Here is a 57,671-nt window from a genome sequence, read left to right as displayed (position 1 = left end):
ACGTACACGACGTTGCCCGTCACGGTGGACGGCGCGGTACGGCGCGTGCGATGCGGCGAGGATGCCGAGGTCACTCTCGTCCCCGGCCCGTCGGGGGCGGTCACGGACGCCGCCCAGGCGCAGTGCAGTTGCTTGCTGGCACCGCGGTGCCTGCATCGCACGGCGGTCCTGGGGGCCGCGCCCGTGGCCGACGCCGACGCGGTGACCGAGGCCACGGACCAGCCGTCCGAGGGCGGCGCCGAGACGGCCGAACCGGACCGCGGTGTGCAGAAGTCCGGGACGCCGGGCACCGACGTCACCGCCGGACCGCCGCCCGGGCCGACCGCGGCGCAGGTCGCCGCCGCGGCCGGGCTGTGGGCTGCGGCGGCGGCAGTGCTGGCCGCCGGAGTGCCCGGAGCGGGTGCCGTGCCGCAGGCGGAGGTGTTGCGGGCCGCGCACACCGCCCGGCTCACCGGACTGCACCGGGCCGAGGCGGCCGCGCTGAGGGTGGTCCGCGCACTGCGCGCCGCCCGGGCCCGCCATGACGGCCACCGGCTGGCCGACCTGGTCGCCGGGCTGCGGGAGCTGCTGCTCACCAGCGGTTTGCTCGCAGCGTCCGATCCCGACCCGGCCCTGATCGGCACCGCCCGGCGCGGCTACCGCCCCGGTGGCAGCCTCAAGGTGCACGGGGTGTGCCGGGAGCCGGTGATCTCGGCCACGGGCTACGGCGGGGTCGTCACCCATGTCCTCGCCGACGACGGGCGCTGGTTCTCCGTGTCGGACGTCAAGCCCGGCGGACCGGCGCGGGCGCGCGGCGCCGCCACCGCCACGGTCGCGCTCGGCTCCGGCAGCCTCGATCACGCGCAGCTCTCCCGGGGCGGCCTGCTGATCTCCGGAGCGACGCTCTCCCCGGACGGCCGCCTCGGCGCCGGAAAGGGGGTACGGGCCACCCCGGTCATCGGTCTGTCCTGGACGTCGGGGCTTGCCCCTCTGTTCGCCCGCCCACTGACCCAAGCGGCCACGGCACAACTCGCCCCGGGTCACGACACGGAACGGGCAGGACCTCAGGCCGGTGAGCTGATCGGTTGCGACGTGGTCGTCGTGGGGGCGGCCGAGGACCACCTGTTCGCGCGGGAACTGACTCCCGACGCACCCGACCGCGAAGGCCTGTTGATCCGACTGGCGCCGGCCAACGGGCACCCGGAGCTGGCTCATGCGGCCAACTTCCGCAAGCTCGCTTCGCGCCCGGGACTGCGGCTGCGCGTCGTGGGCCGCGTCGACCCCGACCGTGCCGCGACACTGCGGCCGCTGGCGGTCGGCCCCGTGCCGGACGGCAAGGCGACGCTGCTGCTGCCACCCGAGTGGGCGGGCCACGCCGATCTCGGCTACGACCGCCTCGAAGGCGCCCACTTCCCGCCGCCCGGTGACCTGTCACCGGTGGAAGGTCGGACCGCGATGCCACCGGATCCGGTGGCCGAGGCACCCCTCTGGCGGCTGCGGCGGCTGGTCGAGGTCGCGGTGTCCGGTGGCCGCCGGGCCGCCGCCGAGCCCGCACGGGACGGTGCCCGGGCCTCGGGCGCGGCGGCGCTGCGGCACAGCGGTTTCCGTACGGCGGCGGATCTGGCGGAGGCCCTCGCCGCGGAGGCGGACCGGCGGGGCCGTGACGTGTTCGGCCGCACCCAACAGGCCGATCCGGACGGATACGCACGGGTGTGGCTGAGCGCGGCCGTATACCTGTCCGGCACCGAGCGTGCCCTGGTAGAGGCAACGTGGCAGCCATCCGCGGTCGCGTGAGTATCGGTGTCCGCTCCCTCCTCCGGGCATGGTCGTGGGCGGTGCGCCGTCGGTCCGCCTGAACCGGGTCGCGTAGGGCGGCGTGGCGTCTGCCGGCCACCGCGCCGCCGACCATTGTGGCGAATCTGGTTCCAGTGCGTAGAAGGCCCTCGCGGACTGCCAGCAGCCCTCCGGGATACAGCACGTTCAGCTCGATCAGCATCGGGCCTGCTGCTCCGGGCGGGGCGGATCCCGCGTCGGCGGTGTCGTCCGGCGACAAGTTGAGGACACCCACGATGAGAGAGGAAAACGGCCCCTTGGGCTCATGCTCTCGGCGGTAGCCGCAGATCGAAACAGCCCCGCGTCCCTTCCGGGGCGGCGCGCCGTCCGCCGAATACTCCCCAGGGAGTAATCCGCACGCGCCGTCACCCCCGGCAGTACGCGTCACCTCGCCCTCCCGTCCGACGAAAGCCGTGGTTCTCACCGGAAGTCTGGGGACCGAAGCAGACGTCACCCGGAGGGAGATCGGTCGATGAGGGCCGGAGAGACAACCGCTACGACGAGGCTGGGGCCGGGGCGCGGGCGAGCCGTTCCATGGGCGGTGCTCGGGCTGTGGATTGCGGTGATCGCACTCGTCGGGCCGTTCGCGGCGAAGCTCGCCGACGTGCAGCACGACAAGGTCACCGACTACCTGCCGGCGAGCGCGGACTCGACGCAAGCGGCGAAGATCGAGGAGAAGTTGCCCGGTGGCGAGACCACCGAGATGGTGCTCGTCTACCACCGGGACGGCGGGCTCAGCGCCGCCGACCGGAAGACCGCGGCCGGGCAGGTCGCGGAGATCACCCGACAGCACGAGCTGATCGGCGGTACTCCCCAGGGGATTCCGTCCAAGGACGGCACGACCCTGATGTACCCGGTCGCCAGCAACGAGCCCGGGGCGGACGAGGAGAAGCAGGACAGGCTCGTAACCGACGTTCGCAAAGTCGCCCAGGGCGAAGGCGGGTTGAGCGTCGACGTGGGCGGCACCGGCGCGCTGGCCACCGACTCCGGCGCGGTCTACGACTCGCTCGGCGGACCGCTGCTCTACACCACCGTCGCCGTCGTCGCCGTACTGCTGATCCTAATCTACCGCAGCCCCGTGCTGTGGCTCGTGCCCCTCGTCGTCGCCGGGATCGCCGACTACATGTCGATGGGCGTCGCCTATGGACTCAACCAGGCCTTCGGGACGACCGTCTCGGGGCAGAGTTCGGGTGTGATGACAATCCTTGTGTTCGGGGCGGGCACGGACTACGCGCTGCTGCTCATCTCGCGCTACCGGGAGGAGCTGCGGCGCATCGAGCGACCGTACGAGGCCATGGTCGCCGCCCTGCGCGGCTGTGGGCCCGCCGTGCTCGCCTCCTCCGGCACCGTCGCCGTCGGACTGCTGTGCCTGCTCGCCGCCGACCTCAACAGCAGCCGGGGCATGGGCCCGCTCGGCGCCGTCGGTGTGCTGTGCGCGCTGATCGCGATGATCACCCTGCTCCCCGCCTTCCTCGTACTGGTCGGACGGCGGGTGTTCTGGCCGCTCGTGCCCGCCTTCGGGAGCACGCCCAAGCAGCGGCGGAGCCTGTTCTCGGCGATGGGCAGCTCCGCCGGACGCAGGCCGCTGACCGTACTCGCGAGCGGTGCCGTACTGCTCGGCGCCCTCGCCCTCGGCTCACTCAACCTGCCGGGACCGCTCAAGCAGGAGGACTCCTTCGTCAAGAAGCCGGAGGCCGTCGTCGCGATGGAGACCCTTGCCAAGGCCTATCCCGGGCAGGGCAGCCAGCCCATCGACGTGATCACCCCCCAGGGGCGCGCCGACGAGACCCTCGCGACCGTCCGCGGCACACCAGGCGTGGGCAGCGCGGAGAAGGGGCGTACGGGAGACGGCTGGACCGAGATCGCCGTCTTCGCGAAGAGCGCACCCCAGTCGGCGGAGGAGACCGCCACCATCAAGTCCCTGCGGAACGAACTGAAGGGCTCCTACGTCGGCGGGGACAGCGCCCAGCAGATCGACCTGGAGGCCACCAACGCCCGGGACACGAAGATCGTCGTACCGCTCGTCCTCGTCTTCGTGATGCTCATCCTGATCGGGCTGCTGCGGAGTCTGGTCGCACCGCTGCTCCTGGTGGTCGCGGTCATCGCGGTGTGGGGCGCCTCCCTCGGGATCGGCGGACTGGTCTTCGAACCGCTCCTCGGCCTCAAGGGCACCGATCCGGGGCTCGGACTGCTGTCCTTCGTGTTCCTGGTCGCCCTCGGCGTCGACTACGGCATCTTCCTCATGCACCGGATGAGGGAGGAGTCCCTGGCGGGAGCGGAACCGGCCACGGCGGCACTCACCGCACTGCGCACCACCGGCGGCGTCATCGCCTCCGCCGGACTCGTCCTCGCCGCGACCTTCGCCGTGCTGACGAACATGGGCCTGGTACAGCTCGTCCAGCTCGGCTTCGTGATCGCCGTCGGCGTCCTGCTCGACACCTTCCTCGTACGGACGTATCTGGTGACCAGTGCCAGCGTGGCCCTGGGCCGGAAGGTGTGGTGGCCGGGCGGGCTCTCACGGCAGCCCGGGCCGGCCGAACCGGCCGGGTCGAGCGGAAGGGGCGGACCGACCGAGCCGCCCCGGCAGCCGGAAACCGTCAGTGCACCCTGAGCACGCTGTCCGAAGGCCTCGATCGAACGCTCTGATCGAGCACGTTGATCGTGCACCTTGATCCGGCGGGCCCGCCCAGGCGCCTCTGCTTCCGTAGGGGCGCCCGGGTTCCCGTACGAGTACCGGAAGATGGAGCCGTGGAAGAACGGGGAACGACCACAGGGGTGCGCGACCGGTCGGCGGCGGAGACGGCGGCCGGTGGCGGCGGGCGGTCCCGTCGCGGCGAGCGCATCATGTCCGCCATCAACCGCGAACCGCTGACGGCACCACACCGCACCCGCAACGACGCGGTCCTCGCCGTGTGCGTAGCCGCGCTCGCCGTAGCCCTCGCCCTGATGGGCGGCGAAGGGATCCGGCCCGACCATCTCGGCTGGACGCTGCTGCTCGCCGGGCACGTGCCCCTCGTATGGCGGCGCCGCCGTCCGGTGGTGGCCCTGCTCGGGATGGCGGCCTGCATGGCTCCGTACCAGGCCCTCGACTACAACCCCGCCCCACCCATCCCCGCGACCGTCCTGGCGCTCTACACCGTCGCGGCGACGGGCGCCGTACGCCGCACGCTGCTCACCGGCGTCGCCGTCCTCGGCCTGACAGCGATCGGCAACGGCCTCGTCAACCCGATGGAGGCGCTGGAGTCCCTGGAGATCTCCGGCTGGATCATCGCGGTCCTGTTCATCGGTATCGACGTCCGCTACTACCGCCGGTACGTCGCCTCCATCGTCGAGCGGGCCGAACGGGCCGAACACACCCGGGAGGAGGAGGCCAGGCGCCGCGTCGCCGAGGAACGGCTGCGGATGGCCCGTGACCTGCACGACCTGCTCGCCCACAGCATCACGCTCATCGGCGTGCAGACGTCCGTGGCGGCCCACGTCCTCACCGCCGACCCCGAGCGCCTCGACCGCAAGGCCGTCGCCCAGGCACTGGACGACATCGCGGGGACCTGCCGGATCGCCCGGGGGGAACTGCGTACGACGCTGGAGGTGCTGCGGGCGCATGACACGGTCGTGGGGGTGGGCGCGGATCCGGGGCCCGGTTCCGTGTCCGGTTCTGTTTCCGGGGCCGAGGACATGCGGGGGCCGCTGCCCGGCATCGACGGACTGGCCGATCTCGCGGAGACCGGCCGGGTGGCCGGGGCCAAGGTCGAACTGTCCGTCCGCGCGGACGACATCCCGCCCTCCGTGGGCGCCGCCGCGTACCGGATCGTGCAGGAGGCGCTCACCAACGCCGTACGTCACGGCGGCCGCGAGGACCTCACCGTGCGAGTGGGTCTGTGGACCGCGGACGGCGCACTGCGGGTGAGTGTCAGGGACGACGGCACGGGCGGGGACGACGGCACGGGCGGCGGAGTGGGCCCGTCCGACGGCACGCCGGGGTTCGGGCTCATCGGAATGCGGGAGCGGGCCCGTAGCGTGGGCGGCACGCTGGACGCCGGCCCGGGGCCCGCCGAGGGCTTCGAGGTGACCGCCACACTGCCGCTGTTCCGGGAGGACGAGGTTCGATGACCATCCGCGTACTGCTGGCCGACGACCAGAACCTCGTACGGGCCTCCTTCGCGATGCTCGTCTCGTCGGCAGGCGACATGGAGGTCGTCGCCGAGGCGGGCACCGGGCGGGAGGCCGTGGCGCTGGCTCGGTCGGCGCGGGCCGATCTCATCGTGATGGACATCCGCATGCCCGACCTCGACGGGATCGAGGCGACCCGGCTCATTGCCGCCGACGAGGATCTCGCGGGGGTGAAGGTGCTCGTCCTGACGACGTACGAGACCGACGAGAACATCGTCGAGGCACTGCGGGCCGGGGCGTCCGGCTTCCTCGTGAAGGACATCAGGCCGGCCGAACTCCTCGACGCCATCCGGACGGTGGCCGCGGGGGAGTCCCTCCTCTCGCCCGGTCCCACCTCGCGGCTGATCGCCCGCTTTCTGCGCGCGCCGAACACCGGGACGACATCCGCTGTGGGCGGGCCGAGCGTGCTGTCCGAACGGGAACGGCAGGTGCTCGCGCTGGTCGCGCGCGGTCTCAACAACCCCGAGATCGCCGACGCGTTGGGACTCAGCCCGCTGACCGCGAAGACCCATGTCAGCCGGATCATGGGCAAGTTGGGGGCGCGGGACCGGGCGCAACTGGTGATCGTGGCGTACGAGTCGGGGCTTGTGATACCTGGGACTGTCTGAGTTCGGGGCGGGTTCAGGTTGCGTTCCGGGGGGTCGGTTGTACGGTCCCTCAACTCCCTGTGGTTGCACGGGTTATGGGGGTGTCCGAAGTCTTGAGCGGAAAAGCGAAAGTTGCCTTCTGAGCTGGGAAGATGAGGCTTGTCGAAGGTCTCTGTCATCGCACCAGGAAGGCACTTTCTGCGCGCACCCTACCCAGTCGCGTCCCAAGCTCGTCGTGTCGGCCGATGGCACCGGGGTGGTCAGCCACGCCGGATCCCGCTTGCTGGCCGATCTCTCCAATGTCACCAGCCTGACCAGCGCCTTCACGGACGCACTGCGTCCACTGCGACCGCGTGGCGCCGGGCACGCTCCCAGCCGGATCGCGGTAGATCTCGCGATCATGCTCGCCGACGGCGGCGAGGTGATAGCGGACCTGGCCCTGCTGCGCGACCAGGCCGAGGTTTTCGGCCCTGTCGCCTCCACTCCGACCGCCTGGCGCCTGCTGGCCGGCATCGATTCGGCTGCACTCGCGCGCCTGCGCTCGGCCAGAGCCACCGCCCGGGATGTCGCCTGGCTGCAAGCCGCCGAGACCACGGCAGGGATACCCGCTGCCCGCGCGGGTGGACGCGACCTGCCCGGTCTTGTCCTGGACCTCGACGCCGCCCTGGTCACCTCCCACTCCGAGAAGGAGCAGGCAGCGGCCTGGACAACACCGGCGAAGCCCTGGCCGGAGCAGGGAGGGCAGACAGTCGGGAGTGTCGGTCCGCGTTCGTCCCTGCTCACGCAACCTGCGCAAGCGCTGGGCAGTCCTACCGGATGCCGAGATCGGAAAACAGGCATCCGAACGCTTGACTGAGGAGAGGGATGGCGAATCTGAACACCCAGACGACCTGGATTGACGCACGCGAAAGACTGCCGCGGGACGGTGTACCGGTGGCAGCGGCGATCATGGGCCGGTACCCAGCTGACAGCGCTGAGTCCGAGAACGCGGTGGAGGAGGCGTTCTGGCTGGTAAGGCCGATGTACTTCACGACTCGGCACTTCAGTGAGGACGGAACGGAACACAGGGACTGCTTCGTCGACTCGGACGGATATGTCCGCCTGCCCTACGGTCTTGCCGACGATGACACGGTGACTCACTGGGCTGAGCTGCCCACCCTGCCGGGCAGGACGACACACCTCGTTCTCGGCGAAGACGTGCAGCCGGCGCTCCAGGATGCGTGGCGTGCTCGCCCTGGCACCTGACACACATCCTGATTCGGCACTGCGGGCGAGTTCGGGTGGGCCCTGATGGAGGTCGACGCGTCGCTCGTAACGGATGCGGAGTCGCTTGAACTGGAGCAGCCGGGTGAAGGCGGCGCGCTACCACCCAACGCACCTTCCCCAGCCCGGAACCGTGGGCGACGCCGCGTCGGACGATCAGCGGTTTGCTGCCACGCTTCCGCAGCAGGCGACGGTACTTGTCGAAGTCGTAGCCGCGGTCGGCGTACGGGCGCCGGGGCTTGCGGCGCGGGCGCCCATGCAAACTCCGGATCGGCGAGACGGCGTCCAGTAGCGGCAGCAGCTGGGTGACGTCGTGGCGGTTGCCGCCGGTGAGCGTAACGGCGAGCGGGGTCCCGTGGCGGTCGACGATGAGGTGGTGCTGGAGCCGGGGTGGCCGCGGTCGACGGGCGAGGGACCGACGTGGTCCCCCCTTTGAGAGCCCGGACGTGCGAGCCGTCGACGGCGCAGTCGTCCAAGTCCAGCGAGTCCGTGTGGCGCAGTTCGGTCAGCAGGTCGGAGTGCAGGCGTGGCCAGACGCCAGCCTCGGTCCAGTCCCGCAGCCGACGCCAGGCCGTGACTCCGGAGCAGCCTGCGGTCTCGGCCGACACGTCGCGCCAGGCAACGCCGGTCCGCAACACGTACATGATTCCGGCGAGGACTGCTCTGTCCGGAACGCACAGTCGTCCGGGATGGCGATGGCGTCGTTCGGGAGCGGGTGGCAGCAGCGGCGCCACCCGCTCCCACAGGTCGTCCGGAACAAGATCAGCACGCACCGGGATACCCTGCCGACCAAGATCGCCGAACGCAAGGCCGGCGACTCAACTGGCGTCACGTATCGGCCCGTTCCTCGTCGCGCGGCGGCTCGGCGCAGGCGGGATGGGGGAGGTGTACCTCGCCTACTCGGTCGCGGGGGAACCGGTCGCCGTTAAGGTGATCCGGCCCCACCGCACGGACCCGCACACCCGCGGGCAGAGACGCGCCGCTCACCGCACACCCCCTGACTCCCGCAGCGCGGGCACACCGTCGCTCGGCGCATGCCCCCCCCTCCGCCGTTGAAGAAGCAAAGCACGAGGGGCACGGACACCGACGGAAGTGATCACATCGGACCAGGACCAGCTGCAAATCTTGTCCGGAAGCTGGCTACGGATGCAGGGAATGTCGCCCTACTCCGTCCACATTGGGCATCAGGGCCCACAGACCTGTGCGTGTCTGTCCTGGGAGCAGGTCCGGAGGACGAAGCGGCCTGCGCTCGTGAGGGCGAGGACGTGTGGGGATCAGTCGGTCTTGTCAGCGAGCCGGTGGGGTGAGGGTGGTGCGGTCGAACGGGCCACCATGTGAGGCGGCGTACGTGACGGCCTCGTTGACGGCGTTGAGGCCGAACGACCGGACCCGTTCGGTGGCGAGGTCCAGGGTGCCCGAGGCGAGGAGCCGGATGAGGCCGACGTTCGCTGTACACGGGTACATCCACTGGCCGCGCACGGTGATCGAGTTGCGCATGATCCATGGGTACGGGAGGGCGAGGTCGTCGCCGCCGAGCATGCCGACGCCGCCCATGAGAACGACGCGGCCGTATTCGCGCACGGTCATGACTGCCGTGCGCGCTGCCGAGCTGGGTGCGCTCGGCGGTAGCAGGTCGATCACCATGTCGATCGGGCCGTCGGCCGCCGCGGACATCGCCGCGCGGTCGCCGGCCTCGTCCCCGGTGAGCGGAACCGGGCGCACGAGCGGACCGAACCGATCGGCGAGGAGGTCGAGCGCGGCCTGGTTGCGGCCTGGGGCGACCACTCGGCCCGCCCCCATGGCAAGCGCCACCGCAACCGCACTACTGCCGAGGTTGCCGGTGGCCCCGTTGACGAGCAGCGTCTCACCGGCTGCGAGCCCGCCGGCCAGCAGCCCGCCGTAAGGGATGACGTGCACGCCGAGCGCGGCCCAGCGGGCCGGGTCGTCCCCCGCCGCTGCGGGGAGCGGGAAGACGTTCTCCGTCGGGACCCGCATGAGCTCGGCGAACGACCCGTCGTGCAGGTACCGGGCGAGGCGCGCGCCGCCCTCGCCGCGGGAACTCCAGCCCTGGAGCGTGATGTCGGGCGTCAGGGCGTCATCTCGCGAGCGCACCGTCGGGTCGCACCACACCAGGTCACCGGGGCGCAGCCGGGTGGCGTCGGGGCCCACGTGGACGAGCCGTCCCACGCCGCCGATCCCAGGCACGACGGGAGGGATTAGGGGGTAGTTCCGCTCGCCGCTGAAGACCTCAGCCGCGTAGGGCGCCACGCCGGCGGCGAGGACCTCGACCACCACCTCGCCGCCGCCGGCCTCGGGGTCGGGAACCTCCCGCACCGTGAGCGGGGCACCGAACTGCGTCAGAACTGCTGCTCGCACCTGCTGACCTCCGCGTTCGTCCGTGTTCGTCGGGATCGACACTAGGAACCCGGCGGGCATGCGGGAAGCGACGATCAAGCATCTGTGGTATGCGTATCTCGCATGGACATCTCCAGCACAGGCCTACGGGTCCTGCGGCAGATCGCCGAGTCCGGCAGCTTCACCGCAGCAGCCACCCGGCTCGGCTACACACAGTCGGCGGTCTCACGCCAGGCCGCCGCCCTCGAACGAAGCGCGGGCACCGCCCTGTTCGAACGCCGCCCTGACGGCGTGCGGCTCACCCCCGCGGGTCTGACTCTGTTGCGCCACGCCCGCACGATCCTGGACTGTCTGACGGCGGCCGAGCGCGACCTCACCGGCACCGTCCCGCGTACCGAACTGGTGCGGCTCGGACTGTTCCTGAGCGCCGGCGCGGCCATCCTGCCTCTCTCGCTCACCCGCCTCGCGGCGACCGACCCGCAGATCACGGTCACGACTACCGAGGGCACCACGCCCTCCCTGGTCCGGGCACTGCGCGCGGGCTCGATCGACCTTGCCGTGCTGACGTCCCGCCCACCCCACCGGCCTTTGGACGGCGAGTCGCCGCGCCTGCACGTCGAGACCGTTATGGACACCGAACTTGTCGTGGCGGTGCCTTTGACCGGAGAGTTCGCCGGCCGCACCGCGGTGCACGTCGACGAATTGATCGACGTCCCGTGGATTGCCGCCCCGGCGTCGAACGCCGAGCCACTGCTCGGCGTCTGGCCTGGCCTGCCCGGACGGCCGGACATCGTCCACTGCGCCCGCGACTGGCTGACGAAGCTTCAGCTCGTCGCCGGTGGCTTCGGGGTGACAACGGTGCCCTCACGGCTCTCGCCGGTGCTGCCGCCCGGGGTGAGCCTGCTGCACGTCGAAGGCGCACCTCCCGAGATCCGCCGGGTTCTCGTGGCGCGGCTCCCCGGCCGCCCCACCCCGGCGATCACGGCCGTCACGCGAGCAATTGCCTCGCCCACCTGATACGTGCCGCCGGCCGTCGGATTCGGTGCCGTAGCCCGCCGAGGGCGCGCACCATCACGTGTACCTCGGTCAGTATTAGCCTCCGCGTTTCACTTGCGGTGGCGTCCGGATCTTGATCGGCTATCTGCTCGCGGACCGCCGTCAGCGTGGTTGTCCCTCTCTGTTGGATGTGGGCCACACGTACGGGAGGTCGTCGGGTACGCCGGGGAAGAGCTCGCCGTACACCTCCGGGGCCTTGCGGACCAGCGCCGAGCGATGGCTTTCGTGGAAGGCCCCATCGCCGTGCCAGGGCGGTAGTTCGCCCGAGGCAGCCAGCGCCGACTGGCCGCGTACCGGGGTGCCGGGGCGCACAGCGGCCAGTCCGGCCACCAGCGAGGCGGCGCAGCTGTCCTGGTGCCCCTGGTCTTGCCAGACCCGGCAGATCTCCAGGCCGTACCGCACGAGGGCTTCCTCGTATCCCACCCACATGCGTACGGCCGGATGCCGACGCCAGCCGTATCCCGGCACCGTCAAGCCGCGCAGGACCTGCAGTGCCTCGACTCTCTGTTTGCCCAGTCTTCGCCGATCCAGCAACAGGGCCGTCTGCCGGGAGTCCGGGTGGGGCAGGAAGGTCTGCATCGGGGCCTGCTCACTTCTTGCGCAACGCGGACGGCTTGTGGACCGCCGTGTTGCCGGACTTGGCGCTGCGTACCTCGTACTGCGGCTCGTCCGGTGAGGCGTCCACGGTGCGGCCTGCGGCCTCGGTGCGTCGGGTGAGCTTGCGGACGACCGTGCCTTCGGCTGTGCTGCCGTGGCTCCTCCATGTGACCTCGTCACCCCGGGCGAACCTCTCGCTCTCGGTGTTGTTTCTCGCTTTCTTCGTCATCGCGGTTCCTCCATTCCTCTCCGTCCAGGACGTGATCGCCCTGTGCGGCGCGCCCAGGATCCGGTGTGCTCAAGGGGTTTCCCGGCCTCCATACGGAGCCGTGCGCGACGCGACACCTACAGCACCGCCGGCGGCAGGGCCGCACACACCAGCCGGGTCAGCCGCAGGCAGGCAGGCGCGCAGACAGTCGTACGGCGCCGCTCCAGGCCAGTCGAGACAGGCGACGGCAACCGTCCGCACAGGGCACACCCGGCAGGCCGGGGCGTGCCTATGGGCTCACAGTTCGCGCAGTTCAGGTCGGTGATGGCCACGACAACGCCCTGAGGTCTGTCAACAAGGTGTGGGACGTGTGGGCGCTACCGGTCAGGTTGACGTCAATGACGGCCTGCCATGTGGGTGCGCCCGGGTCGGCGAACGGGCGGACCTCCGCGACGCCCTCGTTGCCCGGCACCGCCGAAAGTCGGCCGAGACCTTGTCGTGGCGGCCGGGCGGCCGCCCTCAGCGCGGCGGGGTCCATGATGTCGACCTCGACGGCCAAAGCCGGCACCGGCAAAGACACGGCCTGCTCGTCCAAATCTCTCTTCTTGTGGCCCCGCAGCGCAACCCGCGCGCTGCGGCAAGCGACTTCCCCGATCATCGCCGCCCCCAAGCCGCGAGCGGTACCGATGACGACGGCTCTCTGGCCGGCAGGTGGGCTGCTGCACACAAGGCGACCCTTCCCTACATTTGGTTGCGTGTCCTGACCATTACTTCGACCCGGAAGTAGCGCTCGGATGCGTTCCACGTCCCGCGAGTCAGCCGGCACCCGGCAGCCGGGGCGATCGGTGCGGTCGCGGAGCGCGGAGATTCCTCTGCGGCGAGCCAGAACACCGCGGCTTCGGCGGACACCGAGGGCACCCCCTCACTGGATCCGTCTGGAGCGTCGGATCCCGTGGCCGGCTGCAGGGACCGATCCGGCTGCGCATCGCTGCAGCGCAGCACACGAAAACGGTCCACCGACTGCGTCGGCGGACCGTCGTCAAACATCGAGGGTCAGGAGGTGAGGAGGAAGTCCAGGAGAGGCCGGTTGACCTCATCGGGGGCTTCACTGCGGCCAGTGGCCCGGTCCGTCGAGCCGTTCGTAACGCCAGGGAGCGGCGATGAACTCGCCGGAGGCGGCCATTCGTTCGTCGCCCGCGTTGAAGTCGGCTGAACCCCAAATCCCCATCGCGGGCACGGTGATCTTGGGCAATTCGGGCGGCGACTCGACGAGGACCCTGGGGTGAAAATTGGCCCGGTACCAGTTGATGGCCGGGGTCAGGGACCCGCTGGCTTCCAGATCGGCGATCACGGCGTCGGCGTCGGGGTGTGGGAACAAGTTCCGGAAGTTCGTCCACTCGTTGTCGGACAGCCAGCGCTCAGCGATCTCCTCGAACTGGAAGAGCAGCATGTACCAGGTCCTCTGCCGCTCCAGGATGTTGCCAGGCCGACGCACCGACGGGTGGCCGACTGAAAGCACTGCCAGCCGGTCAACCCGCTGCGGGGCGAACGTCGCCACGCTCCACGCCACGTTCGCGCCCCAGTCGTGCCCGACGACAGCCGCCTTCTCCAGGCCCAACTGGTCGAGGACGGCAACCGGGTCGGCGGCGAGACTGGCCATCTTGTACGCCTCGATGTCGCTCGGCTTGTCCGAACGGCCGTAGCCTCGCTGATCAGGGACGATCAGCCGGAGACCTGCCTCGGTGAGTGGCGCGATCTGCTTGGACCACACCCGGCCGGTGTCCGGAAAGCCGTGCAACAGCAGGACCGGTTTCCCTTCTTCCGGCCCGTAGAGTTCGACGTTCAGCTTGATGCCACCGCTGTCGACCTGCATGGTTCTTCCCTCCTGGTGTGCACTGACTGCGGAATCGGGAGTTCTATGGGCCTTCACGGGACCAAGACGATCTTGCCCCGGACATGGCCGCCCTCAAGCTGACCGAAGGCCTTGCCGACCTCCGCCAGCGGGTAGGTCCCGGCGATCGGGACCTCCAGGTCGCCGGCGGCGATCAGGCCGGCCAGCTCCGCGAGCACCGCAGCGCCGGAGCCGGCGCCGACCTCGTACCCCTCGAACCTGACGCCGTACGTCTGCACCGCGTCGAACCGTACGATCGTGTTGAACCGCCCGGGTGCGACGCCCAGGTCGTCAAGGGCGATCTCGACGTAGTCCGCGCCCTGGGTGTCGATGAACGCGTCGACCCTGCCGTACGCCGCCGCTGCCCGGATCCGGTCGGCCACACCCGGTCCGTAGGCCACCGGAATCACGCCGCGCCCGGTCAGCCAGTCGTGGTTGTACTCGCTCGCGAGGCCGATCACAGTCGCCCCGGCCCGCACGGCGAGCTGGACGGCGATCGAGCCGACCCCGCCGGCCGCTCCCGCCACGACCACCGTGTCCCCTGCGGCCGGCTCCACGGCACGGACGGCCGCCCAAGCGGTGAACCCCGCGGACGCGAGCGCGCCTGCGACCTCCCACGTCACGCCAGCGGGCTTCGGGACCAGGTGGTCCGCCTCCGCGACCACGTACTGCGCCTGGCTCGAGAGCGGATCCACCCAGCCGATCACCTCATCACCGGCGGCGACCCCGGTGACTCCCTCGCCCACGGACACCACTGTCCCGGCCAGGTCGTGGCCCTGCCCCGTCGGGAACGTCAGGGAGTACACCGCCTGCATGTGGCCTTCCCGGGTGTGAGCCTCGCCCGGGTTGATGCCTGCCGCCTTGACTCGCACCAGCGCCTGGCCGCGGCCGGGTGACGGGACCGGGACGTCCACCACCTGCAGGACGTCAACGCCGCCGTACTGGTTGTACTGCACTGCCTTCATGTCTGTGGTCTCCTCGCGCTTTTGCCTACGCTCAGACGCTAGGGACCAGCCGTGTGAGCGGGTGTCACCCGATTCGTGTGATCGGTCGTGCCCGGCACGCGCCGAGAGGCGATCAGCCGGCGGCGCGACGAGGGCACCGGCGCGATCCGCGCAGCGAGGAGGCACCGGCCCGGTCGGCGGCGCGGCCCGGCGTGTGCGCGCGAGCGCGGAAGAGCCGTGGGGTGACCGGGCCTGCCAGATGCGGGGGATCGCCTCGAGCGGGCGAAAGGGCCAAGCCGCCATCCGCACGGTTCATGCCCCACCCGGTTCATGCCTGCCCCGCCGCCGACCTGCTGGGCAACCCGGCTGCTGACCGTGGCGGCGATGCTGAAGGCAACGATCGGACGAGTGGGTGCCGCTGCCAGGTGCGCACGGATCGTCGGTCAGGAGTGAATCTGTCGCCGGTCTGATCAAGGCACCGTGGGAAGATTCCGCGTGTGGGAACTGGCGAGGGAGCAGATGCCGGGCCGGTGCGGGCCACTCATCTCGGTGCGGGAGGGGTCGTGGCCCGTCCAGAGCTGGTGGGCCGGCTCAGCGGACCGGCCAGGGTGACGCTGGTCTCGGCGCCGCCTGGCAGCGGCAAAACCGTGTTGCTGCGTTCCTGGATCAGCCAGACGGGCCTGGAGGAGTGCGCTGCTTGGGTGGCAGCGTGGCGGGATGAGCGGGATCCGCAGGGATTCTGGCTGTCGGTGCTCGACGCGCTACGCCGGACGCGCCCAGGGGTGGCGCTGGTGCGGGCGTTGACTGCGGCACCGGACCTGGACGGGTGGGCGATCACGCAGCGGCTGCTGACGGACCTGGCGTCGCTGGAGGAGCAGGTGTGGCTGGTTATTGACGACGTGCATGAGCTGGCTCCGGACACCCTGCGCCAACTGGAGCTGCTGATCACGCGCGCCCCGCGGAGGCTGCGGTTCGTCCTCGCCGCGCGGGATGACGTACGGCTGGGGCTGCACCGGCTGCGGCTGGAGGGTGACCTGGCCGAGGTCCGTGCGGGTGATCTGCGGTTCAGCCTGACCGAGACGGAGGAACTGCTCGCCGGGGCCGGGGTCGAGCTGCCCAAGTCGGCGGTGGCGGTGCTGCACGAGCGGACCGAGGGATGGGCGGCGGGGCTGCGGTTGGCCGCGTTGGCGGCGTCCGGGCACCCCGACCCGGTGCGGTTCGCCGCCGAGTTCTCCGGCACCGAGCGGACGGTGGCGGAGTATCTGATGGCCGAGGTGCTGAACCGGCAGCCCGACCCGGTGCGGTGGCTGCTGCTGCGGACTTCCATCCTGGAGCGAGTCAACGGGGAGCTGGCCGACCTGCTGGCCGGGGGCGAGGGCGGGGAGCGGGTACTGCAGGACCTGGAACAGGCGAACGCGTTCGTCATGTCACTGGACACTGCACGTTCGGAGTTCCGCTATCACCAGATGTTCGCCGGGCTGTTGCAGGGGGAGTTGCGGCGCGCCACGCCGGGCGAGGTCCCCGATCTGCACCGGGCCGCCGCCGGATGGCTTGCCGGGCACGGATACCCGGCGGAGGCGGTCCGCCAGGCCCAGGCGGCGCGGGACTGGTCCCTGGCCGCCCGGCTGCTTGTCGAGCACTGGTCCGGCCTCTACCTGGACGGACGGGCCGGCGCCGTACACGAGCTGCTCGCCGGGTTCCCGACCGGCCTGCTCACGGCGAATGCCGGGCTGGCGGCGGTGGCCGCAGGCGATGAGCTGGCCCGGGGGTCGCTGGAGGCGGCCGAACGGTTGCTGCGTCTGGCCGAGCGGGGTACGGAGACGGTACCGGTCCCCCAGCGCGGCCAGCTGGAGCTCTTGTCAGGGGTCGTCGGGCTGCTGGCAGCCCGCCAGCGCGGGAACCCGCCGGCGGAGGCCGAGGCGGCGCAGCGGCTGCAGGCCATGGCCGAGGCTCTGGGGACGGCGCAGCCTTATTTGCGTGAGGATCTACGCGCGCTGGCGCTGATCAGCCTTGGCTATGCGCAGGGTTGGACCGGCCACCACGACCAGGCGGAGTACCTGGCGGAGGGGATCGCGCTGGCGCGCCGGATCGGTAGGGCATATCTGGAGTTCACGGGCCTGGCCCACCAGGCGGCGATCGAGGCTTCACGGTCGTTGGCACGGGCGGCCGAGTTCAGCAGGCAGGCCATCGAGCTGGCCGATCGGCACGGCTGGTCGGACGAGTCGGCGGCAGGTATGGCGTGCATGATCCTCGGCGCAGTGCTCGCGTGGCAGGGAAAGCCCGGAGAGGCTGAGCCCTGGGTCCAGCGCGCTGAACTCATTGTCAGCGCGGAGGCCGACCCCGCGGCCGGGCTCGGGGTCCGTTACGCCCGCGGGTTCGTGGAGCTGGTGCGAGGTCAGGACGGCGACGCGCTGACCGCTTTGCGGGACGCCGAACGGCTGGCCGGGTTTTTGGCCGCGCCGCACCTGCTGGCTCCGCGGGCGCGGGCATTGCTGCTGCTCGCCCTGGTGCGCCTCGGCGAAATCCAGCGCGCCGAGGAAACCCTGGCCGACCTCGAAGAACGGGAGCGAGAGCACGGGGAGGTGCGCGTCGCCACAGCCGAACTGCGGCTCGCCCAGGACGACCCGCACGGGGCGACCGTCGCGCTCGCGCCAGTCCTGGACGGCTCCGCCCGCGTGAACCCGGCCCGGGTCTTTCTCACCCTGGCCTTCACGCTGGAGGCGGCTGCGCAGGACGCTCTCGGCGATCCGGATGCCGCCGGCCGCGCACTGGAGCGAGCGCTCGACCTCGCCGAGCCCGACACTGCGCTCTCAGCCTTCGTACTGCATCCGATTCCCGCCCTCCTGGAGCGCCATGCCCGAAGCGGCACCACGCACGCGGCCCTGATCGGCGAGATCCGGGGCCTGCTCGCCGGGCGCGCACCGGCGCCGGTGCCTGAAAGAAGCCCGGCGCCGCTCCAGCCACTGAGCGACAGCGAACTGCGCGTGCTGCGCTATCTGCCGACCAACCTGACCGCGCCGGAAATAGCGGGGGAATTGCATGTCTCGGTCAACACTGTCAAGACTCACATGCGCAACCTGTACGCCAAGCTCGCCACCCACCGCCGGGCCGAGACCGTCACCCGCGCTCGCGACCTGGGGCTGCTCGCACCTCACGCCCTCCGATCCTGACCCGACGACGGCAACCGGCAGGAGATCATGGAAATCTCGGCCCCCTCCGCGACCGGGGACCTCACGATCCGCGGCATGACCGCCGACCTGGACGAAGAACTTGCCGTCCTGCCCATCCGCGATCCCGGCGACTACCCCCTGCGGCTTCACGCCCTCGGCCAGGACACCGCCGTCGACCTGGCCCCGACCAGATCACCGACTGATACCTGATCCAGGGCCTGGCCGGTACCTCCACAGACGGCACGGGCGCTCCCCCAGAGCAACCACTACGGGGCCGCTGTGCGCGCACACTGACCGTCGCCCAGCACCTTGCCGGCCTCATCAAACGGCAGGCGGCCAAAGCGCCGGCAGAAGGCCAAAACCCCGCCTGCTCTGCGCCACCGCTCACGCAGGCCGACCTGCGGCACTACGGCTGCGCCGCAACTCCGGGCAACTCAGGTGACGCCCTCACTCACCGCGCAGGTAGAGACCACTGGGCACCGAGGCGGGCGTACCAGCACGGGAGACAACCGGCGGCCTGGATCGCGCCCCATGAAACGCCCTGGGGTGCCATGAAGTGGTGTAGCCGGGCGCGGTCGCAGAACCCGGCCTCCGAGCACGGATTCCCATCCGCCGTGACGCCGCCCCCCGTGCCGAACTCAGCGCGGTTTGCGAGGAGATTCGTTGCGCAGCCTCCAGATTTCCTTCCAACGTCGGGCGTTTTCGGCTGCCAACGCCGGGTCCGGCGCGTCGGCCCGCTGCACCGCGAGACTGACCCCGCATTCCATGCACAGCTCATGGATCCGGTAGACACCGTCGTACCAGACGCTGGTGCGGTCCCGGTTTCCGCATACCCGGCACGTCAGCGCGGGAGCTGCATCGACCGGGACCGACGAACGGAGCACCCGCTCGACGACCACAGGCAGGGGCTCGCCGGGATGGATCGTCGGCTCGGGACAGTAGGCGATGTTCCCCCACCCCCGCTGCCAGCCTCGCCAGGACTCGTCCGCTTTCACCTGCCGAAAGCCAAGTGCCTTGTCCGCTCGGCGACCCTCGGCATAGGCACGTTCGTCAGCAAGCCAGAGCTGTCGGGCGTCGTGCAGCTCCCCGACAGCGCGTATCAGCGAGCCCGGATCCTTCTCCAGAATCCTGGGAATCCCTGCACTGAGGCAGAGGTGGTGATAGGTGGCTCGAAAGCCGTAAGGCGCGAAGTGGACAAGACATGACCGCAGATTCGTATGCCGGACACGCAGGGGCAGGCCCTCGTCGTAGACCCGTCTCCGATGCGTGTTGAAGCTGCTCATCCCAGAACGCTACGGCCTGCCGAGCACAGACCGCACTTCACTTCGGCGACCCAGGGACTCGCCCAGGCACTGCCCTTCACGGAACGGCTGCCAGACACATTCGCGCCTTGCGTGCCCTCAGGTCTTCCTCGGCCGGCCCCCAGTCCTGGCGGTGCGAGGTCGACGGTGTCGTCCTTGCGTCGGGCGAGCAGGACCTCGCCGCGAGCGCAGAGCAGGTCACAGGGTTTGCCGAGCTTCTCGAGCGCCAGCCCTGTCCTTCGCAGTGGACGGTGGCGAACTGTTCGGCGAGCTCCCCAATGGCCTTGCGCCTCTAGGGATCTTGCAGATGTAACCGGCGGGCGCCACGGCTCTGGCGCTGGGACCTCCTCATGCCCTCGACCTGCTCGACCGTGGCACCCGAGGACTTGCCCAAGGAGAACGCCTTCAGGGTCATCGGGATCGACAGAGGATCACGTGCTACCCGCTCGGCGCTCAGCCCTCTCCCCCACAGAGCCAGGCCCTCTCAAGGACAGAGCCACCGAAGGTTTGACAGTTCATGCCCAATGATGCGGACATGGATAATTTTAATAAAATGTGCTGAATATGGAGATGTGTGCTTCGTCGTAAGTGCCACAGCGAAGCATGTCCAGGTGTCCTGGACCAAGAAGTAGAACGCGGCGAAGAATGCGACGAGAGCGAGATGAGCGAGCATGGAGCGGCGTGCCGTCGACGATCGGGGAAGGCATTCCGCCCGAGACGTCGTCGGCGAGGCGCTGACTCCGCGCGCCATCGTCGACGAAAGCGGCACCGTGACCGGGTGGAGCACGGGTGCCGAACAGTTGCTCGGGTACTCGTCAGCACAGATCGTGGGCCGTGCGGCGGCTTCGTTGCTCGCCGAGGCGTCCGCGACGAGCGCTCCCCCATCCTTCCTGGAGCTGCCGAGATGGCACGGCACGCTCACGCTCCGGCACAGGGACGGCCACCCTCTCAAGGCCATGGTCCTCGCGCATCGGCGGACGGCGAACGACGGGGCCCGCGACTGGCTCCTGGTCTCCGCCGCGCCGGAGTCCGAGCTCCGGCCCGAGGACGACCTGCTCATGCGGCAGTGCCTGCTGCAGTCCCCGTCCTGCGCGACCTCGGTGTACGACACAAGCCTGCGCTACCGCCGGTCCAACCGGACCGCACAGAGCGCACTGGGCCTGAGCGAGGACGAACTGCGCGGGCTGCGAATGACCGACGTGCTCCCCACCCCCTTGTCGGAGGAGGTCGAGCGGCGGATGCAGGTGGCCCTGGAGACAGGTGAGCCGCAGTACGTGGAGAACCACGCGCAGGCCCCCGGCGAGACCCGTGAGCACGCCTGGTCGGTCCACCTGTACCGGGTTGAGGCCGCGGATGGCCGCGTCGTGGGTGTGGCCGCCACCGGACACGACATCACGGAGCAGTACTGGGCCCGCAAGCGCCTCCAGCTGATCGCCGAGGCCAGCACCCGGATCGGCAGCACGCTCGACGTGGCCCGCACGGCGCAGGAACTGGCGGACGTGGCGGTCCCGGAACTCGCCGACTTCATCAGCGTCGACCTGCTGGTATCCCTGGACGACGTGTCCGAGCAGCCCTGGGAAGGGCGGACGGCGGGCGGCTCCCTCGCCCTGCGGCGCATCGCCCACCAGTCCGTGCTTCCGGGAACCCCCGAGGCGGTCATCGCGCCCGGCGAGGTGGACGACTACCCGGAGGGCTCTCCGCCGGCGGAGAGCATGCGGTCGGGACGCTCCGTGCTATACCAGGTGGCCGAGCCGTTGATCGCCGACTGGGTCGCCAAGGACCCGATCCGCTCTTCCCGGGTGCGCGACTTCGGCTTCCATTCGGCGATGACGGTGCCCCTGTCAGCGCGCGGAGCCACCCTGGGTGTCGTCGTCTTCGCTCGTCACCGGCACCCCGACCCGTTCCAGGAGGACGACCTGGTGCTGGCCGAGGAACTGGCGGCCCGGGCGGCGGTCTGTATCGACAACGCCCGTCGCTACACCCGCGAACGAAGCACGGCGGTCACCCTGCAGCGCAGCCTGCTGCCGCAGCGGCTGCCCGAGCAGGCAGCGGTGGAGTTCGCCTCCCGCTACCTCCCGGCCGGTGGCCGGGCCGGGGTGGGTGGGGACTGGTTCGACGTGATCCCGCTGTCCGGAGCCAGGGTGGCGCTGGTCGTGGGCGACGTCGTGGGTCACGGCATCCACGCCTCCGCGACCATGGGCCGACTGCGTACGGCCGTACGGACCCTCGCCGACATCGACCTGCCTCCCGACGAACTTCTCACCCACCTCGACGACTTGGTGGGCCGCCTGGCCACGGAGGCCGAAGGCACGGGAACGGGAACGGCGCCGGCCGCGGGAGACGGAGAGACTGCGGGAGACGTAGGGGCGACCTGCCTGTACGCCGTTTACGATCCCGTCTCCCGCCACTGCACGCTCGCCCGGGCAGGGCATCCGCTGCCCGCCCTGGTGAGCCCGGGCGGCACCGTGGAACTGCTCGACCTGCCGTCGGGACCCCCACTGGGCCTGGGTGGACTGCCCTTCGAAGCGATGGAGACCGAACTACCCGAGGGCAGTCTGCTCGTCCTCTACACCGACGGTCTGATCGAGTCCCGTGGCCAGGACATCGACGTCGGCGTCTCCCGTTTGCGCCGGGCCCTTGCCGGGCCGGCCATCTCGCTGGACGTGCTGTGCGACACCATTCTCGATGACCTGCTTCCCGAACGGCCCACCGACGACGTGGCTCTGCTCGTCGCCCGTACCCGCGCGCTCAAGGCCGACCGGGTAGCCGCCTGGGACGTGGCCCCCGATCCGGCCGCTGTCGCCGGGGCACGCAAGAACGCCCTCGCCCAGCTGGAGGCATGGGGTCTGACGGATGCGGCCTTCGTGACCGAGCTGATCGTCAGCGAACTGGTCACCAACGCCATCCGATACGGAGAGCCGCCCATCCAACTGCGTCTCATCCACGACCGGAACCTCATCTGCGAGGTCTCGGACACCAGCAACACGGCACCCCACATGCGCCGTGCCCGCACGTACGACGAAGGCGGCCGCGGGCTCCTCCTGGTCGCTCAGCTCACCGAGCGCTGGGGAACCCGCCCCACCGACACAGGCAAGACGATCTGGGCGGAACAGAGCATCGAGCAGAACACCGACTGATCGACGAGAACCCCCGGAGGCATCGCAGGCGGTTCTTCGTCCCCCCGGCCGATGGGGCGCTGCAGCTCGGTGAGGGTCGCCGGACAGCCTTCCGTGCGGCAGCTCCTGGCGAGTTCGAACGTCGTATCCTCCGCCGGCGCCTCACCGGGGAGGAACAGCGCATGACACCACCGACCGCCACCGTGGCCTCACCGCCGCCACTGGCGGGGGCCATCGACGTTGCGTACCCACCACATCACCCCACGGCTGCGGTCCGCGATGGAAGCGGCGGACCACGGACAGCCCGACGGGATGCCCTCCATTGTCGATTGGAGCCCGAAGCGGCGCTGGCCGCCTGGACCGCACGGGCATCGCCGCGGCACTCCTGTCGGTGTCCTCGCCAGGAGTTCACTGCGGCGACGCTGCCAGGCATCTGGCCCGCGCGGTGAACGACGAGGGCGCGTCCCTCGTCCAGACCCACCCCGAGCGTTTCGGGCTGTTGACCTCCGTTCCGCTACCGGACCTCCCGGGGCGCTCGCCGAGATGCGGCACGCACTGGACGACTTGGGGGCCGACGGCACCACCCTGCACGCCTCCTACGCCGACCGGCATCTGGGCGACCGTGCTACGAGACGCCGATGGCCGAGTTCGACCGGCGCTGCGCGATCGTCCTGCTGCATCCGACCTCTCCACCGTGCTGGGAAGCGACGAGCATGGGCCACCCTCGCCCCATGCAGGAGTTCCCGTTCGAGACCACACGTGCAGTGACGCACCTCATCCGGGGCGGAGTCCTCGAACGGCACCCCGCCATGCGCTTCATCGTCCCGCACGCGGGAGGCGCGCTCCCCGCCCTTGCCGACCGGGTCGCCGCCTTCACCTTCGCGAGCGCCGGCCCACCTGTCGATGTCCTCGGGGCCCTGCGCAGGTTGTACTACGACCTCGCCGGCTTCGCCCTGCCGCGACTGCTCCCTGCCTTGCTGACCCTGACCGACCCCGACCACCTCCTCTACGGCAGTGACTATCCGTACACCCCGGACTGGGCCGTCCACGCGTTGGCCGAGGCCTTGGCCGCCGGCGACTGCCTGGGCGGCAAGGGCCTGGAAGCGATGCGACACCGTGCCGCGGCGGCACTCTTCCCCCGGCTGGCTTCGGCGACGAGCGCACCGGACTGGCGACAGACTCACCGTCCGCTCCGTCACGCCGGTGGGACCAGGCACCCCGCCGGCCTCGCGGGGACGGAAGGGGCCCGATCCGCGCCCCCGCCCTGGCGTGCTTGGCTGAGGAACGCCGCGTCACAGCTCTCAGCCCCTCAAGCCTCCTGCGGGCATTGATTGCCACCTCCACCCCGATATGGCTACACTGCAGCCGAAACTAAAAGGGTCACAATGTAGCCATTATTCAGAACCTCCAGCTGCCGGAACAGCGCCTCTTGTCCGCACTGCCAACGCCCGGGGAGGCACAGGATGCCCGTTCTGATCGCGATAGCGATCTACGCAATCCGGCTCGTGCGCGCCCCCATGGACGCACGTCTGAAGAAGCGCCACGCCGGGCCGCTGACGGTGACAGCCGGAGCCGTTCTCCTCTACCTCGCCTGGGACTGGCTCCGCCCGGACGGCATCAGCACCGTGTACTTCGTCGGCGAGTTCGCCGGCGTCGGCGCCGCGTACCTGATGACCTGCACCCTGGTACTGGCCACCCGGCTGACGCGGCTGGAGCAGTGGTTCGGCGGGCTGGACCGCATGTACTTCTGGCACAAGCAGTACGCGATGTGGTCCATGCTCCTGCTACTCCTCCCCCACCTCCTCCTCCATTTCTTCTCCGGCTTCGACGGCAGTACGAAGCACTACGCCGGTACCCCCGAGGCCGGCCACCTCGTGGGGACGGGGCACCTTCTCGGCGCCGTCTCCGCGATCGGGCTGCTCGCACTCGTCCTCATCTCGCTCGGGCAGGTCGGCCGCATCCTTCGACTGCCCTACGAAAGCTGGCTGTTCCTGCACCGGCTCACGGGCCTGCTGCTCCTGTCCGCTCTCGTGCACGGCTGGTTCCTCGACCTCGTCATCAACGGATCCACGGTCCTCCTGGCCGTCTACGTCACCATGGCCACGGTCGGCATGACCGCCTACGCCTACGACGAACTGGTGCTGCGGCGCAGGGAGCCCCAGGCCGACTACAGCATCCGCCGGGTCTCGCGGCCCGCGCCGGACATCGTCGACCTCACCCTGACTCCCAGCGACTCAGACAGGCTGCCCCTGGCAGGTGGTCAGTTCGTCTACCTGCGCGTGGGTGGCCGACGCGCCTGGCGCGAACATCCCTTCAGCGTGGCCGGAGTCCATCCCGACGGCTCGGTCCGTCTCACCGTCCGTGCGCTCGGCCGCGGCACGCAAAAGCTCTACACCGACGTACGCGAAGGACTGCCCGCCACTCTCAACGGCCCGTACGGCATGTTCGACCACACCCTCGGCGGGCGCCACCAGATCTGGATCGCCGGAGGCATCGGCATCGCCCCGTTCCTCGGCTGGCTCACCCACCCGAGCGGCACGCTCCCGCGCGCCGATCTCTTCTACTGCGCCCCGACCGCCGATGCCGCACCCTTCCTCCCGGAACTGACCGCGGCCGCCGAACGCCTCCCCGGCCTCCGGCTCCACGCGACGTTCAGCCGCAGCGAGGGCCACCTCACCGTTGACAGGATCCGGACAGTGGCCGGCCCGCTCACCGCGGACACCCACATCTTCCTCTGCGGCCCCGCGTCCATGCTCGAAGACCTCAGCCGCGACCTCCACCGCCAGGGCGTTCCCCGGCACCACGTCCATGCGGAGCACTTCGCCTTCCGCTGACGAGCGCCCGTCGAGCTCGTTCCAGAGCTCGGAAACCTCGCGCCGCGGGCACTGCCCCACGTCATGATCCAGAGGTTGCGCTTATAGGTGCAGCGCGTGCGACACGAGGACAGGTGCCTCCGGCGCGGTCCGCAGCGATGGCGTTACGCCGTCCGGGGACGCTCAGGTCGCCGGTAGGGCGGGCGCGCCGAGTGCTGTCACGTCGCGGAGTGTCCGGCGGTCGGCGACTCCAGGAGATGCCCGTCCGAGTACTGCCGCAACCATGACCGGCCACGTGATTCTGACCGTGGGGAGGTCCGGACGCTTGACAGGAGAGCAATATCGGCAACACTGTAACCGTTATGAATATCTGGTCTGAACCCCAACCCGACTCCCTGTTCGCGGACGTCGATGGCCTGCGGGTCCACTACAAGCGCGCCGGGCGCGGGCCGACGGTCGTGCTGCTGCACGGCAGCGCCTCGTCACTCCACCACTTCCAGGGCGTGGCGGCCGTGCTGTCGGCGTCCTACGACGTCATCCGCCCCGACCTGCCCGGGTGGGGACTCACCGGTCCACGCGCCGACCGCAACTACCGCGTACCGACCTATGCGGCCACGGTCGCCCGCTTCCTGGACGTCCTGGGCGTGCGCAGCTCTGCGGTGGTGGGCAACTCACTGGGCGGCAACATCGCATGGAACCTCGCACTGGACCGCGCGGAGCGCGTCAGCAGCCTGGTGCTCGTCAACGCCCTCGGCTACCCGGAGAAGTCGGTCCCGGCGGCCCTGCGGCTGGCCCGCAGCCCGCTGCTGCGCCCCGTACTGCGCCGGGCGATGCCGCGCCGCATGATCGAGCGGAATCTGCGGTCGGCGGTCGGCCCGCACTCGGACATCGTCGACGAGGCGATGGTGCAGCGGTCGTACCAGCTGATGAGTCGGCCCGGCAACCGGTCGGCCTTCGTCGACTTCGTCAACACCGACCAGCCCGACCGCAGCGCGGAGATCGCGCGCGTCGCGGTGCCCACGCTGGTGCTGCGCAGCGCGAGCATCAACGGCCAGCACTTCGCCCGCGACATCCCCGACGCCCAGGAGCTGATCCATCCCGACGGCGGCCATCTACTGCCGGAAGAGGACCCGCAGTGGGTCGCCGGCGCCATCGCCACGTTCCTCGATTCCCACTCCGACAGCACGCAGTCACGACAAGGAAGCCCGTCGTGAAGCACTTCGAGCACCACGTCATCGACTGCGGCCCATGACCCCCTACGAACCACCCCGCGAAGTCGCCGAACACATGGCCTCGTTCACGACGACACACGCGGAAAGGCAGGACACATGAACCACCACACACCCGTCGACGTCCTGATCATCGGCGCCGGACCGACCGGGAGTTCCCTGGCGATCGACCTCGCCCGCCGCGGCGCCGACATCCGCGTCGTCACCAAGTCGGACCATGCCTTCGACGGCTCACGGGCCAAGGGCGTCCAGCCCCGCACCCTGGAGGTGCTGGAGGACCTCGGAGCCCTCGACGCCGTCCTCGCGAGCGGCAGCACCTATCCGCTGCTCGGCATCCATCTCGGCCCGCTGGCGGTTCCGTTGCGGATGATGCGCATCCGGCGGCCGAGCCCGGACGTTCCGTACCCCAACACGTGGCTGATCCCCCAGCACAGCACCGACCGCGCGCTGCACGACCGCCTCGAACAGCTCGGCCACCACGTCGAGTTCGCGACCACACTCGTCGAGCTGACCCAGACCGCCGACCTCGTCACCGCCAAGGTGGCGGGCCCCGACGGGATCGAGGAGATCACCGCCCGCTATGTCGTCGGCGCCGACGGCGGCTCCAGCACCGTCCGCAAGCAGCTCGGTGTCGAATTCACCGGGTCGACGGACGAGCAGGACCGGATGATCATCGTGGACGCCGTCACCACGGGACTGTCCCGTGACCGATGGCACATGTGGCCTCGCCTCGGAGGCAAGTTCGCCGGAGCCTGCCCCCTGCCCCACAGCGACCTGTTCCAGTGGATGATCCGGCTGGCGGCCGACGAAGAGCCCGTGCTCGACGAGGCGGCGCTCAACGAACGGATCCGCTCAATCACCGGCAACCGGCGCATCACACTGAGCGACATCCGGTGGACGTCCGTGTTCCGGCCCAACATCCGCCTCGCCGAGAGGTACGGCCAAGGACGGGTCTTCATCGCCGGCGACGCCGCCCATGTGCATACCCCGGCCGGCGCCCAGGGACTGAACACCGGCATCCAGGACGCCTACAACCTCGGCTGGAAGCTCGCCCAGGTCCTGGCCGGCGCCGAGCCCGCGCTCCTGGACACCTACGAGGCCGAACGGATGCCGATCGCGGCCGCAGTACTCGGGCTGTCCACGAAGAAGTACGACGGCATGACCAAGCTCGACCCGTCGAGCCTCAAACGCGGCAAGGACGAACAGCAACTCGCCCTCACCTACTTCGGCAGCCCCCTCGCCCGTGCCGACAGCAACCGCACCAAGACCCTGCGCGTCGGCGATCGAGTGCCGGACGCCGTGCTGACCGGCAGCGACGGCAAGCAGATCAGGCTGTTCGACGTGCTGCGCGGACCTCGCTTCACCGCCGTAGCCCACGGCCGTCGCGCCGCCGACTCCCTCGACCAGCTCGAATGGCCCGCGGCCGGAGCGCAGTTGAAGAGGATCGCCGTCGGCGCCACCGCCGAACGCGCGGACCACGTCCTCACCGACTCCGCAGGAACCCTCGGATCGGTCCACGGCCTCATCGAGGACACCCTGCTGCTGATCCGACCCGACGGCTACATCGGGCACATCGCGACCGGGGACATGCTCAGCAGCATCCGCACCGCGATCGAAGCGCTGGCGCCTCCCGTGAGTGACCGCGCCGAAGCCTCGCCTTCTCCTGGGAGCGCGGAATGAGCCGTACCCTGCTGCGCGGTGCGCAGGTCGTCACCATGGCTCCGGGCCGGCCCGACGCCGAGCGTGCCGACATCCTCGTCGACGGCGACCGCATCGCCATGATCGGCGAGAACCTGGACACGCCCGAAGCCGAAACCGTCGACCTCACCGGACGCGTGATCCTCCCCGGCCTGGTCAACACCCACCTGCACACCTGGCAGACCGGGCTGCGTGCCGTGGGCGCCGACTGGACGCTCCTGGAATACCTCACCCACCTGCACGGGAGCGGCGCCCAGCACTACCGGCCCGACGACATGTACGTCAGCAATCTGGCCGGCGCGCTGAACCAGATCAACTGCGGTACCACCACCCTCGGCGACTGGTGCCACAACAGCGTGACACCCGAGCACGCCGACGCGGCCGTCGACGGGCTCGTGCAGGTCGGCATCCGTGCCGTCTTCCTGCACGGCACCCCCTACCGGGACCCGGCCCTCCCTCATCCGCTCGCCGAGATCGACCGCCTCCTGGAGGGCCCCGCCGGCGACCATGCCCTCCTCACGCTCGGCATGGCCGTCCAGGGACCGCAGTACTCCTCACCCGACATCGCGGTGGCCGACTTCCGGGCCGCGGCCGAACGCGGTCTCGTCGTGTCCCTCCACCAGAGCGGCGGAGACCTCGCACCGGGCTGGGAGGCCGTACGCGACGCCGGGCTGTTCGGCCCCCGCACCAACGTGGTGCACGGCTCCGACCTGCCCGACCGCTGGGTCAGAACACTCGTCGACGCTGGTGTCACCTTCACCAGCACACCCGAGAACGAACTCCGTCAGGGCCACGGCACCCCCATCACCGGCGCCCTGCTGCGCCACGGGGCGGCTCCCTCGCTCGGCACCGACGTCGACACCGTCGTACCCGGCCAGGTCCTCACCGCCGCCCGTATCGCCCTGGCCCACCAGCGCGGCCTCGATCACACCCACGATCGGCAGGGCGCCGGCGCGCAAGCCCGCACGCCGTCCGTCACCGCCAAACAGGCTCTGGCCTGGGCCACCGTCGAAGGAGCGAAGGCGCTCGGCCTGGCCGACCAGGTCGGCCGCATCGAACCGGGCATGCAGGCCGACCTGATCGCCATCGACACCCGTGCCCTCAACCTCTGGCCGGCCCACAATCCGGTCGCCGCTGCCCTGCACGCCGACATCGCGAACATCGAAGCGGTCATGATCGCCGGACGCTGGCGCAAGCGCGACCACACCCTGCTCCACCCTGACCTCGACAAGGTCAAGGACCGGCTCCAGGAGTCGGGCGAACGGCTCTTCCGCGCGATGGACTCGGTGTGAGCAGTCGCAGTCGGCTGCCCGCAGGGCCCGGGCAGCCACTTGTCGGCGCACGTTCGCTTCGGCCGGTCGTTCCGCGTAGTGCCGCGTTCTGGCTAGTGGCCCTAGCCTTCACCGTGACCATGCTGGGCACCACCCTGCCGACCCCGCTGTACGTGCTCTACCAGCACCGCCTGGGCTTCTCGACGCTCATGAGCACGGTGATCTTCGCCGCGTATGCGGTGGGCGTGGAGACCGCGCTGGTGCTGTTCGGGCGGATCTCGGATGTCCTGGGACGGCGGCGGACGCTGCTGCCCGGACTCGCCTGCGCCGTACTGAGCTGCCTGGTGTTCCTGCGCGCGGACAACCTGCCCCTGCTGATCACCGGACGCGTCCTGTCGGGCCTGTCCGCGGGCATCTTCACCGGCACCGCGACCGCCGCACTGCTCGACCTGGCCCCCGAGGACGCCGGTGAACGCGCCACCCTGGTGGGCACGGTGGCGAACATGGGCGGGCTGGGCGCGGGGCCGCTGCTGTCCGGGCTGCTTGCCCAACTCGCCCCGGAACCACTGCGGTTGCCGTACGAGGTGCACCTCGGCATGCTTGCTTTGGTCACGGTGGGCGTGTGGCTGATGCCGGAACCGGTCGCGTTCACCGGGCGGCTGCGGCTGCGCGTGACCCGTCCGAAGGTGCCGGAGCAGATGCGGGCCGCCTTCCTGCGGGCGTCGATCGCCGGTTTCGCGAGCTTCGCGGTGCTGGGGCTGTTCACGGCAGTCGCACCGTCGTTCCTCGGCCGGCTGCTCCACCTGTCCGATCCCGCGCTGTCGGGTGCCGTGGTCTGCACGGTGTTCGCCGCTTCGGCGATCGGCCAGATCACCCTCGTACGCCCACTGGGCCGAGCCGCGCTGTCCGTCGGGTGTGTTCTGCTGATCGCGGGCATGGCCCTGCTGATCTCGGGACTCGCCGCCGAGTCGCTGCTGCTCCTGCTGGGCGCCGCTGTAACGGCCGGGCTGGGACAAGGGGTGAGTTTTCGCGCGGGACTGGCGGCGATCAACGCCGCAGCGCCCGCCGGCCAGCGGGCGGAGGTCGCCTCCACGTACTTCGTCGTGCTCTATGTCGCCATCTCCGTGCCCGTGGTGGGCGTCGGGCTGGCGGCCGACGTCATGGGGCTTCGTGCAGCCGGCGTCTGCTTCGGGGTGGTGGTGGCGTTGTTGGCCGTGAGCGCGCTGGTGGCGGTGCGCGGGAGCCGACGTGAAGGGTGAACGACAGGATGCCGTCCAGGGCGGTGCGGGCGGTCGTCCCGAGCGCCGGGCCCTGGACTCGGAGCAGATCATCCGTGCCGCCATCGGCCTGCTCGACGCCGAGGGCGTCGACGGCCTGACCATGCGGCGCCTGGGAGAACTTCTCGATACGACCGCGGCAGCGATCTACTGGCACGTCAGGAACAAGCAGGAACTGATGCGGCTGGCCTCTGACGCGATCTGGGCGGAACTCCGACTGCCCGACCTCGAAGAAGTCGGATGGCGGGAGGCGTCCATCGCCATGGCACAGGAGATGCACGCGATGTTCCAGAGGCACTCGTGGCTTGTGCCCGCCATGCCTGTCGACGCCCCGTACGGCCCCGGTCGCACGCTCCGCGACGACCACCTTCTCGCGATCTGTTCAGCGGCCGGCTTCACCGCTTCGGACGCCGAGCACGCAAGGGAAACCATTGTGGCGTTCGTGGTCGGTTCCTGTGTCACCGCGACGTCCCGGAGGAGTCTCGTCCTCGGACTGCAGGCAGTTCACGACGGGCTCCAGACACGGATCGCGGCTCGCCCCTGACCACGGCCTGATCCCGACGCTACGGCCAGGAGCCGCCGGCTGATCGTTGCCCTGCGAATGCCGCTGCGGGCCGCGAACCTGGCGCAGGGGCAGCCTTACAGTCCCACCCGGCGCACGTCATACCTCTGCTCGTCCAGCACCAGGTCCGCGTAGGCCGAGGCGTTCTGCCAGGTCGGACAAGATGAGCCAGCCCTCGCCGCCCGGTCGGAGGTGCGTGGACAGGCCCGCGAGGAAGCTGTGGAGCATGATGCTGTCCGGGTCGTAGACGCCTTGTTCGACAGCGCCGGTCGGACGGGCGGGGAGCCAGGGCGGGCTGCACACGATGAGGCCGGCGCGGCCTTCGGGGAACAGACCGGGGCCCGACACCTCGATACGGTCGGCCAGCGCGAGCCCAAAAGCGCCGGCCGCATGCCTCCCGACGGCATGCGGCCGAACGCACCTTCAGATACCTACGGATCCACAACCGGCCTGTGTCAGGCCACTTGGTCACCCGTGCGGCTGGAGCACCGCCTCCTCGGTCGCGGGAGCCGGCGTCGCGGGCTTCCGCGCGGCCCGGCGTCCGGCACGGCGCTCGCGCCGGGTCTCGACCATCGTGTAGAGGGTCGGGATCAGGATGAGGGTCAGTCCGGTGGAGCTGAACAGACCGCCGATGACGACGACGGCGAGGGGCTGGGAGATGAAGCCGCCCGAGCCGGTGATGCCGAGTGCCATCGGAGTCAGCGCGAAGATGGTGGCGAGCGCCGTCATCAGAATGGGCCGCAGCCTGCGGCTGCCTCCCTCTCGGACCGCGTCCGTGACGCTCATGCCCCGGGCCCGGTACTGGTTGATCAGGTCCATCAGCACGATCGCGTTGGTCACCACGATGCCGATGAGCATGAGCAGGCCGATCAGGGCCGCAACGCCCAGCGGAGTGTCGGTGGCACGCAGCAGGGCGATGGCACCCGTGGCGGCGAAGGGGATCGACACCAGCAGGATCAGGGTCTGGCGGATGCTGCGGAACACCGCGACCAGGACCAGGAACACGATGGCGATCGCCGCGACGATCGCCAGGGCGAGCTGGGTGAAGGCGTCGTTCTGGCTGGAGGTGACACCGCCCATCTCGTAGGAGACGCCCGACGGCAGGTCCGCCTTCTTCACCGCGTTCTCCACCGCGGTGCTCGCGGCGCCGGTGTTGTCGCCCACCGGGGTCGCCGAGACGGTGACGGACTCGGTGCCGTCGACACGTGACCGCTCGACGGGTTCCTCGGTCTGCGTCACGGTCGCGACACTGTCGAGCCGCACGTCACCGGAGGACGCGGAGATCTTCAACGCGCGCAGTTCACTGACGGATTTCGGGGCATCGGCGGTCGTCTTGATCACCACATCGCGCTGGGTGCCGTCCACGGTGATCTGGGTGATCGTGGAGCCCTGGACGGCCTCGGCGACCGATGAGGCGATGCTTGTCTCGGTCAGCCCGTGCTCGGCCGCCGCCTCGCCCTTGGCCCGTACCGTGATCTGAGGCACCTCCTGGGCGAGGTCACTCGTGACCGCGGTGACCTCGCCGACCTTCTTCAGCTCCTTCACGACGCCGTCCGTGGCCGTGCTCAGCGCTGCTGCGTCGTCGCCCTTGAGCGTGACCTCGACATCGCTGCTGGTGCCGAAGCCGGTCTTGGAGTTGAACGTCAACTCGCCCACACCGGTGAGGTTGTCGAACTTCTCGCGCAGCGTGTCCTCCACCGCGGAGGAGTCGGCGCTGTCCTCCAGGGCGATGGTGTAGGTGGCGCTGTCCGACACGGCACTCGTCGCAATGAAGCCGCCCGCCGAGCCGATCGTGACCTGGTACGCGTCGACGCCGTCCGCACCGGACAGCACGTCCTCCACCTTCTTCGAGGCCTGGTCGGTCCCGTTCAGGCTGGTCCCGGCGGGCATGGTCTGGGTGACGCTGAGTGAATCCGCCCCGGAGTCGCCGAGGAAGCTGGTCTTCAGCCCGGAGACCATGCTGAAGGTCAGCACGAGCAGCACGGCGGCAAGGCCCAGGACGGTCTTACGGCGCCGCGTGGCCCACTCGATGACAGGCACGTACAAGCGCTGCAGACGGCCGTTGCGCTCCTCTTCCTCGACGAGTGCGCGGAACCGCTGCTGGTCCTTGCCCGCGGCCTCCTTCGGCGGCTTCAGGAACCAGTACGCCAGGACGGGCACGATCGTCAGGGACACCACCAGGGAGGCGGCCATCGCGACGGTGACGGTGACGGAGAAGGGGGCGAACAGTTCACCGACGATGCCGCTCACCAGGCCGATCGGCAGGAACACCGCGACCGTGGTGAGTGTGGAGGATGTGACAGCGGCCGACACCTCGCGGACCCCGGTGAGAACGGCGGCGCGCTTCTCCTCGCCGTATCCGAGATGCCGCTTGATGTTCTCCAGGACCACGATCGAGTCGTCCACGACCCGGCCGACGGCCATGGTCAGGGCGCCCAGCGTGAGGATGTTCAACGAATAGTCCTCGTACCACAGGGCGATGAGCGCGATCAGCAGGGACAGGGGAATGGAGACCGCCGTCACCAGCGTGGAACGGACCGAGCGCAGGAACAGGACGATGATGAGGATCGCCATCAGCAGTCCGAGGGCGCCCTCCTCGACGAGGCCGTTCACCGACTTGCTCACCTGGGGGCCGTTGTCGGAGATGACCGTGAGTTTCGTGTTGTGGCCCAGGGACTTCTCCAGGTCCGGAATCTTGGCGCGGACGTCGTCGGAGATGGAGACTGCGCTGCCGTCGTGGTCCATGGTGACGGAAATACCCAGGCTCTCCTCGCCGTTGGTCCGCGTCAGCGTCGTCGCCTCGGCGTCCTGGACCTTTACCGAGGCGACGCTCTTGAGCTGGACCGGGTCCTGCGAGCCGGAGCCGGTGGACGTCGTGCCGGTGCTTGCCGTGGTCCCCGCGCTACCGGTGACACCGATGCCCGAGGGGTATCCGGAACCGCTCGTGGTGCTCGCACCCGATCCGGACGACGCGCTCAGCCACAGGTTTTCGACCTGCCGCACCGAAGTGATGGAGCCGCCGACCTCGATGCTCAGGTCCTTGCCGTCGGAGTCGACGGAGCCGCCGGCGCCGGTGCCTCCGTTCGAGGTCAGGGCAGTCTTGATCGACTGAACGGTCAGGCCCGCCTTCTCCAGCTTGCCGGAATCGGGCGTGATGGTGACGACCTGGTCCGTCTGCCCGGACACGGTGACCTGGTTCACGCCGTCGACGGCCTTCAGCTCGGGTTCGACCTTGTCCGACAGGGCGTCGGCGAGCTGCTGCTGATCCGCGTCGGAGGTCGCGGCCAGGGTGATGGTGGGCTGGTCACCGGTGCCGCCGGTGAAGACCTGGGGGTCGATGCCGTCCGGGAGGTTCACGGTGCCCTTGTCGAGGGCCTGTTGCACCTCGCTCGCCTTCGTGTCGGTGTCGACACCGAAGTCGAACTGGAGCAGCACCGTCACCGAGCCGGTCCGCGACGTGGAGGTCATCGACTCCACCGAGTCGACGCTCTTGACCGCGTCCTCGATGGGCTTGGCAACCTGGTCCTCGACGACGTCGGGAGACGCGCCCTGGTAGGTGGCGGTCACGGTGACCGCGGGAAAGGACAGGTCTGGCAGCAACTGCTGTTTCAGGGAGGGCACTGCGTACGTCGCCAGAGCTATGACGATCAGCGTGATGAGGGCGGCCAGCTTGCGATTGGCGAGGCTCAGCCTGGACAACCAGGACATCTGGAGGGTCTCACTTCTGCGGTGGGACGGAAGAAGAGGAGGCCGCCCCGGGCCATGGGCCCCGGGACGGCGTGATCTCACCCTTCCCCTCTCCCCCGTCATCCGTCGTCGCCCGACCGCGGTGGTTTCCGCATACCGCGCACGCGTTATCCGGCGCGGCGCGTACCGCGTTCGCGGAGACTCACGGTGTCTCGCCGGGACGTATCAGACCGCTCTCGTAGGCGATGGTCACGAGCTGGGCACGCTCGCTGACTCCGAGCTTGGCCATGGTGCGGTTGAGGTGCGTCTTGACCGTGTGCCGGCTGAGCTTCAGCCGCTCGGAGATGTCGTCGTTGGTCAGCCCGGACGCCAGCAGTGCCAGCACTTCCTTCTCCCGTGGGGTCAGTTCCTCCAGCAGCCGCGTTTCCTTGTCCCAGGACCGGGTCGTGCCCACCCGGAAGCGAGCCATGAGAGCTGCCGCAGCGGCCGCGGACAACAGCGGCCGGCCCGCGCCGACCGTCTCGATGGCGGCCAGGAGTTCCTCCGGGTCGGCACCCTTGCCGATGAATCCCCGTGCTCCCGAGCCGATCGCCTCGGCGACGTACTCGTCGACCTCGAATGTCGTGAGGATCAGCACCTTGACCCCGGTGAGGTCCGGGTCCGTGGTGATCGTCCGGGTCGCTTCGATGCCGTCCGTGCCGGGCATCCGGATGTCCATCAGGACAACGTCGGGGATGTGTGTGCGCGCCAGCGCGACGGCTTGGGCGCCGTCGGCGGCCTCCCCCACCACCTGCATGCCGGGCGTGTTGTCGAGAAGCCGCCGCAGCATGCCGCGCAGCAGTGCCTGGTCGTCGGCCAGCAGGACACGAAGAGTCATGGGCGGTCGTCGGCCTTTCCAGCGGGTTGCGCAGCGCCGTTCCGGCTCAGCGGCAGACGGGCCACCACCAGGAACCCGCCCTGTGGTCGCGTCGCGATCTCGGCAGTGCCACCCACGGCCGCCACCCGCTCGCGGATCCCGATCAGGCCGCGCCCCGTCCCGCCCCCGTTCGGCGGGCGCCAACCGGCGAGGCCGTCGTTGTCGACCGTTATGGAAAGCGAGTCATGGCGGAAGTCGATACCGACCCGTGCGGTGTCCACCCCGGCGTGCTTGCGCACGTTGGTCAGTGCCTCCTGGATGATCCGGTAGCCCGTCACGTCCACCGCCGAGGGGATGAAACACTCCTCGCCCTGCCGGACGACCTCCACCGTCAGGCCTGCCCGCTCGAACGACAGCACCAGGTCGTCGAGCCTGCCCAGCCCAGGAGTGGGCTCCAGCGGTGCTGCGGCCTCCTCCGGCTGCGCGAGCAGCCCCACGATGGCGCGCAGCTCACCGAGTGCTCCCTTCGACCCGTCCCGGATGGCGGTGAGCAGGTCGGCCATCTGGGCGGGATCGTTCCGTCCCACGTGAACGCCGATCCCGGCCTGCGCATTGATCAAGGTCAGTTCATGGGCGACGACATCATGCAACTCGCGTGCGATGCGCATCCGTTCGGCTGCCACCCGCTGGGCGGCCTCCTCCTCCCGGGTCCGTTCGGCGCGCTCCGCCCGCTCCTCCAGTGCCCGGACATAGGCGCGGCGGCTGCGGACCGCGTCGCCGACCGCGGTGGCCAGCCCGATCCAGGCCACGGCGCCCACCCGCTCCGGCCCCAGCACCGGCCCTGGCTGGTAAAGCATCGCCGCCGTCACCGTGCCGGTGGCGACGAGAGCGGCGGCGATCAAGGCCGGTTGCCGCCCTGTGCGCAGCCCCAGGCCGTACAGGCTGACCATCAGGGCGGGAAGCGTGGGCGTGGGTGTACCACCGCACGCCTGATAAACGAAGGCCAGCGCAGACAGGACGGCGATTGTAGTGATCGGCGCGCGTCGCCGGAGCAGCAGGATGACACCGTACGCGAGCGCGAAGGTGACGCTGAGGGCACCCGGCCGCCGAAAGCTCGCTGCGACCGGATCAAGGAACGCGGACAGTACGGAGATGACGATCACGCAGCCCACGAGGCTGGACTCTCGCAGTCGGGCACGCATCGGTTGCCGGGCGCGGTAAGTTGCCCGGCCCCATCGGCCACTGGTTGTCATGGGTTGCAGGGTAGGCACCGGTACAGCCCTGGCTCGTCGCCTGAACGCGGCATTGGCCACTACTGCGATCGCGGTAGGTGACAGGCGTGCGTACCGAGCACGATCGCCTGTCCCCGGGTCCCGGCACGCCCGGCCCGGGTACAGCGGGTGACGACGACGGTCAAGATCCGTGAGCTCCGCATGGCCCCATGTCCGCCCAGGGATCGATGAGCGCGCTGCATGCCCGAGTCCTCTCCCTTCCGGCGGTTGACGCCTGGGGCGGTGAGGAGTTCCTTGGCCGCCCGGTATCGCCCGACCCCGGGGGCGGCGTGCGGCGCCTGCCTGCGTGACTGCCGACGTTCGGCGCCCAGCCGTGCACAGGTCATGAGTCGATGTGATCGCACCGGGTGGTGATGAAGGAGGCAATCAGCTCTGCGGTGTCCGCGGGCCGCTCGTACGGGGCCATGTGCCCGCAGTCTTCGATGATTTCGGTGTGCGTCGGCCGGATCAGGTCACGCGCTCGGTCGAATCCGCTGATGGGAGTGACCTGGTCGTCGGTGCCCCAGGCCAGCAGGGTCGGAATGCCGAGGCTGCCGGTCTGGCGGTAGAGGTCCTCGCGGCCGGAGATCGGGTAGTTCTGCAAGGTGGAGAAGAAGCTGTACATCGATCCTTCGAACCGGTAGCAGTCCGAGATCATGGTGGTCAGCGGTTCGACCAGGGCGGGATCGGAGACGTTGCGCCCGAGATGGCCGAGCAGGATCTTGCGGCCGAAGCGCCGTGCCGCGAACGAGGCGATCGGGTTGGCTTTCAGCGCGCGCTGTTGCAGCGCGGTGTCGGTGGAAAGGCCCGCGGGACCGATGAGCGTGAGGGTCCGAACCGTGTCGGGCCGGTCGAGGAGGTAGGCCATCGCGCCCAGTGCTCCCATCGACGTGCCGACCAGGTTCACCGGCGTGTCGATGCTGAGGAACGAGAGCAGCTCGCGGAGCTGGCGCACGAACATCGCCTCGTCGTACCGACCTTGCGCGCGGTCGGAGTAGCCGCGGCCGTATGCGCTGAAGGCCAGCGTCCGGATGCCCCGCGCGTGCAGCTTCGGCGCCACACCGTCCCAGTAGAACAGCGGAATGGTCAGCCCTGGTACCAGGACGGCCAGCTCGCCGACTTCGGGACCGCGCAGCTCGTAGTGTGTGTAGCCGTCGGACAGCTGGGCGAAGTCGCCGCGCAGCGACTTCCGGGCGGTCGCGTCGAGTTGGAGAGTCTCGTCCGGCATCACGAAATACTTCATCGGGGTGTCTTTCCTTCGGGTGTTTGGAGGAACTCGGTCGGCGTCCCGCCGACCTGGTCGGGCTGCTCCCGCGGAAGGAGGTCCCCGCCATCGAGGGAGCCGCGTGGTGCGTAGGTGCGCGGTACGGCCGCCGTGGTGTTGGACCAGCAAGTCATCGGCAACCGCCAGTGAGTCGGATCGGGATGCAGGCCAGACATCTATAACGGTTACAGTGTTTCCGATATCTGGCCCGTGTCAAGCGGGCATACTTTCTGCGTGCCAACATCACGAGATCAGATGCGAGGAGACGGGCCGCCGGTGCGGCGCACCCCCGGCCGTCCGCCCATTCCGCTCGAGCGGATCGTCGCCGCGGCGATGCAGATCCTCGACGAGGAGGGTGCCGACGCCCTGTCGATGCGGACACTCGCTCAGCGCCTGGGCTCCGGCACGGCCACGCTCTACCGGCACTTCGACAGCCGGGCGGCTCTGGTGGCCCACGTCGTGGACCGCATGTTCGGCGGGATCGAGATCAGGGACGACGAGCTCGCCGCCATGGGCTGGCGGGACGCGTGCCGCACGATGGCGCAGGCCATGTTCGACGCCGTGAGCCGGCACGAGAACGTGGCGCCCCTGCTCGTCGAGGGGATCCCCGTCGGCCCGAACGCGATGACTGTGCGGGAGCGCTGCATCGCCGCCCTGCTCGCCGACGGCTTCCCGCCGCGGGTGGCGGCGCACGCCTACGCCACCCTGTCCCGCTATGTGCTCGGCTTCGCGATCCAGATCCGGGGGCATCACGGCGCGGACGAGCCGGGCAGCGACGCTCAGGCGTCCGCCGCCTTCCGGGCCGCGGACCCCTCGCTGTATCCCGCGACCGCGGCGGTGGCCGACTGGCTTCCGGTGCCGCTGGAGGAGGAGTTCCGTTTCGGTCTGGAACTCCTCCTCGACGGGCTCAGTCGGCTGCGCGACGACAACTGACCGTCAGAACGATGCGCGGCAACCGGGGTTACCGAGACCGACCCAGGGTCTTCGACCGCCGCTCCGGGGACTGGACGCTGTGCCCGCCCTCACAGTCGGAGAGGCGGGCTCCGCCATGTCATCCGATCTCGCGCTTGAGGATCTTGCCGGTCGCGGTCAGCGGGAGCGCGTCGGCGAACTCGACGATGCGCGGGTACTTGTAGGCGGCGAGCCGTTCCTTTCCCCAGGCGATGAGTTCGCCTTCGGTGGCGGTGGCACCGGCCTTGGCGACGATCACGGCCTTGATCTCCTCACCGTGCGACTCGTGGGGGACCCCGATCACGGCGATCAGGGATACGGCCGGGTGCTCCATGAAGAGCTCCTCGATCTCGCGCGGGTAGACGTTGAAACCGCCACGGATGATCATGTCCTTGGCCCGGTCGACGATGTAGTAGAAGCCGTCGGCATCCTTCCGGGCCAGGTCACCGGTGCGGAACCAGCCGTCGCGTAGGACTTCGGCCGTCGCCTCGGGCCGCTTGTAGTAGCCCTTCATCACGTTGTGGCCCTTGATCGCGATCTCGCCGATCGCGTCCGCGTCGTCTTTCACGTCGGACCAGTCGTCGTTGACCAGCTTCATCTCCACACCCGGTATAGGCACCCCGATGGACCCGACACGCGGCGCCTGGCCGAAGACCGAGAACGAGGCCACCGGAGAGGTCTCCGACAGCCCGTAGCCCTCGAGGATCGTCACGCCGAACCGCTCCTGGAACTCCCGGTGCACCTCGCCGGGGAGGGCTGAACCACCGGCGATGGCGACCCGGAGGTTGCGGGCGAGGGCGGCGACGTCGACGGACTCGTCCAGCGCGCCGAGCAGGGCCCAGTACATGGTGGGGACGCCGCCGAAGAGCGTTACCCCCTCCTCGGCCATGAGGCGCAGTGCCGCGCGGGGCTCGAAGCGCGGCAGCATCACGAGGGTGCCGCCGAAGGCGAGGGCTGCGTTCTGGAACACCGTCTGGCCGTAGGAGTGGAACAGGGGCAGCGCGCACAGATAGGTGTCCGGACGATCCGACGACGCATCGAACAGCATCTCGTCGATGAGTGCGTTGTCCCGCATGTTCCGGTGCCGCAGTTCCGCGCCCTTGGGTACGCCGGTGGTGCCGGAGGTGTACAGGATGACGGCCGTGTCGTCCTCGTCCGTGGCCACCGTGTCGAATGCGGGTGGCTGTTCGGCCCAGGGCAGTTCCCGTGCGGGATCGACGACGTACAGGGCGACCTCGGTCCCCTCGGTCGCGGCCCGCGCGGTGTCGCCGATGGGCAGGTCGGCGGTGCCCTCGAAGGCGACGTACGCCCGGGCGTCGGAATCCCGCAGGTGGTAGGCCACTTCGCGCGCCTTCAGCAGCACGTTCAACGGCACCACCGTCGCGCCCGCCTTCAGGATGCCGTAATAGGCGATCGTGAAGTACGGCAGGTTCGGCATCGACAGCGCGACCGTGTCGCCCGGGCGGATGCCCCGTGACGCCAGCAGGTTCGCCACCTGGCAGGCCGCGGCGTCCACCTGCCCGTAGGACAGCCGCCTGTCGCCGAAAACGATCGCGGTGCGGTCCGGATACCGTGCGGCGGAGCCCTCCAGGAGCTCGGCGAGGTTGTATTCGTTCACAACGCGGCCACCATCCACTGGTACGACATACACACTCCTACATCGCGTTTCGCCCTCGCGCGTCTGCACGCCGGGCGTGTGCGTCAGGGGGTGGCCGGTCGGCAGCCCCCAGGCTTTCTGGATCTCTCCGTGGCGCGGCACACCCCAGGTCGGTGGCGTCTCCGCTCCAAGCGCTCTGGTGGCATCGCGTCGCCACCCGTGCAGCCAAGGTCCGCTTGACATCACAGAAATAACGGCAACACTGTATCCATTACAAGGGTCCGGTATCAATCCCCACCCGCCCCGAAGTTCGCCGGCAGCAGATGACCGGCGCATCCAACCCAGGCGAACCCGACGTGCGGCCGCCGTCTTGGCAGCGAAACCCAGAGAGAGGTCCTGATGGAGGACGTGTACGAGCTGGCGGCGATCGCCGCGTTCTGCGCGTTGCACTGGTTCGCCTGGAAGCGGCTTTTCAGCGATACGACGCGGGGGCCGGGCCGGGCTCGCCGGGCGGGCGCGGTCCTACTGGTCCTGGGGCCGCTGCTCGGTGCAGTGGCCTTCGCGGCCGAGCGGTCAGGCGCCCCGTTCCGGCTCCAGCAGATCCTGGCCTGGCCCGGTTATCTGTGGCTGGCACTGTCGCTCTACCTCACCCTGGCGCTACTCGCAGGGGAGTTGGTGCGCCCCGTACTGCACAGGGTCGTGACAGGCGCAAAGGGACGCGTGCGGAAGGAAACAACCGTCGTACACCTACCCCTGTCTGCACGGACGGGGACAGGTGCCGGACAGGACGGGGGCGAGCCCGAGGCCAAGGCGGGGACCGTCATCCCGAGCGGAGCCTCGGACCACGGTTCACCAGCTGACCTTTCCCGTCGTCTCTTCGTCTCCCGGACCATCGCCGGAGCCGCAGCGGCCACCGCCGTCGGGACCGTCGGTCACGGCACCTACGGAGTGCTGCGCGGGCCCGGAGTCAAGCGGGTCACCGTCCCGCTGGCCAAACTGCCCAGGGCCGCGCACGGCTTCCGGATCGCCGTCGTCAGCGACATCCACCTCGGTCCGATACTGGGCCGCGGCTTCGCCCGGAAAGTCGTGGACACCATCAACTCGACCCAGCCCGACCTCATCGCCGTGGTCGGCGACCTGATCGACGGCAGCGTCGAGGACCTCGGCCCGTCCGTGGCGCCGCTGGCGCAACTCAGGGCGCGGCACGGCGCGTTCTTCGTGACCGGGAACCACGAGTACTACTCGGGCGCCGAGCCGTGGGTCCGGCACGTACGGGACCTTGGCCTGCACCCGCTGGAGAACGACCGAACGGAACTGCCCCACTTCGACCTCGCCGGCGTGAACGACGTCTCGGGCGAGGAGGAGGGTGACGGGCCCGACTTCGCACGGGCCCTCGGCGACCGGGACCGCACGCGCGCCTCGGTCCTGCTCGCGCACCAGCCGATCGTCATCCATGAGGCCGTCCGGTACGACGTCGATCTGCAGCTCTCCGGACATACCCACGGCGGCCAGATGTGGCCCGGCAACCTCCTCGCGGGCCTCAGCAATCCCACGGTGTCCGGACTCGACCACTACGAGAACACGCAGCTGTACGTCACGAGGGGCGCCGGCGCCTGGGGCCCGCCGGTCCGGGTGGGCGCGCCCTCCGACATCACGGTCGTGGAACTCGCCTCCCGGAGCGCCTGAGCGGTGTGAGCCGAGTCCCGCGTCGGGGCCCGTCCGCGGCAGCCCGGCCCGGGAGGGCCCGTGCCCGGCCAGGCAGGCGTCCACAGCAACCGCCCTGACGGCGTAGTCCCGTGGCTGCTTCTCGCACGCCGACACCTTTGTACTGCTTCATCAGTACTGAGATTTCCCTCCAGAGCATGACGACGACAGACCCGCTCCCGAGAACGTCGGGGGCCCGAAAGCAGATGTGGAGACCCCTCGTGGCGACTTTCCTGTACAGACTGGGCCGTCTGGCCTTCCGGCGGCGCTGGTACGTCGCCCTGATGTGGCTGGCCACGATGGCCGGCGTCGTCTTCGCCGCCTCCCAGGCCAAGGGAACCTCGGACGAGAGGTTCTCCATGCCGGGCATCGAGGCCCAGCAGGCGTACGACCTGGCGCAGGAACGCTTCCCCGGGACCACCGTCGACAGCGCGAGCGCCCAGGTCGTCTTCGTCGCCCCGGACGGACAGAAGGTGACCGCGTCCGACAACAGCGCGGCCGTCGAGAAAGCGGTGGCGCAGCTGGCCGACGGTCCCCAGGTCGACAGGGTCGCTGACCCCTTCACGTCAGAGGCGGTCAGTAAGGACGGCTCGACGGCGTATGCGACCGTGACGTACAAGGTCAAGGTCGTCGATGTCACCGACGCCAGCAAGGACGATCTGCAGGAGGCCGTCGACCAGGCCCGGGAGGCGGGCCTGACGGTCGAGGCCGGCGGCGAGGCGCTGGACAGCGGCGGTGGGCCGGGCGGCACGTCCGAGTTGATCGGTATATCGATCGCCGCGCTCGTGCTGCTGATCGCCTTCGGCTCGATGGCCGCCGCCGGACTGCCGCTGCTGACCGCGCTCATCGGCGTCGTCGTGAGCCTGGCCTCGGTCACGGCGGTGGCCGACTTCTTCGGACTGTCCGACACTGCCAGCACGCTGGCCACCATGCTGGGCCTCGCGGTCGGTATCGACTACGCCCTGTTCATCGTCTCCCGCTACCGCGAGGAGCGTGCGAAGGGCCGTGCTCCGCAGGAGGCGGCCGGACGGGCGGTCGGTCGGCACCGCCGGCTCGGCGGTCGTCTTCGCCGGACTCACCGTCGTTATCGCGCTGGTGGGGCTGTCGGTGGTGGGCATTCCGATGCTCACCAAGATGGGGCTGGCCGCCGCCGGTGCGGTCGTCGTCGCCGTACTGGTCGCTCTGACGCTGGTCCCCGCGTTGTTCGGCTTCTGGCCGAACGCCGCGCTCTCGCGAGCCGCCCGCAAGACCGTACGCAACGGCGGAGGAATCAAGGAGAGCACCGAGGACAACGGGGGCACTCGCTGGTCGAGGTTCGTGCTGCGCCGCCCCGTCCCCGTGCTGCTGCTCGGTGTGGCGGCCCTAGGCGCGATCGCGGTGCCGATGGCGAACCTCCAGCTGGGCATGCCCGGCGACGAGGCCAAGTCCACCGCCACCTCCGAGCGCCGGGCCTATGACGCACTGGCCGAGGGCTTCGGGCCGGGCTTCAACGGACCGCTGACCATTGTCGTGGACGCCAAGTGCGCCTCCGACCCGAAGGGCGCGGCGCGGACGATCTCCCAGGAGATCGCCGCCACGAAGGGGATCGTGAACATCTCCCCCGCCCAGTTCAACGACGGCGGTGACACCGCGGTCTTCAAAGCCGTGCCCTCGACCGCTCCGACGGCCGAGAAGACCAAGGACCTGGTGAAGGCCATCCGGGCCGAGCGCCCGGGAATCGAGTCGAAGGCCGGGGCCACCTTCCAGGTCACCGGCACCACCGCGGTGAACATCGACATCGCCGATGCGGTCCAGGCGGCCCTGCTCCCCTATCTCGCGGTCGTGATCGGCCTGGCCTTCCTGCTGCTGCTGGTGGTCTTCCGGTCCGTGCTCGTCCCCATCAAGGCGGCTCTCGGCTTCCTGCTGTCGGTATTGGCGGCCCTTGGCTCGGTCGTCCTGGTCTTCCAGGAGGGCTACGGCGCCGACCTGCTGGGCGTCGAGCAGACCGGGCCGATCATGAGCCTGATGCCGATCTTCCTGGTGGGCATCGTCTTCGGCCTCGCCATGGACTACGAGGTCTTCCTCGTCTCCCGGATGCGCGAGGCGTACGTCCACGGCGAGACGCCCGCCCAGGCGGTCACCACAGGCTTCCGCCACAGCGCCCGGGTCGTGGTCGCCGCCGCGTTGATCATGATCACGGTCTTCGCCAGCTTCGTCACCGAGACCGACTCCATGATCAAGATGATCGGGTTCGGCCTGGCCGTCGCCGTCCTCTTCGACGCCTTCGTGGTTCGCATGGCGATCGTGCCCGCCGTTCTCGCCCTGTTGGGTGACCGGGCTTGGTGGCTGCCGGGCTGGCTGGACCGGTTGCTGCCCCACGTCGACATCGAAGGCGAGGCGCTCACCCACCGGGGGGCCGACGACATCGACGCGGACTCGGAGGGCCAGGCCACGGACGGCAACGCTGCCGACAGTCCCGCCGAGGTCCGCGTCTGATCCACCCGGCCCTTACCGAGCCGCCCGTGGCGCATCCCACGGGCGACTCCCGCCACCCGATGGGAACGGCATGCCCCACTCACAGGAAAGCCGATGATCACCAGCCTGACGCGCGGCACGGAGCGCCGCCGCCAAATCATCGACATGCTGACGGCTCTCGCCTTGTGGGTGGGCGTCGTACTCGGCGACTCGCTCACCACCCGGGACGGTTCACCGCCGACCGCCGCGCGGCCCGTCCACGCTCTCGCCGCCCTCTCCTGTCTGGCTCTGCTGGCGAGCCGTCGGCATCCGCGTGCCGCCCTCGTCGTGACCGCGGCCAGCACCGCGGTCACCCTCGTGCTGGGATACGACCTCAGCCCCCTGCTCCTGGGGCCCGTCATGGCCGGCCTGTACCGGCTGGCCGCACGCACCGACGACAGGACCACCCACGCCTACGGCTTCACGACCGTGGCGGCACTGATCTGCGCGTCCGTGCTCACCGACCCTAAGGATCTCCAGGTGGCCGGCCCCCTGCTCTGGCTGCTGCTGCCGCTCGCCTGGGGACACACCGCCCGGCTCCAGGACGCCTGTCTGGCGGCTGTGCACGCCCGTGCCGAACACGCCGAGCGCACCCGCGAGGAGGAAGCGCGCCACCGTGTCATGGAGGAGCGCATGCGCATCGCCCGCGATCTCCACGATGTCGTCGCCCACCACATGATCCTGGCCGACCTGCAGGCCCGTACAGCCGCACGCTTCGCCGCCACCCGGCCAGAGCAGTCACAGAAGGTCCTCGCCGAGCTGACCGGCACCACCAGATCGGCACTGCGCGAACTCAGGGCGACGGTCGGAGTCCTGCGCCAGGACGAGGAGCCCGACTCCGCTCCTCTGGAACCGGCCCCCGGACTCGACCAGCTGCCCGAACTGATCGCCGCATGTGAGTCCGCCGGAATCAAGGTCACCGTCACCACCGAGGGGGAGCCACGGCCGCTCTCACCGGGCGTGGACCTGACCGCGTTCCGGATCGTGCAGGAAGCGCTCACCAACGTCACCAAGCACGCGCAGTCAAAAGCCGCGCACATACGGCTCGGCTACGCGCACGCCCGCCTGCTCATCACGGTCACGAACGAGGAAGCCGCACCCGTCCCGGTCACCTTCGGATCCGGCTCAGCTCGCGGCTTCGGCCTCATGGGTATGCGGGAACGGGCCCGTTCCGTGGGCGGCGAACTGCGGGCCGGCCCCCGCGACGCAGGCGGCTTCGAGGTCACCACCGCGCTGCCGCTACATCTTGGCCACGGAGAATGCAGAACCCCCTGATCGACATGTGTGACGACATGTGCGACGACATGGAGGTCATCGGCGAGGCCTCCCACGGCAGGTAAGCCGTGGCACTCGCCCTTGCCCACCAGCTCCACGTCCGGGCCCGCGGTCCACGGTGCGGCCCCGGCCGGGTGCGGACGTCCGCCCCTCTTCAACCCACTCCGCTACGGCGGATACGCGTCGCGACCCGGGCCCGCGCCCATGCCGCCGGACAGGCCGACTGCGTACTGCACGACCTCGGATCCGAACCGCACTTTCTACTCAGCCGTCTGTCGGGCTCTCTGTGCGGATGACCGGGTTGCGAAGTGTGCCGAGGCCCTCGATCTCGACGGTGAGGTCTCCGTCCAGGCGGGTGATGTCCATTTCGCGCAGGGAGTACTTCGCGGGGCGGGCCGCAGTGCCGAAATGCACGATGTCGCCCGGCTCCAGGGTCATCGTCCGGGTCAGATGGGACAGCACTCGCTGCACGGTGAAGCTCAGCGCACCGGTGGAGTCCACTGTGGCGAGGTCATTGCCGAACCATGCCCGTACGTCGAGGTTGTTGGGATCGTCGACCTCGTCCGATGTGGTGACCCAGGGGCCCATGGGTCCGAAGGTGTCGGCTCCCTTGGAGCGCGCGTGGTAGGTGAGGAAGATGTCCCGGTCCTCTTCATCGCGCAGTTCGCGCCATTCCGACACCGACTCCGCGCCCGGGATACCCGCCGGAATCTTCAGATGAAGGCTGTCGCGGTCCTTGAGGCCTGGTGAGGTGATGTCGTTGATGATCGAGTACCCGAACACCGCGTCGAGTGCCTCGTCCTCGCTCAGCCCCTTCGAGCGTGTGGCGATGACGCAGGCGAGGTCGGGCTCAGGGTGCGTGAGCCCGTAGTCGACTTCGACCTCGACGGCCTCGCCGTGCCCGATCATGGACGAAGGGGCTTTGAGGAAGAACGCGGGCTCGTCGAAGTAGCGGTAGGCCGCCGCGGCCATGAGCGAGTTATTGATGGCAACGCCGACGATCTTCGAAGGTCGTCGGATCGGCGGGAGCCATCGCACCTCCTCCGGTGTCCACGAGGAGACCCCTGGCCCAGAGGCGAGCGCGGCCGTACGGGCACCGGCCAGACCGCCGGGGCCCCGCTCCACGAGTTCCAGGAGTGTCGCCGGGGCCTCCCCCTCGACTCCTGCGGCGGTCCATGACTGCGCGAGGTCGATGAGCCGGCCGTCGGGCCCCTCGAACACGACGAGCTCTCGCCCGCCGATCTGAACTGTTGCGAGCTTCATCTACATTCCTTCGAACTGGGGTGCAGAACTCCGAACCCGATGCCGAGTTCCTTGGTGGGCGCGTAGTGGTCGATGACCGGTGGTGGGCAGCCCGCAGCGCGAGCGGCAGCACAGGCCGCGATCCACATGTGCACTTCGAGGGTGCCGATGCCGAGGCGCCGCATGATGTCGTCGGGCCGCCACGCGTCGACTGCTTCCAGTTCGCCGCAGGCGAGCAGCTGGAGAAACTCCCGGTCCCAGTCCTCGTGGATGTGCAGGGACTCGTCGGTGATCGAGTCGTCGGCGAGGAAGGGTGCTATCGCGCGGTGCGCCTCGTCGCTGTTCTTGAGCCACTCGTCCCGTGACAGCTCTTCCTGACGCGTGCCGTGGATCAGGTAGGGCCGGACAGCCTCGGGGGCCACGTCGACGGGCGGGAAGAAGATGTCGGGGTTGTGGGTGAGGCCACCGGTTCCGATCACGAGAATTCGCTCGTCTCGCTGTGCGGCCCACCGGCCGACCGCCTCGCCGAGGAACCGTGACCGGCGGAACGGGACGAAAGGCGGAGCGATGCAGTCGATGAAAACGGGAATGACCGGGTACGTGGCGACGCCGGCGCACAGGCGCTGCAGTCCCTGCGAGAATCCGTGGTCGACCTCCATTTCATGGGACCAGGCAGCGTCGATCCCGTCCTCGCGCACGAACCCGAGCAGGTCAGCCGCGAGATCGGCGGGGACATTGAGCCGTCCGGGGGTTCCGCCCACGTCGTCGAGTGCCGTCGCGGATCGCCCGATACAGAAGCACGGCATGCAGTCCAGGTGACGCGCGGCGTAGTGATCGGGTCCGAACTGGATGACCAGTTCGGGGTCGAACTCCCGGATCGCCGCGGCTCGGGCCGCCATGGCCGCATCCGCAGCAAGAACCTGGTCGGTTTCGGCGGCAGGAAAGCCTGCCAGAGGCGAATGGGACGCGCAGACCAGGTGGAGGGTCATGCCGCCACCCCACGTTCTTCGGCTTTCGCGATCGCCGCGACAAGTCGTCATCGGACTTCGTCAACCCCGTGAGCCGGAGAGGGAGTTCGGTCACCGGCAGGGGCTGGGTCCGACGGTCTCGGAGGCGTCCACCGGCTGACTGTCGATGATCCCGCCACTGGGCTCGGCGTTACGGCCTGCGCGCTCCCTCGCCGAACGGCGCAGGCGTTCGTACAGCTCACGCACATAGTCGTAGGACCGCCGGCGGCGGAAGAAGTCGTAGACCACCCGCCAGTACGGGAAATCGACCGGCAGGGCCACCCACTTCACGCCGTTGTCGACCAGGTAGCGCACCGCGTCAAGCATCTCGCGGTGGCAAAACTCCTCCGGACGCCCGCCCAGCCTGAGGAGCCACGCCGGCACCGGCATCGCGGCGCAGACCTCGGCCCACTCCGCATCCGTCATGTCACTGGGATAGCAGCCTGCCCGCCATCCCGGCCTGATCGAACCGAACCGGTGCACGTGGCAGTCACACCCAGGGGTGACCGCGGTGGACGCAGGCGCAGAGATACTGCTCAACTGATCAGACAACGGGCTTCCTTACCGCGTCACTACCAAGGGGCCAAGGGGCCCGTTCTCTCATGCCCGCGGCCGCACCCGAACCTCCGTCCAGATGATCACCCGCGCCGGACACCTCGAACGAGATCCGGTTTGCCACAGCGCACTTAAGCTGTTGTGAAGGACGTACCGCATGCCTCGATGGCATGGCCGGTCGGCCACCAGACGCGGGCCCTGGCGACTTCTCTCACCAGGGAGGCGGCAGCCGAGCGACCAGCGTGCACAAGCCGTCGTCCACCATTCATGGCCGAGCGCTCACACCCTGGCGAGTGACTCCAGCGGAAGGACCGTTGGTCCCGGCTCTACTCACGCGCGGCCTGCACCAGACCGGACTGGTAAGCCCGGACCACGAGCTGGGCCCGGTCTCGTACGTCGAGCTTCGCAATGGCGCGCTGGACGTGACTGCGGACGGTCAGGGGGCTTACGTAGAGCTTCTGAGCGATTTCGTCGGTTGACAGGCCACCCGCCACCTCAGCGACCACCTCCCGTTCGCGCGTGGTGAGTTCGGGAAGCGCATCAGCGCCACGAACGGTGGCTCCCGCGGATTCGGGCGCGGCGAGGAAGCCGGAGATCAGCGCCCGAGTGGCAGCAGGTGACAGGAGTGCGTCCCCGCCGGCCACCGTCCTGATGCCCGCGAGGAGTTCCTCCGGTCCGATGCCCTTACCGAGGAACCCGGACGCCCCGGCGCGGATGGCCTCGGCGACGTACTCGTCGGTCTCGAATGTGGTCAGCACGAGGATCTTCGTGGTGCGCAGTGCCTCGTCCGAACAGATCTCGGCCGTCGCCGCCAACCCGTCCAGCACCGGCATGCGGATGTCCATCACAACGACATCAGGGCTGGTGGCGCGAGCCAGTTCGACGGCCTCTCTGCCGTTCGCCGCGACCCCTACGACGTCGAAGTCCTCTTGCAGATCGATCAGCATGCGGAACGTGCCGACGATGAGTGCCTGGTCGTCGGCGAGCAGTACGCGAATGGTCACTGCTGCGGTGCCTCCTCGGAGTTCGGGTGTTGTGCCGTCTTGTGCATCGGCAGTTCGAACGTGACGGTGAAGCCGCCCTCCTTCCTGGGCCCGGCCTGCAGCCGGCCACCGACGGACTGTGCGCGTTCGCGCATCCCGATCAGCCCGTAGCCTGAGACGCGACCGGGAGGAAATGCCGGGAGGCCGGGGCGGCCGTCGTCGACGACGGTGATCGTCACCCAGCTTCGGGCGTACGCCAGATGCACCCTGGCGCCGGCGGTGCCGGCGTGCTTGGTGACGTTGGTCAGCGCTTCCTGGATGATGCGGTAGGCGGTCAGATCCACACCGGGCGACAAGGGCTGCGCTGCACCCTTCGTGGTGACCTCAACACGCAGGCCCGCGCGCTCGAAGGTTCGCAGCAGGTCCGGAAGCTGGGCTAGTCCAGGCGCCGGTTCTCGTGGCGAGTCGGTGTCACCTCGCTGGCGCAAGAGGCTGACGGTCGCTCGGAGTTCTCGTAGCGCCTCGTCCGTGGAGTCGCACAGGTTCTCCATCATTTCCGGCGCGCGCTCCGGGTGGTGGCGCATGAGGTAGGTGACCGTACGGGCCTGAGTGGCGGCGAGCGCAATGTGATGGGCGACCACGTCGTGAAGCTCCCGGGCCATCCGGATGCGTTCCTCGCTCACACGCCGTAGCGCCTCCTCCTCCCGTGTGTGCTCGGCGAGTTCAGCCCGGGCCTCGGCGGCGGCAAGGTACTCGGTATTGCTGCGCACCGCGTCTCCTACAGCCGCGGGCAGCAGCGTCGACGAGATCAGCCCGATGACGAAGGCTCCCCAGGGGATTGTGAGGTCGTGCACCAGAGAAGCCGCTAGCAAGATCGCCAAGGCCGCGCCTGCCCCGATCCGCGCCGTACGTCGATCGGTGCGGAGCGCGAGGAGAAACAGCGCCGCCAGACAGGGGGCCTGGACGAGTGGGTTGAGCTGGACTCCAGTGAGTACCAGAGCCAGCGCGCACCCCGTGGTGAGCCCCGTCGTCAGCCGCGGCCAGTCACGGTGCAGGAGCAGGGACGCCGCTCCCACGGCACTGATCACCACCGCGATCGTGCCGGGCACGTGCAGATGTGTGGGGCGCTCGGGGGATACGGCGCTCCCGATGATCTCCAGGACGAAGGTGGCCACGGCCAGGGCGGCGACCGTCACACGTGGGTGGCGGCGGAAGGTGCTCCGCCAGTCACTGATCATGATGCGTCTCTCCACCGCGTCCCTTTTTGTCCCTGCTCACCAGCATGCCCGTCGCCGACCGCGTCCCCGAAGCGGAGCGGTAGGCCGCGCTCTGCTCGAAGGCGGCCTACCGCTCCGTACTAAACCAGTCGATCAGACGCGGCTCGGTTCGTGCTCGGCCCCATCGGTCCCGGGGTCCGGTACGGACTTGAGGGCCCGGTTCAGCTTCTCGCCCTCGACGTCCACGTTCGGCAGGACCTTCTGCAGCCAGCGCGGCAGCCACCATGCCTTGTCCCCGAGGAGCGCCAGCAGGGCCGGGACGATGGTCATGCGCACCAGGAACGCGTCGAAGAAGACGGCCGAGGCGAGGCCGAGCCCCATCATCTTGATCAACGATTCACCCTGCCCGATGAACCCGGCGAAGACCGACATCATGATCACGGCGGCGGCCACGACGACCTTGCCGCTGTGCCGGAACCCGGTGACGACCGCCTGTCCGGGCCGCTCTCCGTGGACATACGCCTCGCGCATGCGCGTGACGAGGAAGACCTCATAGTCCATGGCCAACCCGAAGACCACACCAATCATGAAGATCGGAATTATGCTGGAGATCGGTCCGACCGACTCGATCCCGAGCAGATCGGCCAGCCAGCCCCACTGGAAGACCGCCACGATCACGCCGAATGCCGCGCACACCGACAGCAGGAACCCGAGCGCCGCCTTCAGCGGAACGAGGATCGAGCGGAAGACCACCATCAGGAGCAGGAAGGCCAGACCGACGACCAGCGCGAGGTAGGGCAGGATCGCACCGGTGACCTTGTCGGCCAAGTCGATGTTCACGGCGGTGGTGCCGCTGACCAGCATCTCCGCGCCGGTTTGGGTCTTGATGCCGTCGGCCTCGTCCCGAATGTTGTGGACGAGATCCTTGGTCTCTGTGCTACTGGGAGCGGTCGAGGGGGTGACGGTGAGCACGGCGGTGTCGCCCGCCTTGTTGAACGTCGGAGGCGTCACGCTGACGACGCCGTCCGTCGCCTTGAGGTCGGCGGCGATGGTCTTGGCCGCACCCTTGGGATCGTCGGCCCCCTGGGCATCCACAACGATGGTCAGCGGACCGTTGAAGCCGGGACCGAAGCCGTCGGACAGATCGTCGTAGGCCCGGCGCTCGGTGGTCGAGGTCGACTTCGACTCATCACCCTGATTGCCCAGTTGGAGATCGAGGGCGGGCACCGCGCAGGTACCCAGCACCACGACACCGAACAGGAGCACAACGAGTGGCCGACGGATCACGAAGCGAGCCCAGCGGGTACCCGGGCCCTCCTTCTCCTTCTCCGCCGCCCCATGCGCGGAAGCCTCGCCCTTCTTCGCCTTCTTACGCACCGACCGGGACAGCACGGCCTTCGGGAAGAAGCCGAGCAGCGCGGGCAGGAGCGTCAGAGCGATCAGCACCGCGATCAGGACCGTGAACGCTGCGGCCAGACCCATCTTGGTGAGCAGCGCAAGACCGGCGACGGACAAACCCACGAGCGCGATGATCACAGTGAGGCCGGCGAACACCACGGCGGAACCCGCCGTGCCGATGGCCAGCCCGACGGCCTCCTCCGGATCCCGCCCCTCCGCCCGTTCGGCTCGGTACCGGGAAAGGATGAACAGGGCGTAGTCAATGCCGACGGCGAGTCCGAGCATCAGCGCCAGCGTGGTGGTCGTCGACGAGAAGCCAACGGTGCTGGCAAGCGCCGTGATGATGGCGATGCCTGTACCGATGCCGAGCAGCGCGGTGATCAGCGGCAGGCCCGCTGCCACGACAGAACCGAAGGTGATCAGTAGAACGACCGCGGCAACGGCGACACCGATCACCTCGGTGGTGGAGGACGTGTCCATCGACTGCAGGGCGTCGCCGCCGATCTCCACGGTCAGACCGGCGTCGCGGGCGTCCTGCGCCGCCTCCTTGAGCGCGGAGGTCGTGGCGTCGGTGAGTTCGCTGTTCGACTCCGAGTAGTTGACGGTGGCGTACGCGGTGGTGCCGTTCTTGCTCACGGCATGCGTCTTGAACGGGTCGAGGACGCTCTGTACCTGGCTGCCGTCAGTGAGTTCGCTCACCGTGTGCTCGATCGCGGCCTTGTTGTCGGCCGCGGTGATCTTCTGCCCGTCGGGGGCGACAAAGACGAGCCGGGCGGTGGCCCCATCCGAGCTGCCGCTGTTGGGGAAACGCTCGTCCAGGAGGTCGAACGCCTTCTGGGACTGCGTCCCAGGAATGGAGAAGGAGTCTGCGGGTGCGGCCGGAGCCTTGGCAGCTCCGAAGACGGCGGCGGCAAGGACCGCCGCCCAGAGCAACAGGAACCAGTGCCGTTTACGGAACGACACCCGGCCCAGTCGATAGAGAAACGTGGCCACGAGAGAGGCTCTCCAGTCTGAATCTCGGCAGTGGGCGACGTTGCAGGCCGCAAAGGGCACGGCAGGCCACCGGAGCAGCGTGAAAGCAATCCACCGCCTGTGCGGAGGCGGGGTGTATGCCGCCATCCTTCGTGGAGCGGTCTCTCATCGGCATCGTCGCTCAGCACGCAATCGTGGCTACTGTCGCTGAAGGAGATCGCGCCCCGTCCGGCGAGGCTCACGTACTCCGTGAGGAGGACATCACGTGGACAAGGGCGGCGACCGATGCACGTTCGGAGGCGGTGATCAGGAGGGGCGAGTGCGGCGCGTGCTTGGCCTGCAGGTCGAAGAGGCTGGCGAACGGGTCGGCCCGCCCGTCGGCAATGATCTTCGTGGGGCTGGCGAACAGGTCGATGCCGACCTCGCCGAACAGGAGATGACCTGCTCGGCTGGCGCGCCGCCTTCGTCACCGAACGCGAGTACAGCCAGCTGCCCCGCTCACCGACGTGGCCCAACGCACCAAGGTCGCCGAGCTCGTCGCGGACGCCGCGGCAGGGGTGCGCAGGTGCTGTGCGGCGGGTCGCGGATCGACGGCCCGGGGTACTTCTGCGAGCCGACGGTGCTCGGACGTCAGTCGGCGGACGCCTCCGAGACCGCCGGCGAGGACAGCGGCGGCGGTCTCCAGGAAGTCCTCGGGACGATCCTGACGGCGCGGCCGCGAGGCACTGTCGTGGTTGGCGCCGTACGCCAGTCCGGACTCCTCGCGCCACACGAACCCGTGGAGCGCCCCGACCGTGTGCGCGGTGTCGGCGCCGCCCTCCACGACCGCCGCCGTCACCCGCTCCACCTCGGAGGCGGTCAGACAGGGGCTGGTGCACTGCACGAGCAGCAACACGCGTCGACGGCGACATGGTGGTCCTTCTCGTACGTGTCCAGGGTGTGCCGTAGCGCGTCCTCGCTGGAGGAGGTGTCGTCGGAGAGGTCGTCCGGCCGCTCCACGACACCGGCTCCCGCGGCGAGCGCCTCCCGTGGGATCGACGGGTCGTCGGTCGACACGACGACGTCGGTGACCAGGCGCGCGGCCCGGCAGGCCCGCACGGCCCGGGCGACGAGCAGCACTCCGCCGACGTCCGCGGTGTTCTTGCCCGGCACGCCCTTGGAACCCCACGCGCGGGAACGACGGCCAGAACAGTGGCGTTCATACGGCGCCCCACCTGCGCAGCGTGGGCGCGACCCGCTGGTATCCGATGCGGTACAGCTTCTTGGCCCCTCGCCCGGCGAACCGGCGTACGGCACTCTTCACCGGGCCGGAACCGGCGGTCCCCAGCGGGGCCGGCAGCGGGCGGCCCTTCTCGTCGAATCCGTTGCGCTGCAGCGCGTCGCCCAGGTAGATGCCGGCGCGCTGCGGTGTTTAGACGTCGTTTCTTATGGCAGTTCCCGGGGGCACGGGTGGTCAGGAAAGTTGGCTCTTGAGCATGCTTGTTGGTGGCTGAGTGCAAGTCCTGGGCCACAACGGAGCGGGCGGGATTCTGTGCAAGGCGCTCGCAGACCTCGCCAGTAGACTCCAAGGCCATGATGGCCGCCACTCCCGTATCGCCCGTCCCGGTCGCGCCGGCCGGTTTGACCCGCAGGGCCAAGACGTTCGTCGAGTCGGAGGGCATCTGTGTTGCCCGGCAGGACGTCGAGCGTCACCGTGACGCTTGGATCGAGCATGGCGTCCCGGCCGCGGAGATCGATCGCGCAGTGGCTTTCGAGGCCTGTTGGGGCGGTCTCGCGCTGCCGCCGGCGCCGTTTTACGAGAGCGGCCCGCGCATCCTCGGCGCGGACGTTCCCGAGGGCTCAGCCACTGAGGGCTGGTGGATCCCGGCCGGGGACTGCCGATATTCCATGGCCTACGGATTCATGATCGGCCCTGGCGGCGAGTTCGGGATTCACGGCTACCACTGGGCACCACTGCATGCCAGTACCGAAGGCTGGGTGGAGTCGTTGGCACTGGCCTGCCATGCGAGACGCTGGGCCAAAACCATCACGAGGATCACTGGTAAGGCCGTCGACTCCCTGGACCTCGAAGGGCACGAGCCGGTACCTGAAGTGCGGGGCTTGACCGACACCTGGTGGCGGGGCAAGGACTCGCTCATCGCCCTGTACCGGGGCGAGGCCGTCGGCATGGACGCGCCGGGATGCCTTGAAGCCCATGTCTACGGTGGCCTTGACGAGTGGGGTCTTCACGGCGGCTGACCGCTGGCTGGCATTGCCGGACCTGAGTACCCAATTGGCCGGACGAGCCAACGATCACGATGCTGACCGGTTCTACGCGTCCGCACGAACGAGGCGGCGGAGGCAGATGAGGGCCGCGGAAATACCCCGCGAAGGCAGGGAAGTGCTCGGCCTTGCGCTCATATCGCCGATGCAGGCGACGGCAGCCGGCAAGCCAGGACATCGTGCGTTCCACGACCCAGCGATGGCTCCCGAGGCGTTGGGAGGACTCGATGCCACGGCGAGCGATCCGTGGCACGATGCCGCGCTCGCGCAGCCAGCGGCGCAGATGATCGTAGTCGTAGCCCTTGTCGCCGTGCAGTTTGGCCGGACGACTCCGACGCGGCCCACGGCGCGAGCGGATCGGTGGGATACCTCGAACCAAGGGCTCCAAAGCCTGGCTGTCGTGCAGGTTGGCGCCCGAGATCGCGAGAGAGATCGGCAGGCCGGTGCGTTCGCAGATCAGATGGATGACGCTGGCCATCGCCGTCTTCGGCGCGGTCTTCACCAGCCGGACAGCCGCGGTACTGGCCAGCCCCGCCACGATTCCGGACGCCGACAGGGCCGCCTCCGCGCTGGCCGGCGGCCAGGCTGAGCGCCTGATCCAGGCAGCACCGCCCGCACACCGCGACGCGGCACGCCACCTGGTGCACCAGGCCTTCGCGGCAGGCTGGACCGGGTATTCCTGCTGTCTGCGACGGCGGCGACGCTCGGCGGACTGATCGTCCTGATCCTGGTACGACCGCAGCCACGGACAGCCACGGCACACGGCGACGGCGCCCCGGCCGTACCCGCACCGGACCGTTCCCAGAGCCCGGCCGCCGCCGATCCTGGTGGGCACACGGCATGACGTGTTCGACCGAGGACCCTGCCTGGCCGCCCGCAGACACGGGCGGCCAGGCAGGGTCCTGGACGTGTTGCACCTGCTAGCGTCCACGCAACAGACGCTGAGCTGCGCAAGACCGGACGAGTCTGCCTCGCGCTACGGGTGCTGCCCCAGAGAACCCATGTCCTCCAGGTGGTACTGATGGAACTGGATCGAATGGTTCTCGGTCGCAGACGCCACGCGGATAGGGATGGTGCCCCTGACTGAACTAAGCGAGTATATTCGCTGGTCAGAAGCGGTATCTGCTAGCTTCCCGGCCTTGCTTGAGACGGATGGTGCTGCCCGCGACTGATCAGCCAGTTTGATGCGCCGGCCGGAGGTGGGCCCGTACTCCTCGGCATGCCTGCACGGCGATAGCCTCGGCGCCTTCTTCGGGGACTTCGCAGGTCCTTCTCCCGTCTACTGATCTCATCGGGGTGTTGTCGGGGGTGGTGACGGGTGGTGATCCCTGCGGTAGGCCGGTGGTATGCGGTACGCGCAGGGTGGCGGACTGACCGCAGAGAGGCGGTTACGCGAACGGATCCGGTACGAGGCGGGCGAGCGGTTTGGGCGCGGTGAGAGAAACGCGCCGATCGCGAAGGATCTGCGGGTGAGCGAGCGGTCGGTGGAACGCTGGCGGCGTGCCTGGCGGGAGGGCGGAACGGCAGCCCTCGCCTCCACCGGGCCGCCGAAACTGCCCAAGCTGTCCGATGGCCAGTTCGCCGAACTGGAACAGGAACTGTCGCTGGGGCCGGCCG

The 57,671-nt window shown here is 69.5% G+C and carries 40 protein-coding genes and 6 pseudogenes (1 of these 46 running past the window's edge); 24 read left to right on the top strand and 22 right to left on the bottom strand.

Annotated elements, in window-relative coordinates:
• The 6 genes and pseudogenes from ABZT06_RS41150 to ABZT06_RS41125 all read left to right on the top strand — a co-directional run.
• Positions 1–1,773 carry the 3' portion of a hypothetical protein gene (locus ABZT06_RS41150; RefSeq protein WP_355752935.1) on the top strand. 99 nt of this gene lie to the left of the window's left edge, so only the last 1,773 of its 1,872 coding nucleotides appear in the window; its start codon lies beyond the left edge, outside the window; its stop codon occupies positions 1,771–1,773.
• A gap of 511 nt (positions 1,774–2,284) precedes the next feature.
• Positions 2,285–4,423 (top strand): MMPL family transporter, encoded by a 2,139-nt coding sequence (locus tag ABZT06_RS41145; protein WP_355752933.1) that lies wholly within the window; start codon positions 2,285–2,287, stop codon positions 4,421–4,423.
• 233 nt (positions 4,424–4,656) lie between these two features.
• A complete protein-coding gene (locus ABZT06_RS41140; RefSeq protein ID WP_355752960.1) occupies positions 4,657–5,922 on the top strand; it encodes a histidine kinase in 1,266 nt (421 codons plus the stop codon).
• Positions 5,919–6,590, top strand: a complete 672-nt coding sequence (locus ABZT06_RS41135) for a response regulator transcription factor (protein WP_355752931.1) — start codon at positions 5,919–5,921, stop codon at positions 6,588–6,590. Before ABZT06_RS41140 ends, ABZT06_RS41135 begins: the two co-directional genes overlap by 4 nt.
• A gap of 151 nt (positions 6,591–6,741) precedes the next feature.
• Positions 6,742–7,266, top strand: a pseudogene (locus ABZT06_RS41130) (transposase); the annotation flags it as partial.
• Between the two features lie 167 nt (positions 7,267–7,433).
• A complete protein-coding gene (locus ABZT06_RS41125; RefSeq protein ID WP_355752929.1) occupies positions 7,434–7,814 on the top strand; it encodes an AQJ64_40280 family protein in 381 nt (126 codons plus the stop codon).
• Positions 7,815–7,838: 24 nt separating this feature from the next.
• On the opposite strand, the pseudogene ABZT06_RS41120 reads toward ABZT06_RS41125, so the two are convergent.
• A pseudogene (locus ABZT06_RS41120) lies at positions 7,839–8,605 on the bottom strand (IS5 family transposase); the annotation flags it as partial.
• 514 nt (positions 8,606–9,119) lie between these two features.
• Positions 9,120–10,208: a zinc-binding alcohol dehydrogenase family protein gene (locus tag ABZT06_RS41115; protein WP_355752927.1), complete on the bottom strand. Its 1,089-nt coding sequence runs from the start codon at positions 10,206–10,208 to the stop codon at positions 9,120–9,122.
• Between the two features lie 102 nt (positions 10,209–10,310).
• Here ABZT06_RS41115 and ABZT06_RS41110 point away from each other — a divergent pair, with 102 nt between their 5' ends.
• Positions 10,311–11,204, top strand: a complete 894-nt coding sequence (locus ABZT06_RS41110) for a LysR family transcriptional regulator (protein ID WP_355752925.1) — start codon at positions 10,311–10,313, stop codon at positions 11,202–11,204.
• A 141-nt stretch (positions 11,205–11,345) separates the two neighbouring features.
• On the opposite strand, the gene ABZT06_RS41105 is transcribed toward ABZT06_RS41110, so the two are convergent.
• The 5 genes from ABZT06_RS41105 to ABZT06_RS41085 all read right to left on the bottom strand — a co-directional run bounded on the left by ABZT06_RS41105 (position 11,346) and on the right by ABZT06_RS41085 (position 14,904).
• Positions 11,346–11,822: an MSMEG_6728 family protein gene (locus ABZT06_RS41105; RefSeq protein WP_355752923.1), complete on the bottom strand. Its 477-nt coding sequence runs from the start codon at positions 11,820–11,822 to the stop codon at positions 11,346–11,348.
• A 10-nt stretch (positions 11,823–11,832) separates the two neighbouring features.
• Entirely contained in the window at positions 11,833–12,069 is a 237-nt protein-coding gene (locus ABZT06_RS41100) for a DUF2945 domain-containing protein (protein ID WP_355752921.1), read from the bottom strand.
• A 292-nt stretch (positions 12,070–12,361) separates the two neighbouring features.
• Positions 12,362–12,706, bottom strand: a complete 345-nt coding sequence (locus ABZT06_RS41095) for an SDR family NAD(P)-dependent oxidoreductase (protein WP_355752919.1) — start codon at positions 12,704–12,706, stop codon at positions 12,362–12,364.
• A 447-nt stretch (positions 12,707–13,153) separates the two neighbouring features.
• Positions 13,154–13,921, bottom strand: coding sequence for an alpha/beta hydrolase (locus tag ABZT06_RS41090; protein ID WP_355752917.1), 768 nt, complete (start codon positions 13,919–13,921; stop codon positions 13,154–13,156).
• Positions 13,922–13,974: 53 nt separating this feature from the next.
• The gene (locus tag ABZT06_RS41085) at positions 13,975–14,904 is read right to left on the bottom strand and encodes an NADP-dependent oxidoreductase (RefSeq protein WP_355752915.1); all 930 of its coding nucleotides are present in this window, start codon (positions 14,902–14,904) and stop codon (positions 13,975–13,977) included.
• Positions 14,905–15,446: 542 nt separating this feature from the next.
• Here ABZT06_RS41085 and ABZT06_RS41080 point away from each other — a divergent pair.
• Positions 15,447–18,053: a LuxR C-terminal-related transcriptional regulator gene (locus tag ABZT06_RS41080; RefSeq protein WP_355752913.1), complete on the top strand. Its 2,607-nt coding sequence runs from the start codon at positions 15,447–15,449 to the stop codon at positions 18,051–18,053.
• A gap of 27 nt (positions 18,054–18,080) precedes the next feature.
• Complete coding sequence (locus ABZT06_RS41075; RefSeq protein WP_355752911.1) at positions 18,081–18,263, top strand: hypothetical protein; 183 nt, start codon at positions 18,081–18,083, stop codon at positions 18,261–18,263.
• 428 nt (positions 18,264–18,691) lie between these two features.
• Here ABZT06_RS41075 and ABZT06_RS41070 read toward each other — a convergent pair whose 3' ends face one another.
• Complete coding sequence (locus ABZT06_RS41070; protein ID WP_355752909.1) at positions 18,692–19,336, bottom strand: hypothetical protein; 645 nt, start codon at positions 19,334–19,336, stop codon at positions 18,692–18,694.
• 689 nt (positions 19,337–20,025) lie between these two features.
• Between ABZT06_RS41070 and ABZT06_RS41065 the strand changes: the two genes are divergently transcribed.
• The 8 genes from ABZT06_RS41065 (at position 20,026) to ABZT06_RS41030 (ending at position 31,302) form a co-directional block, all read left to right on the top strand.
• Positions 20,026–22,491 (top strand): SpoIIE family protein phosphatase, encoded by a 2,466-nt coding sequence (locus ABZT06_RS41065; RefSeq protein WP_355752907.1) that lies wholly within the window; start codon positions 20,026–20,028, stop codon positions 22,489–22,491.
• A 710-nt stretch (positions 22,492–23,201) separates the two neighbouring features.
• A complete protein-coding gene (locus tag ABZT06_RS41060; protein WP_355752905.1) occupies positions 23,202–23,801 on the top strand; it encodes an amidohydrolase family protein in 600 nt (199 codons plus the stop codon).
• Between the two features lie 132 nt (positions 23,802–23,933).
• Positions 23,934–25,304, top strand: coding sequence for a ferredoxin reductase family protein (locus tag ABZT06_RS41055; protein WP_355752903.1), 1,371 nt, complete (start codon positions 23,934–23,936; stop codon positions 25,302–25,304).
• 341 nt (positions 25,305–25,645) lie between these two features.
• Positions 25,646–26,497, top strand: a complete 852-nt coding sequence (locus ABZT06_RS41050; RefSeq protein WP_355752901.1) for an alpha/beta hydrolase — start codon at positions 25,646–25,648, stop codon at positions 26,495–26,497.
• A 114-nt stretch (positions 26,498–26,611) separates the two neighbouring features.
• A complete protein-coding gene (locus ABZT06_RS41045; RefSeq protein WP_355752899.1) occupies positions 26,612–28,192 on the top strand; it encodes an FAD-dependent oxidoreductase in 1,581 nt (526 codons plus the stop codon).
• Positions 28,189–29,502, top strand: a complete 1,314-nt coding sequence (locus tag ABZT06_RS41040) for an amidohydrolase family protein (RefSeq protein ID WP_355752897.1) — start codon at positions 28,189–28,191, stop codon at positions 29,500–29,502. The genes ABZT06_RS41045 and ABZT06_RS41040 overlap by 4 nt, the downstream gene beginning before the upstream one ends.
• Positions 29,499–30,740, top strand: a complete 1,242-nt coding sequence (locus tag ABZT06_RS41035) for an MFS transporter (RefSeq protein ID WP_355752895.1) — start codon at positions 29,499–29,501, stop codon at positions 30,738–30,740. The genes ABZT06_RS41040 and ABZT06_RS41035 overlap by 4 nt, the downstream gene beginning before the upstream one ends.
• Positions 30,730–31,302 (top strand): TetR/AcrR family transcriptional regulator C-terminal domain-containing protein, encoded by a 573-nt coding sequence (locus ABZT06_RS41030; RefSeq protein ID WP_355752893.1) that lies wholly within the window; start codon positions 30,730–30,732, stop codon positions 31,300–31,302. The genes ABZT06_RS41035 and ABZT06_RS41030 overlap by 11 nt, the downstream gene beginning before the upstream one ends.
• Positions 31,303–31,449: 147 nt before the next feature.
• Here ABZT06_RS41030 and ABZT06_RS41025 read toward each other — a convergent pair.
• The 5 genes and pseudogenes from ABZT06_RS41025 to ABZT06_RS41005 form a co-directional block, all read right to left on the bottom strand.
• Positions 31,450–31,692: pseudogene (locus ABZT06_RS41025) on the bottom strand (methyltransferase); the annotation flags it as partial.
• 96 nt (positions 31,693–31,788) lie between these two features.
• A complete protein-coding gene (locus ABZT06_RS41020) occupies positions 31,789–35,028 on the bottom strand; it encodes an efflux RND transporter permease subunit (protein WP_355752891.1) in 3,240 nt (1,079 codons plus the stop codon).
• A 181-nt stretch (positions 35,029–35,209) separates the two neighbouring features.
• Positions 35,210–35,884: a response regulator transcription factor gene (locus ABZT06_RS41015; RefSeq protein ID WP_355752889.1), complete on the bottom strand. Its 675-nt coding sequence runs from the start codon at positions 35,882–35,884 to the stop codon at positions 35,210–35,212.
• Positions 35,881–37,026 (bottom strand): histidine kinase, encoded by a 1,146-nt coding sequence (locus ABZT06_RS41010; RefSeq protein ID WP_355752887.1) that lies wholly within the window; start codon positions 37,024–37,026, stop codon positions 35,881–35,883. The genes ABZT06_RS41015 and ABZT06_RS41010 overlap by 4 nt, the downstream gene beginning before the upstream one ends.
• A gap of 451 nt (positions 37,027–37,477) precedes the next feature.
• Positions 37,478–38,377 carry an alpha/beta fold hydrolase gene (locus ABZT06_RS41005; protein WP_355752885.1) on the bottom strand — a complete coding sequence of 300 codons (900 nt, stop codon included), beginning with the start codon at positions 38,375–38,377 and terminating at the stop codon, positions 37,478–37,480.
• Between the two features lie 297 nt (positions 38,378–38,674).
• Between ABZT06_RS41005 and ABZT06_RS41000 the strand changes: the two genes are divergently transcribed.
• Entirely contained in the window at positions 38,675–39,331 is a 657-nt protein-coding gene (locus ABZT06_RS41000) for a TetR/AcrR family transcriptional regulator (protein WP_355752883.1), read from the top strand.
• Positions 39,332–39,449: 118 nt separating this feature from the next.
• Here the strand turns inward: ABZT06_RS41000 and ABZT06_RS40995 are convergent, their stop codons facing one another.
• Positions 39,450–40,967, bottom strand: coding sequence for a long-chain fatty acid--CoA ligase (locus ABZT06_RS40995; protein WP_355752881.1), 1,518 nt, complete (start codon positions 40,965–40,967; stop codon positions 39,450–39,452).
• A gap of 378 nt (positions 40,968–41,345) precedes the next feature.
• Between ABZT06_RS40995 and ABZT06_RS40990 the strand changes: the two genes are divergently transcribed.
• The 3 genes and pseudogenes from ABZT06_RS40990 to ABZT06_RS40980 all read left to right on the top strand — a co-directional run bounded on the left by ABZT06_RS40990 (position 41,346) and on the right by ABZT06_RS40980 (position 46,418).
• Positions 41,346–42,632 (top strand): metallophosphoesterase, encoded by a 1,287-nt coding sequence (locus tag ABZT06_RS40990; RefSeq protein WP_355752879.1) that lies wholly within the window; start codon positions 41,346–41,348, stop codon positions 42,630–42,632.
• Positions 42,633–42,871: 239 nt separating this feature from the next.
• Positions 42,872–45,125: pseudogene (locus ABZT06_RS40985) on the top strand (MMPL family transporter).
• Positions 45,126–45,218: 93 nt separating this feature from the next.
• The gene (locus tag ABZT06_RS40980; RefSeq protein WP_355752877.1) at positions 45,219–46,418 is read left to right on the top strand and encodes a sensor histidine kinase; all 1,200 of its coding nucleotides are present in this window, start codon (positions 45,219–45,221) and stop codon (positions 46,416–46,418) included.
• Positions 46,419–46,682: 264 nt separating this feature from the next.
• Here the strand turns inward: ABZT06_RS40980 and ABZT06_RS40975 are convergent, their stop codons facing one another.
• The 7 genes and pseudogenes from ABZT06_RS40975 to ABZT06_RS40945 form a co-directional block, all read right to left on the bottom strand.
• A complete protein-coding gene (locus ABZT06_RS40975; protein ID WP_355752875.1) occupies positions 46,683–47,681 on the bottom strand; it encodes a fumarylacetoacetate hydrolase family protein in 999 nt (332 codons plus the stop codon).
• Complete coding sequence (mhpB, locus tag ABZT06_RS40970; protein ID WP_355752873.1) at positions 47,678–48,649, bottom strand: 3-carboxyethylcatechol 2,3-dioxygenase; 972 nt, start codon at positions 48,647–48,649, stop codon at positions 47,678–47,680. Before mhpB ends, ABZT06_RS40975 begins: the two co-directional genes overlap by 4 nt.
• A gap of 90 nt (positions 48,650–48,739) precedes the next feature.
• Entirely contained in the window at positions 48,740–49,093 is a 354-nt protein-coding gene (locus tag ABZT06_RS40965; protein WP_355752871.1) for a transposase, read from the bottom strand.
• Positions 49,094–49,548: 455 nt separating this feature from the next.
• Entirely contained in the window at positions 49,549–50,226 is a 678-nt protein-coding gene (locus ABZT06_RS40960; protein WP_355752869.1) for a response regulator transcription factor, read from the bottom strand.
• Positions 50,223–51,443 (bottom strand): histidine kinase, encoded by a 1,221-nt coding sequence (locus tag ABZT06_RS40955; protein WP_355752867.1) that lies wholly within the window; start codon positions 51,441–51,443, stop codon positions 50,223–50,225. Before ABZT06_RS40955 ends, ABZT06_RS40960 begins: the two co-directional genes overlap by 4 nt.
• 132 nt (positions 51,444–51,575) lie before the next feature.
• Entirely contained in the window at positions 51,576–53,813 is a 2,238-nt protein-coding gene (locus tag ABZT06_RS40950; RefSeq protein ID WP_355752865.1) for an MMPL family transporter, read from the bottom strand.
• 646 nt (positions 53,814–54,459) lie between these two features.
• Positions 54,460–54,994 (bottom strand): annotated as a pseudogene (locus tag ABZT06_RS40945) (transferase); the annotation flags it as partial.
• Positions 54,995–55,367: 373 nt separating this feature from the next.
• Between ABZT06_RS40945 and ABZT06_RS40940 the strand changes: the two are divergent.
• Complete coding sequence (locus ABZT06_RS40940) at positions 55,368–56,030, top strand: hypothetical protein (protein WP_355752958.1); 663 nt, start codon at positions 55,368–55,370, stop codon at positions 56,028–56,030.
• Positions 56,031–56,102: 72 nt separating this feature from the next.
• Here ABZT06_RS40940 and ABZT06_RS40935 read toward each other — a convergent pair.
• Positions 56,103–56,526 (bottom strand): annotated as a pseudogene (locus ABZT06_RS40935) (IS5 family transposase); the annotation flags it as partial.
• Between ABZT06_RS40935 and ABZT06_RS40930 the strand changes: the two are divergent.
• Both ABZT06_RS40930 and ABZT06_RS40925 read left to right on the top strand, forming a co-directional pair.
• On the top strand, positions 56,519–56,770 hold the full coding sequence (locus ABZT06_RS40930; RefSeq protein WP_355752863.1) for a hypothetical protein: 252 nt from the start codon (positions 56,519–56,521) through the stop codon (positions 56,768–56,770). The pseudogene ABZT06_RS40935 and the gene ABZT06_RS40930 overlap by 8 nt on opposite strands.
• 630 nt (positions 56,771–57,400) lie before the next feature.
• Positions 57,401–57,671 (top strand): helix-turn-helix domain-containing protein (locus tag ABZT06_RS40925; protein WP_355752861.1); only part of this gene is annotated, 271 nt, incomplete at its 3' end.

The organism is Streptomyces sp. NPDC005483, from assembly GCF_040606035.1.
Taxonomy (GTDB): Bacteria; Actinomycetota; Actinomycetes; order Streptomycetales; family Streptomycetaceae; genus Streptomyces.
Note: the sequence above shows the minus strand (reverse complement) of the source record. Positions and strands in the feature narration are given on the sequence as shown.

Excerpts from the sequence above, each read along its gene's own strand:
- ABZT06_RS40955 (WP_355752867.1), bottom strand. The coding sequence starts at position 51,443 with ATGATCAGTGACTGGCGGAGCACCTTCCGCCGCCACCCACGTGTGACG.
- ABZT06_RS41075 (WP_355752911.1), top strand. The coding sequence starts at position 18,081 with ATGGAAATCTCGGCCCCCTCCGCGACCGGGGACCTCACGATCCGCGGC.
- ABZT06_RS41045 (WP_355752899.1), top strand. The coding sequence starts at position 26,612 with ATGAACCACCACACACCCGTCGACGTCCTGATCATCGGCGCCGGACCG.
- ABZT06_RS41135 (WP_355752931.1), top strand. The coding sequence starts at position 5,919 with ATGACCATCCGCGTACTGCTGGCCGACGACCAGAACCTCGTACGGGCC.
- ABZT06_RS41105 (WP_355752923.1), bottom strand. The coding sequence starts at position 11,822 with ATGCAGACCTTCCTGCCCCACCCGGACTCCCGGCAGACGGCCCTGTTG.
- ABZT06_RS41015 (WP_355752889.1), bottom strand. The coding sequence starts at position 35,884 with ATGACTCTTCGTGTCCTGCTGGCCGACGACCAGGCACTGCTGCGCGGC.
- ABZT06_RS41020 (WP_355752891.1), bottom strand. The coding sequence starts at position 35,028 with ATGTCCTGGTTGTCCAGGCTGAGCCTCGCCAATCGCAAGCTGGCCGCC.
- ABZT06_RS41070 (WP_355752909.1), bottom strand. The coding sequence starts at position 19,336 with ATGAGCAGCTTCAACACGCATCGGAGACGGGTCTACGACGAGGGCCTG.
- ABZT06_RS41140 (WP_355752960.1), top strand. The coding sequence starts at position 4,657 with ATGTCCGCCATCAACCGCGAACCGCTGACGGCACCACACCGCACCCGC.
- ABZT06_RS41055 (WP_355752903.1), top strand. The coding sequence starts at position 23,934 with ATGCCCGTTCTGATCGCGATAGCGATCTACGCAATCCGGCTCGTGCGC.
- ABZT06_RS41060 (WP_355752905.1), top strand. The coding sequence starts at position 23,202 with ATGCAGGAGTTCCCGTTCGAGACCACACGTGCAGTGACGCACCTCATC.
- ABZT06_RS40975 (WP_355752875.1), bottom strand. The coding sequence starts at position 47,681 with ATGAAGCTCGCAACAGTTCAGATCGGCGGGCGAGAGCTCGTCGTGTTC.
- ABZT06_RS41125 (WP_355752929.1), top strand. The coding sequence starts at position 7,434 with ATGGCGAATCTGAACACCCAGACGACCTGGATTGACGCACGCGAAAGA.
- ABZT06_RS41095 (WP_355752919.1), bottom strand. The coding sequence starts at position 12,706 with ATGATCGGGGAAGTCGCTTGCCGCAGCGCGCGGGTTGCGCTGCGGGGC.
- ABZT06_RS40940 (WP_355752958.1), top strand. The coding sequence starts at position 55,368 with ATGGCCGCCACTCCCGTATCGCCCGTCCCGGTCGCGCCGGCCGGTTTG.
- ABZT06_RS41090 (WP_355752917.1), bottom strand. The coding sequence starts at position 13,921 with ATGCAGGTCGACAGCGGTGGCATCAAGCTGAACGTCGAACTCTACGGG.
- ABZT06_RS40990 (WP_355752879.1), top strand. The coding sequence starts at position 41,346 with ATGGAGGACGTGTACGAGCTGGCGGCGATCGCCGCGTTCTGCGCGTTG.
- ABZT06_RS41100 (WP_355752921.1), bottom strand. The coding sequence starts at position 12,069 with ATGACGAAGAAAGCGAGAAACAACACCGAGAGCGAGAGGTTCGCCCGG.
- ABZT06_RS40965 (WP_355752871.1), bottom strand. The coding sequence starts at position 49,093 with ATGACGGATGCGGAGTGGGCCGAGGTCTGCGCCGCGATGCCGGTGCCG.
- ABZT06_RS41065 (WP_355752907.1), top strand. The coding sequence starts at position 20,026 with ATGGAGCGGCGTGCCGTCGACGATCGGGGAAGGCATTCCGCCCGAGAC.
- ABZT06_RS41085 (WP_355752915.1), bottom strand. The coding sequence starts at position 14,904 with ATGAAGGCAGTGCAGTACAACCAGTACGGCGGCGTTGACGTCCTGCAG.
- mhpB (WP_355752873.1), bottom strand. The coding sequence starts at position 48,649 with ATGACCCTCCACCTGGTCTGCGCGTCCCATTCGCCTCTGGCAGGCTTT.
- ABZT06_RS41005 (WP_355752885.1), bottom strand. The coding sequence starts at position 38,377 with ATGAAGTATTTCGTGATGCCGGACGAGACTCTCCAACTCGACGCGACC.
- ABZT06_RS41040 (WP_355752897.1), top strand. The coding sequence starts at position 28,189 with ATGAGCCGTACCCTGCTGCGCGGTGCGCAGGTCGTCACCATGGCTCCG.
- ABZT06_RS40930 (WP_355752863.1), top strand. The coding sequence starts at position 56,519 with ATGACGCTGGCCATCGCCGTCTTCGGCGCGGTCTTCACCAGCCGGACA.
- ABZT06_RS40980 (WP_355752877.1), top strand. The coding sequence starts at position 45,219 with ATGATCACCAGCCTGACGCGCGGCACGGAGCGCCGCCGCCAAATCATC.
- ABZT06_RS41110 (WP_355752925.1), top strand. The coding sequence starts at position 10,311 with ATGGACATCTCCAGCACAGGCCTACGGGTCCTGCGGCAGATCGCCGAG.
- ABZT06_RS41050 (WP_355752901.1), top strand. The coding sequence starts at position 25,646 with ATGAATATCTGGTCTGAACCCCAACCCGACTCCCTGTTCGCGGACGTC.
- ABZT06_RS41145 (WP_355752933.1), top strand. The coding sequence starts at position 2,285 with ATGAGGGCCGGAGAGACAACCGCTACGACGAGGCTGGGGCCGGGGCGC.